This is a genomic window from Sphingomonas sp. BGYR3, from assembly GCF_025153455.1.
Taxonomy (GTDB): Bacteria; Pseudomonadota; Alphaproteobacteria; order Sphingomonadales; family Sphingomonadaceae; genus Sphingomonas.
The window spans coordinates 2,011,944-2,069,614 of record NZ_JANZNT010000001.1 but is presented as its reverse complement, the minus strand read 5'-3'; the positions used below and the strand labels follow the sequence as shown (position 1 = coordinate 2,069,614).

49 protein-coding genes (2 of these 49 cut by a window edge) are annotated in these 57,671 nt (G+C 64.1%); 13 read left to right on the top strand and 36 right to left on the bottom strand.

Features of this window, described 5'->3' with window-relative positions; translation table 11 throughout:
* Window positions 1-291: the 3' portion of a type II toxin-antitoxin system RelE/ParE family toxin gene (locus tag NYR55_RS09745; protein ID WP_260021073.1), read on the top strand. It extends 48 nt beyond the left edge of the window; 291 of the gene's 339 nt are visible here — the last part of the coding sequence; its start codon lies off the left edge, out of view; it ends in the stop codon at window positions 289-291.
* A 4-nt stretch (window positions 292-295) separates the two neighbouring features.
* Window positions 296-625 (top strand): transcriptional regulator, encoded by a 330-nt coding sequence (locus tag NYR55_RS09740; protein ID WP_260021072.1) that lies wholly within the window; start codon window positions 296-298, stop codon window positions 623-625.
* Window positions 626-661: 36 nt separating this feature from the next.
* Here the strand turns inward: NYR55_RS09740 and NYR55_RS09735 are convergent, their stop codons facing one another.
* The 16 genes from NYR55_RS09735 to NYR55_RS14995 all read right to left on the bottom strand — a co-directional run bounded on the left by NYR55_RS09735 (window position 662) and on the right by NYR55_RS14995 (window position 17,801).
* Window positions 662-883 (bottom strand): AlpA family phage regulatory protein, encoded by a 222-nt coding sequence (locus tag NYR55_RS09735; protein WP_260021071.1) that lies wholly within the window; start codon window positions 881-883, stop codon window positions 662-664.
* On the bottom strand, window positions 876-1,112 hold the full coding sequence (locus tag NYR55_RS09730; protein ID WP_260021070.1) for a DUF2274 domain-containing protein: 237 nt from the start codon (window positions 1,110-1,112) through the stop codon (window positions 876-878). The genes NYR55_RS09735 and NYR55_RS09730 overlap by 8 nt, the downstream gene beginning before the upstream one ends.
* A 7-nt stretch (window positions 1,113-1,119) precedes the next feature.
* Entirely contained in the window at window positions 1,120-2,322 is a 1,203-nt protein-coding gene (locus NYR55_RS09725) for a TrbI/VirB10 family protein (protein ID WP_260021069.1), read from the bottom strand.
* Window positions 2,319-3,164, bottom strand: a complete 846-nt coding sequence (gene trbG, locus NYR55_RS09720) for a P-type conjugative transfer protein TrbG (protein WP_260021068.1) — start codon at window positions 3,162-3,164, stop codon at window positions 2,319-2,321. The genes NYR55_RS09725 and trbG overlap by 4 nt, the downstream gene beginning before the upstream one ends.
* A complete protein-coding gene (trbF, locus tag NYR55_RS09715) occupies window positions 3,161-3,985 on the bottom strand; it encodes a conjugal transfer protein TrbF (protein WP_260021067.1) in 825 nt (274 codons plus the stop codon). The genes trbG and trbF overlap by 4 nt, the downstream gene beginning before the upstream one ends.
* A 3-nt stretch (window positions 3,986-3,988) precedes the next feature.
* Entirely contained in the window at window positions 3,989-5,290 is a 1,302-nt protein-coding gene (trbL, locus tag NYR55_RS09710) for a P-type conjugative transfer protein TrbL (RefSeq protein ID WP_260021066.1), read from the bottom strand.
* Between the two features lie 118 nt (window positions 5,291-5,408).
* Window positions 5,409-6,158 (bottom strand): P-type conjugative transfer protein TrbJ, encoded by a 750-nt coding sequence (gene trbJ / locus NYR55_RS09705; RefSeq protein WP_260021065.1) that lies wholly within the window; start codon window positions 6,156-6,158, stop codon window positions 5,409-5,411.
* 2 nt (window positions 6,159-6,160) lie between these two features.
* Window positions 6,161-8,602 (bottom strand): conjugal transfer protein TrbE, encoded by a 2,442-nt coding sequence (trbE, locus tag NYR55_RS09700; RefSeq protein WP_260021064.1) that lies wholly within the window; start codon window positions 8,600-8,602, stop codon window positions 6,161-6,163.
* Window positions 8,596-8,865, bottom strand: coding sequence for a VirB3 family type IV secretion system protein (locus NYR55_RS09695; protein WP_260021063.1), 270 nt, complete (start codon window positions 8,863-8,865; stop codon window positions 8,596-8,598). The genes trbE and NYR55_RS09695 overlap by 7 nt, the downstream gene beginning before the upstream one ends.
* On the bottom strand, window positions 8,862-9,194 hold the full coding sequence (locus tag NYR55_RS09690; RefSeq protein WP_260021061.1) for a TrbC/VirB2 family protein: 333 nt from the start codon (window positions 9,192-9,194) through the stop codon (window positions 8,862-8,864). Before NYR55_RS09690 ends, NYR55_RS09695 begins: the two co-directional genes overlap by 4 nt.
* A gap of 13 nt (window positions 9,195-9,207) precedes the next feature.
* Entirely contained in the window at window positions 9,208-10,194 is a 987-nt protein-coding gene (gene trbB, locus NYR55_RS09685) for a P-type conjugative transfer ATPase TrbB (RefSeq protein WP_260021060.1), read from the bottom strand.
* Window positions 10,191-10,595 (bottom strand): CopG family transcriptional regulator, encoded by a 405-nt coding sequence (locus NYR55_RS09680; RefSeq protein ID WP_260021059.1) that lies wholly within the window; start codon window positions 10,593-10,595, stop codon window positions 10,191-10,193. Before NYR55_RS09680 ends, trbB begins: the two co-directional genes overlap by 4 nt.
* Window positions 10,596-10,598: 3 nt before the next feature.
* Window positions 10,599-12,617 carry a conjugal transfer protein TraG gene (locus tag NYR55_RS09675; RefSeq protein WP_260021058.1) on the bottom strand — a complete coding sequence of 673 codons (2,019 nt, stop codon included), beginning with the start codon at window positions 12,615-12,617 and terminating at the stop codon, window positions 10,599-10,601.
* A gap of 139 nt (window positions 12,618-12,756) precedes the next feature.
* The gene (locus tag NYR55_RS09670) at window positions 12,757-13,662 is read right to left on the bottom strand and encodes a nucleotidyltransferase and HEPN domain-containing protein (protein ID WP_260021057.1); all 906 of its coding nucleotides are present in this window, start codon (window positions 13,660-13,662) and stop codon (window positions 12,757-12,759) included.
* A 474-nt stretch (window positions 13,663-14,136) separates the two neighbouring features.
* Complete coding sequence (locus NYR55_RS09665) at window positions 14,137-15,390, bottom strand: hypothetical protein (RefSeq protein ID WP_260021056.1); 1,254 nt, start codon at window positions 15,388-15,390, stop codon at window positions 14,137-14,139.
* A complete protein-coding gene (locus NYR55_RS14995) occupies window positions 15,378-17,801 on the bottom strand; it encodes a Piwi domain-containing protein (protein ID WP_260021055.1) in 2,424 nt (807 codons plus the stop codon). The genes NYR55_RS09665 and NYR55_RS14995 overlap by 13 nt, the downstream gene beginning before the upstream one ends.
* Before the next feature lie 196 nt (window positions 17,802-17,997).
* Here NYR55_RS14995 and NYR55_RS09655 point away from each other — a divergent pair, with 196 nt between their 5' ends.
* Entirely contained in the window at window positions 17,998-20,511 is a 2,514-nt protein-coding gene (locus NYR55_RS09655) for a DEAD/DEAH box helicase family protein (protein WP_260021054.1), read from the top strand.
* 775 nt (window positions 20,512-21,286) lie between these two features.
* Here the strand turns inward: NYR55_RS09655 and NYR55_RS09650 are convergent.
* From NYR55_RS09650 to hxsB, 8 genes are all read right to left on the bottom strand, one after another.
* On the bottom strand, window positions 21,287-24,595 hold the full coding sequence (locus NYR55_RS09650; protein WP_260021052.1) for a trypsin-like peptidase domain-containing protein: 3,309 nt from the start codon (window positions 24,593-24,595) through the stop codon (window positions 21,287-21,289).
* Complete coding sequence (locus NYR55_RS09645) at window positions 24,592-24,915, bottom strand: CU044_2847 family protein (protein WP_260021046.1); 324 nt, start codon at window positions 24,913-24,915, stop codon at window positions 24,592-24,594. The genes NYR55_RS09650 and NYR55_RS09645 overlap by 4 nt, the downstream gene beginning before the upstream one ends.
* Window positions 24,916-24,982: 67 nt before the next feature.
* Entirely contained in the window at window positions 24,983-29,563 is a 4,581-nt protein-coding gene (locus tag NYR55_RS09640; RefSeq protein WP_260021044.1) for a hypothetical protein, read from the bottom strand.
* Between the two features lie 835 nt (window positions 29,564-30,398).
* Window positions 30,399-31,910, bottom strand: coding sequence for a reverse transcriptase family protein (locus NYR55_RS09635; RefSeq protein ID WP_260021042.1), 1,512 nt, complete (start codon window positions 31,908-31,910; stop codon window positions 30,399-30,401).
* Window positions 31,907-33,316 (bottom strand): hypothetical protein, encoded by a 1,410-nt coding sequence (locus NYR55_RS09630; protein ID WP_347709664.1) that lies wholly within the window; start codon window positions 33,314-33,316, stop codon window positions 31,907-31,909. Before NYR55_RS09630 ends, NYR55_RS09635 begins: the two co-directional genes overlap by 4 nt.
* 511 nt (window positions 33,317-33,827) lie before the next feature.
* Window positions 33,828-34,451 carry a peptidoglycan-binding protein gene (locus NYR55_RS09625; protein ID WP_260021038.1) on the bottom strand — a complete coding sequence of 208 codons (624 nt, stop codon included), beginning with the start codon at window positions 34,449-34,451 and terminating at the stop codon, window positions 33,828-33,830.
* Window positions 34,448-35,527: a His-Xaa-Ser system radical SAM maturase HxsC gene (gene hxsC / locus NYR55_RS09620; protein WP_260021036.1), complete on the bottom strand. Its 1,080-nt coding sequence runs from the start codon at window positions 35,525-35,527 to the stop codon at window positions 34,448-34,450. The genes NYR55_RS09625 and hxsC overlap by 4 nt, the downstream gene beginning before the upstream one ends.
* On the bottom strand, window positions 35,524-36,927 hold the full coding sequence (hxsB, locus tag NYR55_RS09615) for a His-Xaa-Ser system radical SAM maturase HxsB (protein WP_260021035.1): 1,404 nt from the start codon (window positions 36,925-36,927) through the stop codon (window positions 35,524-35,526). Before hxsB ends, hxsC begins: the two co-directional genes overlap by 4 nt.
* Window positions 36,928-37,286: 359 nt before the next feature.
* Between hxsB and NYR55_RS09610 the strand changes: the two genes are divergently transcribed.
* Both NYR55_RS09610 and NYR55_RS09605 read left to right on the top strand, forming a co-directional pair.
* On the top strand, window positions 37,287-37,991 hold the full coding sequence (locus NYR55_RS09610; protein WP_260021034.1) for a hypothetical protein: 705 nt from the start codon (window positions 37,287-37,289) through the stop codon (window positions 37,989-37,991).
* Between the two features lie 253 nt (window positions 37,992-38,244).
* A complete protein-coding gene (locus NYR55_RS09605) occupies window positions 38,245-38,544 on the top strand; it encodes a hypothetical protein (RefSeq protein ID WP_347709663.1) in 300 nt (99 codons plus the stop codon).
* A gap of 35 nt (window positions 38,545-38,579) precedes the next feature.
* Here the strand turns inward: NYR55_RS09605 and rlxS are convergent, their stop codons facing one another.
* The 6 genes from rlxS to NYR55_RS09575 form a co-directional block, all read right to left on the bottom strand.
* Window positions 38,580-40,559, bottom strand: coding sequence for a relaxase/mobilization nuclease RlxS (gene rlxS / locus NYR55_RS09600; RefSeq protein ID WP_347709662.1), 1,980 nt, complete (start codon window positions 40,557-40,559; stop codon window positions 38,580-38,582).
* 346 nt (window positions 40,560-40,905) lie between these two features.
* Window positions 40,906-41,277, bottom strand: coding sequence for a hypothetical protein (locus NYR55_RS09595; protein WP_260021033.1), 372 nt, complete (start codon window positions 41,275-41,277; stop codon window positions 40,906-40,908).
* 291 nt (window positions 41,278-41,568) lie between these two features.
* On the bottom strand, window positions 41,569-42,240 hold the full coding sequence (locus NYR55_RS09590) for a lytic transglycosylase domain-containing protein (protein ID WP_260021032.1): 672 nt from the start codon (window positions 42,238-42,240) through the stop codon (window positions 41,569-41,571).
* A complete protein-coding gene (locus NYR55_RS09585; RefSeq protein WP_260021031.1) occupies window positions 42,237-42,830 on the bottom strand; it encodes a S26 family signal peptidase in 594 nt (197 codons plus the stop codon). The genes NYR55_RS09590 and NYR55_RS09585 overlap by 4 nt, the downstream gene beginning before the upstream one ends.
* On the bottom strand, window positions 42,823-43,050 hold the full coding sequence (locus NYR55_RS09580) for a helix-turn-helix domain-containing protein (RefSeq protein ID WP_260021030.1): 228 nt from the start codon (window positions 43,048-43,050) through the stop codon (window positions 42,823-42,825). The genes NYR55_RS09585 and NYR55_RS09580 overlap by 8 nt, the downstream gene beginning before the upstream one ends.
* Before the next feature lie 167 nt (window positions 43,051-43,217).
* Window positions 43,218-43,538 carry a DUF736 domain-containing protein gene (locus NYR55_RS09575; protein WP_260021029.1) on the bottom strand — a complete coding sequence of 107 codons (321 nt, stop codon included), beginning with the start codon at window positions 43,536-43,538 and terminating at the stop codon, window positions 43,218-43,220.
* A 780-nt stretch (window positions 43,539-44,318) separates the two neighbouring features.
* On the opposite strand from NYR55_RS09575, the gene NYR55_RS09570 reads away from it, so the two are divergent.
* Complete coding sequence (locus NYR55_RS09570) at window positions 44,319-45,473, top strand: ATP-binding protein (RefSeq protein WP_260021027.1); 1,155 nt, start codon at window positions 44,319-44,321, stop codon at window positions 45,471-45,473.
* A 189-nt stretch (window positions 45,474-45,662) separates the two neighbouring features.
* On the opposite strand, the gene NYR55_RS09565 is transcribed toward NYR55_RS09570, so the two are convergent.
* The 5 genes from NYR55_RS09565 to NYR55_RS14990 all read right to left on the bottom strand — a co-directional run bounded on the left by NYR55_RS09565 (window position 45,663) and on the right by NYR55_RS14990 (window position 51,116).
* The gene (locus tag NYR55_RS09565; protein ID WP_260021026.1) at window positions 45,663-47,516 is read right to left on the bottom strand and encodes a ParB/RepB/Spo0J family partition protein; all 1,854 of its coding nucleotides are present in this window, start codon (window positions 47,514-47,516) and stop codon (window positions 45,663-45,665) included.
* 88 nt (window positions 47,517-47,604) lie between these two features.
* Window positions 47,605-48,039 (bottom strand): DUF2958 domain-containing protein, encoded by a 435-nt coding sequence (locus NYR55_RS09560; RefSeq protein ID WP_260021025.1) that lies wholly within the window; start codon window positions 48,037-48,039, stop codon window positions 47,605-47,607.
* On the bottom strand, window positions 48,036-49,079 hold the full coding sequence (locus NYR55_RS09555) for a zincin-like metallopeptidase domain-containing protein (RefSeq protein ID WP_260021024.1): 1,044 nt from the start codon (window positions 49,077-49,079) through the stop codon (window positions 48,036-48,038). Before NYR55_RS09555 ends, NYR55_RS09560 begins: the two co-directional genes overlap by 4 nt.
* A 471-nt stretch (window positions 49,080-49,550) precedes the next feature.
* Complete coding sequence (locus NYR55_RS09550) at window positions 49,551-50,279, bottom strand: hypothetical protein (protein ID WP_260021023.1); 729 nt, start codon at window positions 50,277-50,279, stop codon at window positions 49,551-49,553.
* A 201-nt stretch (window positions 50,280-50,480) separates the two neighbouring features.
* Window positions 50,481-51,116 (bottom strand): DUF2285 domain-containing protein, encoded by a 636-nt coding sequence (locus tag NYR55_RS14990; RefSeq protein WP_260021022.1) that lies wholly within the window; start codon window positions 51,114-51,116, stop codon window positions 50,481-50,483.
* Between the two features lie 393 nt (window positions 51,117-51,509).
* Here NYR55_RS14990 and NYR55_RS09540 point away from each other — a divergent pair, with 393 nt between their 5' ends.
* The 7 genes from NYR55_RS09540 (at window position 51,510) to NYR55_RS09510 (ending at window position 57,312) form a co-directional block, all read left to right on the top strand.
* Complete coding sequence (locus tag NYR55_RS09540) at window positions 51,510-52,238, top strand: LuxR family transcriptional regulator (protein ID WP_260021021.1); 729 nt, start codon at window positions 51,510-51,512, stop codon at window positions 52,236-52,238.
* 79 nt (window positions 52,239-52,317) lie between these two features.
* On the top strand, window positions 52,318-52,935 hold the full coding sequence (locus NYR55_RS09535; protein ID WP_260021020.1) for an acyl-homoserine-lactone synthase: 618 nt from the start codon (window positions 52,318-52,320) through the stop codon (window positions 52,933-52,935).
* Window positions 52,936-52,970: 35 nt separating this feature from the next.
* Window positions 52,971-53,822, top strand: a complete 852-nt coding sequence (locus NYR55_RS09530; RefSeq protein WP_260021622.1) for a phytanoyl-CoA dioxygenase family protein — start codon at window positions 52,971-52,973, stop codon at window positions 53,820-53,822.
* Window positions 53,819-54,439 (top strand): GntR family transcriptional regulator, encoded by a 621-nt coding sequence (locus NYR55_RS09525; protein WP_260021019.1) that lies wholly within the window; start codon window positions 53,819-53,821, stop codon window positions 54,437-54,439. Before NYR55_RS09530 ends, NYR55_RS09525 begins: the two co-directional genes overlap by 4 nt.
* Window positions 54,440-54,538: 99 nt before the next feature.
* Window positions 54,539-54,652 (top strand): benenodin family lasso peptide, encoded by a 114-nt coding sequence (locus NYR55_RS09520; protein WP_260021018.1) that lies wholly within the window; start codon window positions 54,539-54,541, stop codon window positions 54,650-54,652.
* Between the two features lie 213 nt (window positions 54,653-54,865).
* Window positions 54,866-55,558: a lasso peptide biosynthesis B2 protein gene (locus NYR55_RS09515; protein ID WP_260021017.1), complete on the top strand. Its 693-nt coding sequence runs from the start codon at window positions 54,866-54,868 to the stop codon at window positions 55,556-55,558.
* A gap of 164 nt (window positions 55,559-55,722) precedes the next feature.
* The gene (locus tag NYR55_RS09510) at window positions 55,723-57,312 is read left to right on the top strand and encodes an asparagine synthase C-terminal domain-containing protein (RefSeq protein ID WP_260021016.1); all 1,590 of its coding nucleotides are present in this window, start codon (window positions 55,723-55,725) and stop codon (window positions 57,310-57,312) included.
* Here the strand turns inward: NYR55_RS09510 and NYR55_RS09505 are convergent.
* Window positions 57,239-57,671, bottom strand: the final stretch of a protein-coding gene (locus NYR55_RS09505; protein WP_260021015.1) for an Atxe2 family lasso peptide isopeptidase. Its footprint extends 1,547 nt past the window's final position; 433 of the gene's 1,980 nt are visible here — the last part of the coding sequence; its start codon lies off the right edge, out of view; it ends in the stop codon at window positions 57,239-57,241. The genes NYR55_RS09510 and NYR55_RS09505 overlap by 74 nt on opposite strands.

Genomic DNA, 57,671 nt, shown 5'->3' with positions numbered 1-57,671 from the left:
TCCTGGTTCGATGGTCTTGATCCCCAAGCATCGGCCAAGGTCGCGACGGCAGTCATTCGGCTGGAACTGGGCAATGTGTCCAACGTCAAATGGATTGGCGGAGGGCTTGGCGAATATCGGATCGACTGGGGGCCGGGCTATCGGCTGTATCTGACGCAGGATGGCGATGACCTCGTCATCCTGTTCGTCGGCGGCTCAAAGCGCAGACAGCAGGCCGACATCGACCGGGCCGGGGTGCTGCTCAAGGAGTATCGGGCCCGTAAGGCGGCCGTGACGAAAGGCAGGAGGTGAAGCCATGGCACTGACCCGTGATTTCAAGGAAACGGTGAAGGAGCGCGTCGCGCGCGATCCCGTCTTCGCCAAGGCAATGCTGGATGAGGCCGCAACCGCCTTTCTAAACGGGGAACCGCATGTGTCGCGGCTGATCCTGCGCGATCTCGTCAATGCCTCGCTTGGCTTTGAGGAACTGGCGAACGAGACGAAGCGGCCAAGCAAGAGCTTGCATCGGATGCTGTCGGAAACGGGCAATCCGAGCATGGATAATCTCGCCGCGATCTTTGGCGCAGTCCGCACCCGGCTGGGGGTGGTCATGGAGGCCCGTGCGGTCGAAGTGGCTCAAGGCTGAGACCCTTATTCATCCGCAACCCCGGACCAACCCGGCCTAGAGCTTGCGGCGTTTTCCCTCGAAGCCGTCCTTCACATCATCGATCCAGGCGACCACTTCGCGTTCGCTCCAGCGCGACGCGCAGGACGACAGCTTGTAGGGCGGTGGGAATTGGCCTCGTTTCACGAGATCGTAGATCATCGACTTGCCCAGGCCGACACGGCGACAGACCTCTGGCAGCTTGAGAAACCGCTCCGGGCGCTCGGAAAGCTCAGCCACTGCCCTTTGCCTTGTTCAGCGCTTCGCGTGCCTTGGCAAAGCCGCGATCGCTGTCGAGAAATGATTTGAGCATCAGGGGCACAAGGTCGGCAACGGCCTCGGACTGGCCATAGGTCGATTGATAGATCTTGGCATAGTCGCCGAGCGCCTCGCTCAGCTCAGGCATGATGCTGATCGTGAGCTTGACGGGCGTGCGGTCCGGCAGCTTGGGAAGCTTCAAATCGGGCATGGGACACCTATTCGTTCAAGGGAGCGAGGATCAGATCGCGGTGGACGACAAGCCGCACCGGCGTGCCGGGGCGGATGGTGATGGTTGGCTGGATCTGAAGGTTGCGCGACGTGATCTGGTCGCCGGCGCGCGCGACATTCTGCTGGGTCGATTGCCGGATCGCCTGAACGAGGTCGCTCTCCCCTGCGAAGGTCAGGTTCGCGCCAAGCCCCAGCAGCGTTGAGATGCCGACGCCTTTGAGAAGCGTCCAGCTGTGGAAATTGACCTTGTCCTCCAGCCCCGCATAGCCGGCCGGGTCAGTTGCAGGCTCATTGTCGAGAGCAAGTGAGCGGCCATCGGGAAAGAGGAGGCGCTGCCAGACGACGAGGGCGCGGCGCTGGCCAAAGGCGACTACCGAATCATAGCGCCCGATCAGGCGCGCGCCTTGCGGGATCAGCGGGATTCGCCCGGTCGCAGTGTCGAAGACGGGCTCGGTGACCTGTGCGGTAACCAGACCGGGCAGGTCCGACCGCAGCCCGGTGATGAGGCTCGCTGCGATGACGCTGCCAGCGGACAGCAGATAGGGCGATGCTGCCGGACGGATCCTGTGCGGACTGATGCCGCCGCCATTGTCCGATGCCTGCAGGAAGTCCATCTTGCGCTGCTGCGCATTGGGATCGCGCTCAAGGTCCAGCGGTGATTTTGGGGTATCGGCCATCACCGGCGTGGGCACGGCCACTGGTGCCAAAGCCTCGTCCGCTACAGCCCGGGTGCCCGTCGCAACCAGCAGGGCGGATTCGCGGGCTGCCTTGCGCTCCGCCGCCGCCTGTTCCCGCGCCGCACGCGCCGACTGTTCCTGTGCGTCCGGTTGTGCGGTCATGTCCGCCGCCATCGACTGCTGGTGCTTGAGGATCGGCCGCCCAAGATCGCCGGGGAGCGGTGGTCCCAGCTTGGGCGCGTCGGCATAGCTCAGCGGTAGATCGTCCAGCGCATCGCTTGGCGCCTTGGCCGGCTCGGCAAGATCATTGGGCTGGTCCGTCAGCTTGAAGCTCGGCGGCGACAGCGCAAGCCAGGCCGTCAAGACGATCGCGAGGATGGCGAGCCCGGCAAGGCCGATCACCAGCCCGCGCTTGAAGCGGATGGTTGGGGCTGGCTGGGCACGAAGGACGAGACTTTCCGGATCGACCTTCGCCGGCGGTGCTGTGTCGCCGGATGGGATGGCATCCGTCATGACGTCCTCCGCCCGGCTTTACTGATCCGAACAATTTGCTGGCGCTTGGTGCCGAGCCGCAGCTCTGCCCTGTCGAACAACCGGTCGACGACATAGAAGCGGCCACGCAGCCGGTAATTGACCAGCTGTGCCTCCCCGTTCGGATCGAGAAGAAATAGCGGCGGGGCCTCGCCTTGGCCAAGCGATGGCGGGAATTCGATAAAGGTCTGCCGCCCGTCATCAAAGGCGCGAAGCGGGCGCCAAGGCGGGCGATCGCCTGAAATCTCGTAAGCGAAATCGAGCCGTTCGACCTCAAGGCCAGTGGCAACCGGCGCGGCAGCCGCCGCCGCTTCCTGCGCGCGGCGGATCGCCAGCAGGGCATCCTGCGGATAGCTCCAGGACAAGGCCGCCATCGCCGACCCGCGCGTGCTGGCAAGCGCAAGATGATAGGTTCTCCGATCCGTGGTGATGACAAGATTGGTGCTGAGCCCAGCGGAGAATGGCTTCACCAGGATATGGACCTGCTTGTCAGGCCCAGTGCCACTTGCCGTGTCCCCGATCACCCAGCGGACCGTATCGCCGCTTGCCACGGCAACCAGGGTCTCGCCCGGCTGAAGCGCAATATCAGTCACGCGTTCGGGGGCAGTATAGACCTGGTAGATCGTGCCTGCGGCAAAGGGATAGACCGCACTTGCGTTGATGAAGTCAGCGCCTCGAGGGTCGATCGTCGCCTGGGCGTTGGCAGCGCGGATTGCCGCGACACCGGACCGGGATGGGTTGGCAGGCGTTGACGGATTGGACTGCGCAGCAACCGGGCTGGCGATGAACGCAGCCAGGGCGGATAGGGCAAGCGGACGGGTCATGGCCTGTTCTCCTGAAGCATAATGGGGGCTGGCTCGGCCCCGAGGGTCGGGTCGAGGGGCGATCCGCGCGGCACGCCTGCAGCGTCGACCGGCGGCGCGGCCGATTGAGGCGTGGAGGATGGCGGTGGCGTGGCTACGGGGTCGAGCTCGCGGCTCCAGTCTATGGCGTCGACATAAAGGCCGAGCGGATTGCGGCGCAGGGTCTCTGCCGAGCTCGGGGCCCTGCGCATCACGGTCAAAATGCCGGTCCAGTTGGACGTGCCGGTGCGGTTGCCGCGCTCATAGTCGGTCTCGGTCCATTTGACCTGGAAGGAGCGGTCCGACGCGCGAACGACGCTCGTTACCTGGACGGACACCGCCCGCTCGCCCACTCGCCCGAACGGATTGGCGGTGCGCGCATAATCGCCAAGGAACTGGGCACCGCGCCGAGTGACAAAATCATAGGCGGACAGCCAGTCCTGGCGCATCAGCACCGGATCCAGCGAAACCGAGCGCACCTGCTCGATAAAGCGCGCAAGGTGCCAGGCGACCTGAGCGTCGCTTGGCTGATAGTCGCGCTCGGCTTCGCTCACTGCCCTTGCTTCGCCCAGGCGATCGACCGCGACGACATAGGGGACGACCTTGCTCTGCAACGACTGCCAGACAAGCGCTGCCGACATGGCAGCGGTGAGACCCAGGCCGCCAAAGGCCATCAGCCGCCAATTGCGGGCCTGCACCCGCGCCGAACCGATACGCTCATCCCAGAGCTGGCCGGCGCGCTGATAGGGGGTTTCGGGTTCCGGGGTACGCCCATAGCGTTGGACGCTTCGCTTGAAGCGCATGGCCTATTCCTCCTTTTCCTTGATGTCCGGTGTTGCCGAGGCCCCGCCGCGATCGCCCTCCTTGAGCGCCTGGATGGCGATATGGCGGTGATGCCGCGCGTCCTGCTGGCGCCGCATGGCCTGCGCCCAGGAGGGCGCCGCAGCCTCGCTCGATGCGGCCATGGGCTGGGCACCGCCAGTGCCGCCAAGGGCAGCCCAGGCCGACGCCCGCCCCGATTCAGCAGCGGCCTTGAGGCCCAACGCCGATCCGGCGCGCTGGCGCGCTGCACCTGCGACTGCCTGGCCGACGCCCTTGAGGCCAGCGCCGATGCTCGAGGAGCCCGAAGCCTCCTGGCCAAGCGTATAGGCCGTCTGTGCCGCTGACCCCATGGCCGTCCCGGCACGTACAGCGCCGAGTGCACCGGCACCGGCGAGCCGGGCGGCGCCGACCGCTGCCCCGCCGCCCAGCGCTGCAACGCCGGCAGCGCCAAGCGCGGTGCCGACCGCAGCACCCGCGCCAAGCTGCGGGGCACCAGCGACAAGGCCGGAGGCGATACCGGGACCAAAGATGCCGAGCCCGAACAGGGCAAGCGCGCCGAGCATGAGGCTCATGGCCCGCCCAAGATCGGGCTCCCGGCCCTGCATCGAAGCGGTGAATTCGGCGAAAAAGTTGGAGCCGATGCCGACGATGACCGCGAGCACCATCACCTTGATGCCGGAAGAGACGACATTGCCGAGCACACGCTCGGCAAGGAAACTGGTGCGGTTCCACAGCGCGAACGGCACGAGGATGAAGCCGGCCAAGCTGGTCAGCTTGAACTCGATGATCGTCACAAACATCTGCACGGCAAGGATGAAGAAAGCGAGGATGACGATCGCCCAGGCGAACAGGAGAACGGCAATGGTCAGGAAATTGTCGAAAAAGCCGACAAAACCCATCATGCTGGATGCTTGTTCAAGAAGCGGCCAGGCGGCCTCGAAGCCAGTGCCGGCGAGGCGCCCGGGCTTGAGGAGATCGTCCGATGACAGCGTGCCGCCGCCCGCTGTCAGCCCTGCCTGCGCAAAGGAGCGGAAAATGATGTCGGCAAGTGTCGCAAAGCTGTTCAGGATCAGCGCGAACGCGCCGATATAAAGGATTTTCTTCAGGAAGCGGCCAATCACATCCTGTTCGCCGCCCATCGCCCAGAAGAGCCCGGCAAGGGTGATGTCGATGCCAATGAGCGTCGTTGTGAGGAACGCGACATCGGGTCCAAGCAGCCCGAACCCGCTATCGATATAGCGGATAAAGGCTTCCATGAAGCGGTCGATGACGTTCAGGTCCTGCACGATCCATGTCCTTCTCGATCATGAAAGGGTGCCGCGGGGCGTGGCGGGGGGAGCATGACCACGCCCCGCGGCTGCGACGGCGAAGGGCAATCCGCCGCCGCCCTCGGGTGGCCGCCGCCTATTGGGGCGTGTAGGCGGAGCCCGACCCGAGAAACTTCCTGGTGGCCGCTCGCCCTTCAGCCTCAGCCTGAGCGCGTCGGGCGGCCTCGGTGGCATCGGCGCGATATTGGGCGGCCATCAGCTGCTGGATCTGGAACTGCTGCTTGGCGCTGAGCGCGAGCAGCTGGTTGCTTGCCTGGGCTGCCTGCAGCGCGCCTTCGGCTCCCTGGCTTCGCGCCAGGATCCCGGTGAGCAGGGTCGCATCGGCTGTGACATTCTCAGCCACCTGCGCTTGGACGGTCATGGTCTGGCGATAAGCCGACATGGCGGCATCGAGCCGCTGACGCGCGGCGCGTATCCGGTCATCGCGGGACAGCGCCTCGCTCAATGCCTCAGGGAACAGGCGGCGAAGCTGCGCGTCGAGACCTGACATACGGAAATCGAGGCCCTGGGCCTGACCCATCAGCCGGTCGATAGCCTGGAGACGCTCCGTGATCGCCTGCATTTCGGGAAAATCGATCGTCTTCAGGTTCTTCGCCTGGGCGAGAAGCATATTGGCTTCGTTCTGAAGCGAACGAACCTGGTTGTTGATCTGCTGGAGCGTCCGGGCGGCGGTCAGCAGATTCTGGCTGTAATTACTGGGATCAAAGACAGCGATCTGCGCCGAGGCAGGCGATGTCAGCGCCATGCCCAGCGACAGGAGGGAGGCAGCAGCAAGCGCGGCAGCAATGGCGTGCGGACGCGGCGATATGGGGATCAGTCGGTGCATGGTCAGTTCTCCTCTGGGGCGTGGGGGACAGGAAATTGGCCGAGCAGCTCGGCGGCCCAGTCGAGGCCTGCGGCGCGCAGGAAGTGGCCAGCAAAGCTGGTAGCGCCGTGCTCGGCGAGCAGGGCATCGATCCGCCTTGTCCATTCAGGACCAGACGCGCTGCACAAAGCGAGCGCGACGGGACCAAGGCCCAGCTCGAACAAGCGATTGCCGCGCGCCGATTGGAGATAATAATGGCGTTTGGGCGTTGCCCGGCTGATCAGGTCGATCTGGCGATCATTAAGGCCGAACCGGGCATAAGCCTGCCGGCCCTGCGGCTCGATGGCCCGGTCGTTGGGCAGGAGGATCCGCTGCGGGCAGCTCTCGATGATCGCTGGTGCAATGCTGCTTTCCGTAATGTCGGCAAGCGACTGGGTGGCGAAAATGACCGCGACATTCTTCTTGCGGAGCGTCTTCAGCCATTCGCGGATGCGCGAGGCGAAGATCGGATCATCAAGCAGGCTCCAGGCCTCGTCGATGATGAGCAGCGTCGGGCGCCCGTCAAACCGCGCTTCGAGGCGGTGGAAGAGATAGTGGAGCACAGGTGCAACCACGCCCGGCTGCTGCATCAGCGCCTCGGTTTCGAAGCAGAGGATATCGGCAAAGGCGAGCGTCTCGTCGGCTGCGTCAAGCAGCCGGCCATAAGGACCCTCCATGGTGTAAGGCGTCAGCGCGACCCGGAGCGGCGCTGACTGAAGCAGCATGGCAAGGCCGGTAAGCGTCCGCTCTTCAATGGGCGCGGTTGCAAGACTGCCAAGCGCTGACCAGAGCGCATCCTTGACCTCGGGGGTGATGACGACCTGCTCATGGGCAAGCAGGCCTGCCAGCCATTCGGCGGCCCAGGCGCGTTCGGCCGGATCATCGATGCGCCGAAGCGGCTGGAAAGCGAGACCGGTCTCGTCACCCTGACCACCCAGCACATGATGCGATCCGCCCATTGCCAGCACGGGCACCCGGGCAGAGAACCCCATGTCGAACAGGATGAGCTGCGCACCGGCATAACGCCGAAACTGGAGCGCGATCAGCCCGAGCAGCACCGACTTGCCTACCCCTGTCGGACCGACAATCAGCATATGGCCGACATCGCCGACATGGGTCGACAGGCGGAACGGCGTCGTGCCTGTGCATTGGGCATGAAGGAGCGGCGGTCCACCCAGATGCCGGTTGGTGTCGGGGCCTGCCCAGATGCCCGAGAGCGGCATCAGATGGGCGAGGTTGAGCGTGTGAATGAGCGGCTGGCGGACATTGGCATAGGCATGGCCCGGAAGCGACGAGAGCCAGGCTTCGACCGCATTCATGGTTTCGCGGACGCAGGTGAAGCCAAGCCCATTGACGATCCGCTCGACCGCGCGGCGCTTCTCATCGGCGCGGACCGGGTCGGCATCCGCCACCGTGATCGTTGCCGTCAGATAGCCAAAGGCGACATGGTCGCCGCCCAGTTCCTGCAGCGCCAGGTCGGCATCGACGACCTTGTTGTCGGCATCGCTGTCGAGCAGCTGGGCGGGCTGGTTATAGAGCACCTCGCGCAGCAGCGCGGTCACGGATTTGCGCTTGTTGAACCATTGCCGGCGGATGCGGGTGAGCGCCTGGGTCGCATCGGTCTTGTCGAGCGCGATGAAGCGGGTCGTCCAGCGATAGCCGAAATCTGCCGCATTCAGCGCATCGAGAATGCCGGGCCGGCTTAGGCTCGGAAAGCCGAGCAAAGTGACGGTGCGCAGATGCTGCTCACCAAGCCGGGGCTCGAGGCCGCCGGCAAGCGGCGTGTCAGCAAGCAAGGCGTCGAGATAGATGGGCGTATCGGGGACGGCGACAGCATGCCGCCGGCCGGACACCGTGCCGTGGAGATAGGTGAGCGTCTCGGCATCGCCGAGTGCGCGCACTTCGGGCATGAAGCCCGACAGCAGGTCGAGGACGCGGTCGGTTTCAGCGATGAAGCGGGCAAAGTCGCCGCGCCAGTCCCGCACCCCATCATGGCCGGGCCGATCGACCATGAAGCGGCCAGCGGCATCGCTGCTGTCGGCGGGCGGTAGCCAAAGCAGGGTCAGATAATAGCGGCTCTCGAAATGCTGGCCCTGGGCCTCGAAGTCGGCACGGCGTTCTTCGTCGACCAGCGAGGAGACGGGATCGGGAAAGCGGCTTTTCGGATAGCCGAGCGCCTCGCGGCGCTCGGCCTCGAAGAACAGTGCCCAGCCCGAGCCAAAGCGCTTCAGCACATTATTGGCGCGCGCCGATGCCGCGACCAGTTCGGCCTCGGTCGCGCTTTCAAGGTCGGGACCCCGAAAGCCAAGCGTGCGCTGGAAGCTGCCGTCTTTGTTAAGGACCACGCCCGGGGCAATGAGCGCCGCCCAGGGCAGATGGTCGGCGAGCCGGTCGGCGCGCCGGCGATACTCATGGAGCGCTAGCATGAAAGCTCGCCTTTTTGGCGCAGGTGGCGGAGCAGCACCGGCGCGAAGTCGGGATCGCGCCGGGCGGCGAAGACGGCAAGGCTGTGGCCAATTGCCCAGATCGCAAGGCCAGCCAGCCATTGCTGGAGCCCGAGCCCAAGCGCCGCAGCAATGGTGCCGTTGACGATCGCCAGCCCGCGCGGCGCGCCGCCCAAAAGGATTGGCTGGCCAAGGCTGGAATGGATCGGCACCTCAAAGCCTTCGATCGGGCTAAGGGTGCTCATGCGACCAGCGCCCCGCCGCCAAAGCTGAAAAAGGACAGGAAAAAGGACGAGGCGGCAAAGGCGATCGACAGCCCGAAAACGATCTGGATGAGGCGCCGGAACCCGCCGGCCGTCTCGCCAAAGGCAAGGGTCAGGCCGGTGACGATGATAATGATCACCGCGACAATCTTGGCGACGGGCCCCTGGACGGATTCCAGCACCTGCTGGAGCGGTTCCTCCCAGGGCATGCCGGAGCCGCTCGCCCATGCATCGGCGGCGAGGAAGGCCATGCCAAGCGCGATGAGGGGCATGGCCCGGGGCAAGCGGCGAGCGGAAAGCGTATCGGACATCAGTCAATCTCCATCATCGGGGGGTCAGGGAGGGGGTAAGGTCGTGGAGGCGGTAGTCGCCCTGCGCATCGAGGCCGGTGACCTCGGCGATCGTCTCGATCCGTCGGCCGGTGCCGCGTCCTGCGATAAAGACGACCATGTCGATCGCCTCGGCAATGAGCCGGCGCGGCACGCTGACCACGGCTTCCTGGACCAGCTGTTCGATGCGCGTGAGCGCAGCCGCAGCGCCATTGGCATGCACCGTCGCGATCCCGCCCGGATGGCCGGTATTCCAGGCCTTGAGCATGTCGAGCGCCTCGCGGCCGCGCACTTCGCCGACAATGATCCGATCGGGCCGCAGGCGAAGCGTCGAGCGGACAAGGTCCGCCATGGAAATGCTGCCGGGCCGAGTGCGGAGCGCTACGGTGTCGGCAGCGGGCGATTGGAGTTCGCGCGTATCCTCGATGAGCAGCACGCGCTCGTCGAGATCCGCCATCTCGGCGAGCAGCGCATTGGCGAGCGTCGTCTTGCCCGAGCTGGTCCCGCCCGCAATCAGGATGTTCCGGCGCTCAACGACCGCGAGCGATAAGAGGCGCGCCTTTTCCGCTGACAGAATGCCATCAGCGACATAGTCCATCAGGGTATAGAGCCGTGTAGCGGGCTTGCGGATCGAGAAGCAGGGACCGAGCGAGACTGGCGGCAACAAGCCCTCGAACCGTTCCCCTGCCCCTTCGCCATGCGGCGGCAGTTCAGCCGACACGATCGGCCGGTCGCCATGCACCTCGGTCCGGGCATGCGAGGCAACAAGGCGGATGATCCGTTCGACCTGGGCAGGATCGAACCGAATGAGCGTATCGGTGCGACCCTCGCCCAACCGGTCGAGGCGAAGCGCGCCATCGGGATTGACCATCACCTCAAGCACCAGCGGGTCGGCAAGGGCCGCCGCGATGATCGGGCCCATGGCGGTACGCAGCATCGCCCGGCGGCGGCCTTCGGACACGGTATCGGACGCACCGCTCATGCCGGGTCCTCCAAATCGGGAGCATGGCCGATGCTGCGCTTGCCGGCGGCAAGCTGGCGACCGACCTGGGCAACGAACTTCTCGAACCGGTCGCGGCCGACCGCGATGGCGGCGGCGTCGGCATCCGGCAGCGGGGCGGTCACCATCAGCTGATAGCGGACGAACAGCGACAGGCTCTCGAGCAGGACGTCGATGTCGCGGCGCGCATTGCCGATCTCGCGGCTGATCCGGTCGAGCCTCAGTTTGAGCAGATCATCGACCTGCTTGGTCCCGCGACGCGACAGCCAGTCGGCAAGCGCATCATTGACCAGCCGCGACTTGTTACCGGCCGTACCCGCTGCAAGCGCTTCAAGGGCATCGCTCAGCTCACGATCGATATAGAGGTTCTGGCGGACCTTCATGGCTCAGATCCCCGGCACAAGATCATGGTCGCTGCCCTCATTGAGGGCATAGCCACGCGCGACCGCGCTGAGACCGCGCGTCCGGTCCATGGCCCGCTGGTCAGCGACCAGGTCATCGTCCTCGGCAAGGGCCAGCGCGGGGTCCGCTTCTGGTTCGCCTTCCGTGACCGACAGTTCCGGCAGGCCGGGATGGCGCTGCTGGTCAAGACCGCCATCTTCCGCCAGGGCCTCGGCGCCCTCCAATCGGCCGAGCCGGGCGTCCGGGCTGCGGACAATGCCACTCCAATCGTCGGGGCGCACGGCAGGACGGTCCCGATAGCCGCCTTCGGCGAGCACGGGCGGTGGGGCCAGTCGAGCGATGAAATTGCGGTCGGCAAAATGCCTGAGCTTGTTGGCGCGGATCGGCGCCATGCCGGAGACGAGGACCAGTTCCTCGTCGGGCGAGAGCTGCATCACCTCACCCGGCGTCAGTAGCTGGCGGGCCGTTTCCTGACGGCTGACCATGACATGGGCGAGCCAGGGCGCGAGCCGGTGCCCGGCATAGTTGCGCATGGCGCGCTGTTCGGTCGCGGTGCCGAGGGCGTCGGAGATACGCTTGGCAGTGCGCTCGTCATTGGTCGCAAAGGCAACACGGACATGACAATTATCGAGGATCGAATTGTGCTCGCCATAAGCCTTTTCGATCTGGTTCAGCGACTGGGCGATGAGGAAGGCGCGGATGCCATAGCCGGCCATGAAGGCGAGGCTAGTCTCGAAAAAGTCGAGCCGACCCAGTGCCGGAAACTCGTCGAGCATCACGAGCAGCTTGTGCCGCCGATGATCGGAGGAATGATCCAGGCGTTCCGTAAGGCGCCGGCCGATCTGGTTGAGCACCAGCCGAACGAGCGGCTTGGTCCGCGAAATGTCCGATGGCGGGATGACGAGATAGAGCGACACCGGCCGCTTACCCTCTATAAGGTCGGCAATCCGCCAATCGCAGCAAGAAGTGACCTCAGCGACAGTGGGATCGCGGTAGAGCCCCAGGAACGACATTGCGGTCGACAGCACGCCCGAGCGCTCATTCTCGCTCTTGTTGAGGAGTTCACGGGCGGCAGAGGCGACAACTGGATGAACCATCGGCGCGTGCTCGGTGCCGAGATGATTGGTGGTCATCATCCGCCGCAGCGTCGCGACGAAGGGCCGCTGAGGATCGGAAAGGAAGGTCGCGACGCGGGCGAGCGTCTTCTCCTCCTCGGCATAGAGGATATGGAGGATCGCGCCGACCAGCAGCGAATGGCTGGTCTTCTCCCAATGGTTACGCCGCTCAAGCGCCCCTTCGGGATCGACCAGGATGTCGGCGATATTCTGGACATCGCGCACCTCATTGGGACCGCGACGGACCTCGATCAGCGGATTGTAGCGAGCAGTCCGGGCGTCGGTCGGATTGAACAGCAGGCAATGCGAAAAACGCGAACGCCAGCCAGCTGTCAGGGACCAGTTCTCGCCTTTGATGTCGTGGATGACCGCTGAGCCGGTCCAGCTGAGCAAGGTGGGCACGACCAAGCCAACGCCCTTGCCCGAGCGGGTCGGCGCAAAGGCCAGGATATGTTCTGGGCCGTCATGCCGCACATAGCGGGCGCCGAGGCGGCCCAGCATGACGCCTGCATCGCCAAGCAGCCCGGCGCGTTCAATCTCGCTATGCGTCGCCCAGCGCGCCGAGCCATAGGTCGTGACGTGCCGCGCCTGGCGCGCCCGCCACAACGAGCCGAAGATGGCAGCGCCGCAGCCGAACATACCGCTTGCCGCTGCCAGCGTGCCCGCACGGTCGAACACGTCCGGTGCGTAAGCATCGAAATGATACCACCAGAAGAACAGCGCCCAGGGTCGGTACACCGGCAGGCCAGCGAAATGAAACCAGGCGGGGCCAAGCTCGGGCTGGTAGGCCAGCATTGCTGCCGCCCATTGTGTCGCGGCCCACAGCCCTGCGAGGACGATCGCGAAGACGACCAGAATCTGTCCGATGAGCAATTTGGTGGGCGTCACATCGAGGGCTCCCGCCGGTCGACATCAGGTCGATCCGGATGGCCTCAACGTCCGCTCAATCCCTCGAAAACAGAATGGCGCTGATGAGCCCTGTTGGGCCGGGAATGGTCAGGTTCGGCTCGAAAACCGTCTGTGGCGGCTACAGTCCAGCGGCACTCCGCAAGTGGTCAATCCGCTCGCGCGATACCTGCTCAATGATGTCGCGCAGCTGACGGACAGAGCCGAGGATCGCGTTCAGTTCCTCGACGGTGATCTCGTAAGCTGTGGAATAGCGCGCCTCGACATAGGCGCGCTTCAGTAGCTGGAAACGCCGCCGGTCGAGCCGGCGCTCGCGCGGCCAGGCGTCGATCAAGCGCGGTTCGCTGTCCTCGGCGAGCGATCGCAGGAATTTGATGTTGTGCGAGCGTGGAAAATAGAGCGTCCGTACTAGCAGGAAGCAGATATAGGCCCGCTCAGTGGCCTGATGCAGCGTGAAGGCCGAGTCCTTTAGTTTGCGCTTCTCAATGCAGAATTCGGCGATTTCAATCGCGTCCTGGGTCTTGGTCAGCCACTCATCGAGATACGCAGTTGCCATGTTGTAAGCATCGGCCGGCGTGAGCGGCATCGGCGTCGCCAGCGGATGGCAGGGCAGCTCATACAGGATGATACCGTCGCGGGCGATGTCGACCCAGAAATACTCGCCGCGCTTCAGCGATTGGTTCACTTCAGCGAGCGAATGGACGATGATGTTGACGGGTCTCGCGATCGCGACATCGCGCAGAATGCGATCCTCGGCGACGTACCAGTAATGTGCGATGTCGGTCAGGTCGTCGTGATTGACCACGACGAGGAGATCGAAATCGGATTGGTAGCCGTTCTCTGGCTCGTCGACCCAATCGTTCCGTGCATATGAGCCGAACAGGATGATCTTTAGTATCTTGCCGTTCCTGCGGCTGGGCATTGTTGCCTTTGAGATGGCCTCGGCGAACTCCTCCATCAGCACGCGCTGGACCCGTTCCAGCTCGCCCTGTTGAATTACCGGCAGGTGATCGACATCCTTTCTCATCGCTAGGAATCTTCGGCGACCGGGTCCCTCTTGGCAAGCGCAGGTTGTCGATCCAATGATTTAGGCGCTATGTCGTCGGCGTTCGGCGGCGCCGGATGGCCGTTATCGGCGCGCGTTCTCAAGCGCGGTTCTCACAACTTCCGGGGCCGTCGGACACCATGCTGCGAGGGCTGCTTTGCGCTCCAATCTCGGTCGTCAGACCTTGCCGGTCGGGTGCCCGAAAGCGGACATATCTTTCGATCAGTCCGAACAGCCGGGACTGGGACTTACCCGCCTTTCCCGCGCGGCCTTTTCAGCGGCAGGTCTATCGCCGAAACCCGACATTTAGCGAACTGTCCACTGGCCAGAAATAGCGACCACAACTGGCAGCCTGCGGTTCGTGGGGTTGCAAACAGGGTGGTGGGGAAAGCTGACATGGCGCACTAACAACCGAAGCAGCCGTTCCTAAACGCGTCGCGGTCAGCTGAGCAAGCGCTATGCAGTGCCGTCCGGCGACCAAGGATCTCGCTGGTTGCGCGGTGGGATCATGCCGGGTCGCTGGACGAAGACGATGTCCCTGATCCGTTGATCACGGGCCAAGAGCGCTGATCGCAGCGTATCGTAGCGTTCCGCGTGAGGCACATTGCTGTCATCATAAATGTAGACGACCATGCGATCCCAGTTCCGGATGTCGGTGAAATAGAGCCCGAGATCGCCGGCAACTTCCTCCTCGATGCGGGCGAAATCGCCAGAGGTGCGTGCAATCTTCACCTCGACGATGGTCTTAAGGCCGCGGATGCCGAAATCGAACCGGGGCTGCTTCTGCCCAAAGCCAGGTAGATATTGCTCATCAACCAGATCCTCGCCGAAGCGCGGCTCGAGCACAGCCCAGAGAAACGCCTGAACATGCGCCTCCGAATCTATTAGCCAGCGCGCCGGTCCAATGCCGCTACGATTGGGCTTCGCATCCCAAACCCATCGCCGGAAGGAGGATTGCGTCGCCTCCAGCATCGCCACCAAGCTGCTATAGTCGGGCACCAACTCGGTGGACATCCGCCTGACCAGCAGGTCGAGCGCCGCCAGCCAGATCGCAGCACGTTCGAGTTCGCCCTGTGCCGGATTGGCGGAAGAGAGCAACGCCGCCATCAGGTTCTGGCGCCGTTCCGCTGCAATCGGTGGAACCGTGGCGAAGACACCCGGCCAATACTGGCGGAGCACCAGGTCGCTCGCCAATGCATCGGTAGAGCCTTGCGGATCGGCACGCAGCCGCCCCGCGCCGTCGAGCAGATCGGCGGCCAGCTGCCTCGCCCGATTCGACCAAGCATTGGGCTCCGCATTCTCGTTCGCGATGTCGAGAAGCCATTTGCGCCGCTCGGCGTCGAGGCCGTCCGTATCGCCTGCTGCGGCAATGCCGGTCGCGATGCCGAGCAGGGCGAGATCATCCGGCCCCAGTTGGTCGCGCCCGGCCCTGGCGCGCCCCCGCAGGCGATCGACGGCCCGAATGAAGGCGGCGTCATCGAAACTCGTTCCGCCGGCCGCCAGATACCCCGCATGAGCCAGCGCCGGGATGCCTCCATAATCAAGATCGCCCGAGCCGGAGGCGGCTGCAAAGAGCGGCTCACGATCCGGCAGGATGGCCTGCGCGAAGCCGACCGATGTCTCCGAGGCCAGCGGCAGCGAGCCGGACACCACGGCCCGGAGCGCCACGAGCTTCGCCTCGAGGATCTCGGCCGCGTTCAGAGGAACCACATCCTGCTACGCAGCGGTCCGGCGGTCAGGAACGTGCTGTTCCAGTTCGGCACCGATCGAAGATTTCCGAGCGCATTGGCGATGAGGCGCGAATAGGTGATCGAGACAGGCTCGATCGCCGGGAAATAACTCCGCCAGGACAGATAGGAGAAGCTGTAGACCTGCCGTGCCAGATAGGTCAGGTCGCGGAAGTCGGACTCGGGATGGAGAGTCAGCCGCAGCGGACGGGGCAAACCCTGTTCGTTCGTCTTGACCTCCTTCGATCCGGTCAGTTGCAGGAGCACGGAACGCTCGTCGAGCTGAAGGCAGATGCCGCGCAGTGGAACGCCGATACCTTTCAGGAGGCGCCGCCTGTCGGCGTAATAGGTAGCGCCTTCCTGCGAAGGGGCGAACAGCGCGAAATCATGGAAGCGAGAAATATCGAGAAAGGCGAACTCGACCTCGTGCTCGCCTTTCAGTAATTCCTGAACAAGCTGCTTGATCGCGTCGATCTCGACATGCTTCAGCGGCTTGTAGACATGGAAGACCAGGCGCACGCGGTCGCGCGGCTGCCAGTTGTTTTCCTTGCGCACCGTGTCGATCGTGGTCTTGAGACTGGCGAGCAGCGCATCGGCGTAATTCTCGAACTCGACCTCGCGGGTTTGGCCCCAGACGAGATAGCGGCCATCGCCCTGGAAAACGGTGGTAATGCCCACGAACCGCGACTTAGGTCCAAAACGGCCTTCGCTGACCTCGGTATAGCCCAGCCCCACGACCAGCTCGTGTGTTGCCGGCATCCGCGTCGATATGACGAAGGGTGACCCGCCCAGCTTCGCATAGGCGGCGAGTGCGAGATTGTTCGCCATATAGGCCAGGTTGGACGGCTGCATGTCGGCGGTCTCGGCCTGCACGCTCTGCACCGGAACGCCGACCGCCATGAACGCTGCCTTGGCGGCGAAATAGGGATTGCGGTCGTTGCGCAGCTGCTTGAAGTCGGCCCGGATCTGCACGAGCGCAAGGTCGGGCGTCTCGGGGAGCCGGGTCAACAGCCGCTGGATCGCCTCGCGATACGCCTCGGGCGTCGGCTCGGCGACCTCCTCGAATTCGAACTGAACCCGCGACAGGCGGAGCTTGCCGATCAGCCCGCCACGAAAAGGGTTTTCGGGGACCTTGTTGCGCCCCCTCATGGCATCCTGCCACGCATCCTCGGCGACGCCGTCCCTGAGAGTCCGAGCGAGCTGGTCGATCCGGCCCCGGAAGCGCGACTCGCAAATGATCGCAACGACCGGCTCGTTGCGCTCATGCTGCATATATTTGTACGGACCGTGCTGTTTCACGCCCACGTCCGGATAAGCGCCCGTCTCGCGCCCTTGCGCGCCGAACAGGAAACCGGGCCGATCAGTCGAGATCAGCGGCGGGAAGAGGTTGTTTCCCCGCTGCAGAAGCGCTCCGACCTCGATCGCCATGCCGGCGACGCGAATCGTCTCGAGATGGCCGGCGACGCCGCCATGGACCTCGCGAATTTTTGCCAGCTTGTCGTTCGCGGTTGAGAAAGGCGCGCGCCGCTTGCGCAAACCCTCCAAAATCTTCGGCGCATCGCGTGGATAGAAATGGCGGACCAGGGCATCGAGATTCTCCAGCCGCGGCTCCAGCGTGACGCTGTCGGCGTCGACGAACTCCTCGCCGGCGAAGTCGTTGAGCTGCAGCTTGCCGCCATCCACGCCCACGACCCTGCCAAGCGTCTCCAACCGCGCCAGTACATTGTCCTGGCCGCTATCGGCGCGCACGCAGACATACCGGCCGATGGGATCGAACCGCTCGCGCAGCAACTCGCCCACCGGAATCTCGAGCTCGTTGGATGTGCTGACGTCGAGCATCAGCGCCAGATATGGCTCGACACCCTGATGCGGCGCGCCGAGCACGCGCAGGTCGAAGCTGTGACGGACAAGGACATCGAGACCCTTGATCTCCGCCAAGCCTTGGTCGCGGACCGCCGCAGAAAGCAAGGAGGCTTTGCGATTGCCCCAGCACTGGAGCGGGCGCGCGCGCCTCAAGATCGTCCGGCGCGGCGCCAGCCAGTCGAGCAGCGCGTGATTGACGGCCTTTCCGAGGAGCGCGAGATGATCCTGCGTCTTGATCCTGACGGGTGTACCGAGTGGCGCGGCGCCGCCCGCCATCGGGATGTCGTAGATCGCCGAATCCCGCGCGTCATAGCGGAAGGCATGCGTTGACTGATGTGTCTCGCGCAGCGCGCGATACTGCTCCTCATCCCTGTAAGCGGTTCGGCCAGCTTCGAAATCCTCGCTCGAAAAGCGGACGGCCGCGAGATTTAGGCTCAGCCGGTCAGTATAGCTGAACTGCTTGATGGGTGGCTGGGCAGCGGCGCTGCGCCCGGCATCTTCGCGCTCGCGCGTCTGGAACTGAGCTTTCACCCGTTCATAATAGCATTCGTTCCCGATATGTCCAAGCCGGCAAAATGATACTGTGTAGGCGCGATAGTCCCTGTTCGGTCCATCCTAGCGGTCGCCATTGCTTTTCAGGTGGAAGCTTTCCGCGACGACGAACAAGAAATGCATTGGCTGAAAGCCTGTTAGGCTCCATCTTCAGATTTCACCGAGGGGGCTTGTGATGGACTTTTCTAAGCTCGGTAGCGCCAAGAAAGCGCCAGCGCCGACCGATCCGATCCGGATCTTCGAAACGCTGCCGAGCTTGTCCGGCACGTTCAACGACCTATGGCGCGGCCAGGACAAGGCGCTCACCGAGTGGAATGCCGCACGCGACCGGCAGGATGTGCTGGTTTCGCTCAACACCGGCGCAGGCAAGACTATCGTCGGCCTGTTGATCGCGCAGAGCCTGGTGAACGAGGGCCTGCAGAACGTTCTGTACGTTTGTTCGACGATCGATCTGGTGCGCCAGACGTCTGAAGAAGCGGACCGAATCGGCATCGATCATTCGACCCGCGTCCGGAAGGGATTTTCGAACGACCTGTTCGAGACCGGCAAGGCCTTTTGCATCACGACCTATGCCGCGCTGTTCAACGGCCATAGCGCGCTGCGCAACCGCTTCTTCCCGCAGGCGATCATCTTCGACGACGCCCATGTCGCCGAGAGCCTGCTGCGCGACGCGTTCACGCTGCGCGTCGACGTCTATAACCATGAGGATTTGTTCAAGGAGATCGCGGAGCTGTTCAAGCCGCATTTCCAGGAACTCGGCATTGCGGGGCGGTTCCGGGACGCGCTAGACTTGTCGCGGCATTCGACCGCGTTCGTCGCGCCGCATGGCCTCTACGAGCGCAGCGAACGCCTGCTCGAGATCCTGCTGCGGCACGGGATCAAGGATCATGACGAGCTGACCTATCCGTTCGCCTGGCTCGAGGATCGAATCAATGTATGCGCCGCGGTGTTCACGCGCGGCGCCTTCGAACTGACGCCGCCGTTCCTGCCCTCGCTGGCGCTCGACATCTTCCAGCAGAAGGTGCGGCGCGTCTATCTCTCGGCAACGCTGCAGAGCCAGACCGATTTCATCCGCGCTTTCGGTCGCAAGCCCGACGTCACAGTCACGCCGTCGAACGATGCCGGCAACGGCGAGCGCCTCATCGTCAGCGGCCGCAAGGTCAAGAACGGCTTCGGCCCCGACTTCGCGGAAAAGCTGGTCGAGACGCAGAAGGTCGTGATCGCGGTGCCTGACTATGAGCGCGCCAAGGCTTGGGCGAAGGTCGCGGAGCCTCCGGCGCGGGAGGATTTTTCCGAGCAGCTTGATGCGTTCCGCAAGGCCGACGAGGGCGCGTTCACTTTGGTCTCGCGGGTCGACGGCATCGACCTGCCGCACGATACCTGCCGGATCATGATCATGGAGGGGCTGCCGTCGGGAACCTCGCTGCTGGAGCGTTACCAGTGGGAGTTTCTACGGATGAACAACGTCCATGCGGTGCGCGTCGCCAACAGGCTCGCGCAACTGTTCGGGCGGATCAATCGCGGCCGCAACGACTATGGCGCATTTCTCATTCAGGGCGACGACCTCGACAAATGGCTCGGCAACGACCGCAACCTCGCGCTGCTGCCGCCGCTCCTGCAGAAGCAGGTGCTGATCGGGCGCGAGGTGCAGGAGGCGTTCGGCATCGACAGCCGCAAGCAGGCGATCGCGCTGATCGAGCGCGTGCTGGGCCGCGATGAAGGCTGGCTCGACTACTACCAGCGGGAGGTGAAGCTCGCCGAACTCGACCAGCACCAGCTCGCCCGGCACAACGCGGCCGAGCCCTTCATGGTGGCGGCGGCGCTCAGCGAAGCCAAATATGCCGCGGCGATGTGGCACGACGATCCGGCGATGGCGCGACGGGAGCTGGAGAAAACGGTCGACACCACCGCACAGCACGACACGCCGCTCGGCGGATGGCACGCGCTATGGCTCGGCGCTGCCTTCGAGCGCGAGGGCGACAAGGAAGCGGCGCGGGCCGCCTATGGGCATGCGATGAGGCGGCTCGGCAACGGCATGACGCTGCCGCGGCCGACCCCGAGCGCCGGCGGCAAGACAATTCCCGAGATGAACGCCTTTGGCCGCTCGCTGCAAGGGCTGCTGCGCTACAGCCACGGCAATAAGTTCGAAGCGGAGGTGGAAAAGATCGCGCAGGCGCTCGCGCTTATCGACCATGGCGATCCCAGGCAGGCGGAAGCCGGCGTGCGCGCGCTCGGGGAGCTGCTCGGCTTCACCGCGACGAGGCCCGACAATGATGGAGACACCGGACCCGACGTGCTGTGGCGCGACGACGCCACGCCCCGTCAGCTCGGATTTGAGCTGAAGACTGACAAGAACGACCCGGCAACCTATTTCAAGAAGGACATCTCGCAGGGTCACGACCATCTCGAATGGATGGCGCAGACCTATCCCGACTACGACATCCTCGGCCTCGCGTTTGTCGGTCCGGCGGGCAAGGCGCATGCCCAAGCCAATCCCTCGGCCGACATGAGCCTATGCCAGCCATCGGCGCTGGCGGCGCTGCGCGACGAACTGCTGGCGCTGATCGAGGATCTGCGCAAGCACACACCGATGGAGCGGCTGATCGCGATCGGCAAGGAAACGGAAGATAACCGCTGGGACATCGAGGCCATTTTCAAGCGGCTCGAACCGAAGCCGATGAGCAAATAAAACTGCGCTGTTGGCTCTCGCCGGTCTGCGATAGGATGTTGCTCGGGGGAGATCAGCATCGCCTTTGGATTTCTTCGACATTCCCGAAGTCGTGATCGACTATGTTCGCGGACGGTTCGGCGGCTTCTGTCAGTAGCTGCCGTTCGCGATGGCTAATCTAAACGACCGGCTCTGGTCGTTAGCTGCCAGCCGATGAGCTACTTCCCAAAGTCAGCTTTGCCGTTCTGCTCGGCTGGAAGCTGCCTGTCAGCAACCGGCCCAAAAGCTGCGGGACTGGTTTCATCTTTAGCTGCCGGTCGGGAATGCGCCCCATAAGCCGACATTAGGTGCGACGCAGATGATCCCGAAAGCTGCCGCCGATTAGTCCTTCGAGGCCGTCATCACGGGAGATGCGATCACTGCGATCGAGCCGGTCGTCATGTTGCGGTGTTCAGCTGTATGGCTGGACATCGACGTCCTACGTGTCGGTCGCTACAGCATGACGACCTCGACCTCACCGGCGCGGGCGCAGACGCTTCGCCCCTCGCGTCGGTCCTCAGCGCAGGCTGCAGGAACACCTGCTGGCATCCACCTCGCGAGGTGGTCGAGAGGCAGCTTCCTTTCGCCGAGCCGGTGCCTGCACACGCGTTCCAGGATCGGCGCGCGAGCGAGGCCTCCGGTCCGCTCTACGTCGCGCGCGACGACCCCACGATGACGAGGGCAGCCTACGCCGCGGCCGCCGGCAGGGTCATCTTCGTGAAGTCGATGGGTAAGGGAATCCTACGATGTTCGGTAACTAGGAACCGCTTTCGTCATCCGTCGCGAGCATCAGGCGCTCGACGACATCGTCGAATGCCGGCTGGCCGACCTCGCGAGCGATGTCGGCGAGAGTGGAATTCCACCTGCCAGGCGGGCGATCGAAGAACATGCGGACCCTCAGGATCTCATGCTCGACACGCTCGACCCCGAGGCGCTCGATGCCAGCCTTTATGACGTCGACCAAGACCCCGCCGGCCTCTTCACCGGTGCGAGCCGCCCGGAGCAGGCGCAGCGAGAGGATGTGCTCGACGAGCTCGGGATCCGGGCACTCGCGGGCGAAGGCGCGGGCGAGCATATCGGCGTGGGCAAGCCGCCCGCCGGCGAGGGCGGCGTTCTGATCGCCTGCGAAGTAGACGATGAGCTCGGACGCCGAACCGGCCCTGATCGCCTCCAAAGCCAAATTGACTACGCCAGCACGCTTCGCCTGCTCCGCCGAGAACTCGTAGAGCAGGCCTTCGATGACACCGCCCAGACGCTTCGAGAAGCCCTGCGCCGAGATCACATCTGCCAGGATGCCTGTCCGTAGGGCGGCAACCTCGTCGCTGACGGCGCCGGTCGGGAACATCGACGACCTCGCGAGGTCGAGCATGATGGACCCGTCCTGGGTTGCGAACCCCTCCGGTCGTGACGAGGCCAGCTCCATGACCTCCGCTGGCTTGTGCGTCAGGAAAGCCCGCAGCGCGCTCGTTTCCGCGCGACCGGCATCCACGAGTGCGAGAAGCCGGCTCCAGGCCTCCTCGCGCAGGTCGGTCGTCGCCGCACACCAGGCGACGATCTGGTTCGCGAGATCGTGGTCCTCAAGTTCCGCGATGCGCTTCAGCCCGAGCTCCATCGAGGCCCGCACATACCGATCCCGCAGATCCTCACCCACCTCGTCGGCCATGCCCCGAAGGGCGAAGAGCGCCGCGCGGAACCGACGCTCCGGCAGGGGGGTGGTCTCCGCAAGCTGATTGACCAGGCGGAGGAGGCGCTCCGGATCGGCAAGGGCCAGGCCGTGGAAGACCGAGCCCGCGTGCACGGGGGACGGTGCCGTCAGCAGTTCCTCGTCGGTGAACGATGCATGGCAGAAGACGAAGCAGCAGCTCGTCCACGACCAGACCGTGCTCTCGCGCGAGCTGTCGCCCCAGATCTCGCCGAGCCGCGTGCCGTCCGTGTGCCAGGCGCCAAGCGCGTCGAGCAGGAGCAGGCGGTCGCTCGCTAGGAGCGACTCCACGAAGGCCTTGAAGCCCTGGAACTCGAACTGCCCCTCGCTCCTCGCGAAGCGCATGCGGACCGACAGGTCGTTCTCCCTGAAGTCATAGCCGGACGCGGCCCTGACGGCGATTCGAAGCACCTTGATCGAGAACTCCCAGCGCCACTCGGCGTCGACCACGGATGGCGACAGCGAGAAGCCCCAGAGGCCGTGCGATCCGGCGCGCTCGAACATCGCCAGCAGGCGCTCCTCGCCATCCTCGGGGGCGGGAAGCGCGCAGACGCAATCCAGCAGGTTGGAGGCGGTCCGGTCCTCGGCCTTGTCGAGGAGCTCCCACATCGCGGCGATCCCGACCGGGTCGTCCTCTGCGGCGATGCGCTCGCATGTCGCGACGATGATCGGCCAGGCGATGTCGCGTCCCTCGTGGCGCCAGCGCCTGCTCTCCACCTCGAGCCGGGCGACGTCGATCGACCGCGCAACGAGATGCTCGAACAGCGAGTCGTAACGAAAGCCGATGCGAGAACCCTCGCTAACGAGTAGGTGCTCGCGGACCAGTTCGCCGAAGCCCGGTTCGCGGGTCACCGGATCGGACAGCGCGACCGATCGAACACCCTGGCGAAGGCACCTAGCCGCGACGCGTTCGAGCGTTCCCTCGACGACCTCCGCGGCTTCACCCGCCCGGGCGGCCGCACGCCCGCAATCGCGACGGATCCACTCCTCGAAGAGCCGCCACCGCGAGAGCCTGGCGCCGTCGAGTTCCTCGCGGAGTTCGGCCGCGATCCCCAGGAGCAGAGGATTCCGCACGTGCTCCGCCCCGCCCGGCCGCCGGGAGAACCGCAGATCGACGAAGGCCTGCCGCTCGTCATCGTTGAACTCCCCGATCTGGAATCCGACGGGGTTGTCGCCTCCCTCGCCCTGCCCGTGGAAGGCACCCTTCGGCACGCGCAAGCGCAGGTCCGTCCACGCCTCGGGACGGCAAGTGATGACCAGCTTGCATCCCTCTGCGTCGCGCAGCGCGTTAGGGAGCCAAACGTCGCGCATCGCCGTGGGCGAGAGCTGGGACTCGTTCAGCCCGTCGACGATGACGAGCGGGGCGGAACCGCTCCGAGCCACGGCCCCGAGATCGGGAATGCCATCGGCGAAGGCGACCCGGACCTTCCGTAACTTGGATGCGACCAGGTCGTTCAGGCCGCCCGTCGCCGCATCGATCTCCATCGCCCTGAGGAACAGCGTCGGCCTGTCGGCTATCTCCGCCGCCATGGTCGCGAGCGCCGTCGACTTGCCAAGGCCGGACCGGTCCACAACGGCCCAGACCGCCGCGTCGCCCTCGAGGAAACGAACCAGCTCCTCCCGCAGCCGCGGCCGGCCCACCGTCAGCTGCGGATCGAGAAGCCGCTCTCGCGACATGCGCTCCACCTCCGCCCGCGTCGCCTCCCGGCACCAGGCGAGTGCGGCGGGTGCGTTCGGGTGCGGTCCATATCTGGGTGTGAGATCCTCGGCCTGGCGAAGCACCCCGCCCATGGCCTCATCGTCCACGAGAGCGCTGAGGGGGAGGGCGAATCCGGACGGTCCGGAGAGGCCAGTCGTCGAGGAGAAGTTCGCGACGGTGATGCCGGCGACCGCGCCGCTCGCGCGGTCGACCACGGGCCCGCCGCTGTGGCCGGGCGACACGAACGCGTCTGCAAGCGCCCACGCCTCCGGCAGGTGATACGAGCGGCCGTGCGCCTCGTATCCGATCGCACCGCGTCCGCTGACCCGGCCGGTGCCGAACAGCGCTCCGGTCAGTCCCGGTTCCAGCGGGAAGCCCGCCACCATGACCTCGTCCGGCCGCGTCCAGGCTACCGGCAGTCCGTCGACGTCGCCGTCGATCTCGAGAAGGGCGACATCGTGTACGTCGCCGATCCGAACCGCCGCGACCGGGAACGACCCGGCCATCAGATCGTCGGCGGGCCGATCGCCGACCACGTGGGCGCAGGTCAGGACAGCGCCTCGCACCGCGAAGCCAGAACCAAGCGGGCGTCCCTCGCGATCGGCGATGCGGAAGAGCCTGTGCCCTATGTGTCGTTCGAGCGCCTCGGCGCCCCCGGCGCTCACCTCGCTACCTTGACCTTGAAGGTGACCTCGACCGCCCCCTCGATCGTGGTCTGCGCGATGATGAACTGACCCGTGCCGGATGCCTTGAGCCCGATCTTCACTTCGGCCTCCTCGACGCCGGCTCCCTCTAGCGACGCCCTGACCGCCTCGCCGACCGCCCCGATCATCTTGAGAGATTCCTCGAAGGTCGTGGCGACCTTGGCGGGGATCGAGCCAAGACCGGTGCTTACGGGCCGCACGCCGGCGCCACGCGGGCCGCCGCGGTCCGAGACCTCCACGATGATCGGCACGTCCCCGGCGAACTCGATAAGCTCTGGCATCAATCCCTCCTGGTCCCACCGACCGGTCCGCCCGCCGTCCGCGAGGCCGTTCTCCCGCCATCGTGGATCAGGGCGTCCTCCACGGCCCGATTGCGCCCGTGATCCTACGGCCGAGAAACTCCCTGTCGAGGTTCTTCTCCTGGGTCTTCATGGCCTTCTGCAGTTCATCCCAGTTCGCCCGGAAGTGGGCCAGGCGCCGCGGCACTCGGCTGGCGGCGTCGTCGGGGATGCGCATCCACACGTGGCCGCGCCGGTCGATGCACGTGAGCAGCAAGGTCCATGCGGCGTATGCCTCGTCGTCCCCGTCAACCCTCCAGTAGGTGTCCCACCAGTGCCGCGCGAACGCGCAGCGCCGCACCCACGCGTCGGCGGCGCGCGTTCGGGAGACACGAAGACTCTCACCCGGCCCGACCGGCCACTCCGGGACATCCCCGTCCCAGGCCGGGTCGAAGGCGCGGATCCTGCGGCTGCGCTGCAGACGCCAAACCACCCCCGAGGACGCGTCCGCCTCCACGATGCCCGTCAGCCAGTCGCCGCGTCCGTGCAGAGCGGCAGCCAGGACGACGTCGAACAGCGCCAGGTCCGTAACCGCGTCGGACAGCACCCGCTGGCGGATGGCCTCCGGGCACTCCCCCACCCGGAAGGCTATGTGGATCAACTTGTCTATGCCGGCGTCACCGACGAACGTGGTCGAAAGGGTCTGTCGGAGTGCGAGCCAAAGCGCCTCGCCGCGCGGGGGATCGCGTTGGAGCAGCGCCTCGCAAAGCGCAACGTAGAATCCCTCGCTCCGGCGGACGCGGCGTCGGAAGTCCGCAGTCGGCTCCTCCATTCCCCCCAGCCATGCTTCGACCGCGACCGGCGCGTGATCGATGAACGGGATCATGTCCAGCGAGCGGAAGTCCCGCATGTGGAGCGAGGCGCCCTCCGCCCGCGCCTGCTCGATGCGCTCCTTGGCGGTCTCAACCGCCTTGTCGCGGATCTCACGCCGGCGGTCGACATCCATCGCAGCGTTCAGCCCCTCGAGCGACCCATCGTCGGGCCCGTAGGCTATCGTCATGGACACGGCGGCGGGGTCCTCGGCGCGCCGTTCGTCCACAATCGCGATCGCCGAACCCGGGTCCAGCGGTTCCGGGGCAGGCGCCTCCACGACGTGGCGCAGGATCGCCGTCGCGATATCGACATCCTCCGGCGATCCACCGCGCGTGGTCACCGCTCTCGGCAGCAGCCATGGTGCGAGCGACGGGGCCACCTGATCGAACGGGAGCCCAATGGTCGCGGCCGCCACGGCCAGCGAGCCGAAGTGGTCGATCCAGAGCGTCGGATCTCCGGTCCAGCGCCATCCATCGTCGACCAGGACACGCCCGAGCCGCCTCGCGTCGGACTCGTAGAGAAGGCGCATCGCGATGCCGCGCTTCTCCTGGTCCGGGTCGATGACCCGCCCCTGGATCCAGTCCCAGCTCGCGTCGCCGATCGGGGCATGGACCATCGCGAGCAGCATGAGGAGCTGAGACGCGATCGCCGGATCGGCGTCGCAGTAGCGCAGGACCAGAGCGTCAACGTCCGCCTCGCCCAGCGGCAGAAGCAGGTCCTCGTAGTCGTTATAGACGCTGGAAAGGCCTGCCTCGAGGATGTGCTCGATGCGTTGGACTGCCAGAAGGTCAACCAGCTCGAGTAGAAGCATGCGACTACGGACGTCGCTCTCCGACTGCGCCACCGGCCCGAGCGGGGCGAGACGGACCTCGCGGGCCGCGGCCCGAACCTCCTCGTCCACCAGCAGCAACTGCTCCGTGGATCTGACGGCGGCCATGGCCCGAGCCTCGTCATCGCGGCCCGGCAGCCCCACCAGCTTCCCGCGATGGAGTGCGGCGAGGGCATCGGGCACCGTCCGGGCGGCGGCCGGGGTGATCTCCTCGAAGGCGTGATCTTCCATCGTGTGGTAGGCGCCCCTGTCGAGCGTGGAGACGTCGATCGACTGCAGCGCCTGCCGCATCCCGTGCACAAAGGCTGTGGGAAGATCCAGGCGGTAATCCGTCCAGAAGCCCTTCGCCCGGTCGATCCGTCGACGAAGGGGCAAGCGAGTGTCGAGCATGGTCTGGTCGACGTGCCGGCGCTCGAGCGCGATCATGCTGTTGGCTGGGTCGTTCAGGTAATCGGCCTCGTAGTCGAAGCCCCGGTCGATGTCGGGATCCCGCTCTACGGCAAGCGCCTCCAAGTCCTCATCGCCGGAAAGCCAAAGCATGAGCGCCGCCACGCGAGCGGGAAGCCAAGCCGCGACGCCGGGTTCCGGTGTCAGGCGGAGCACGGCATCCGATCTGGCCCTCAGCGCGTCCGCGGTCTCAGCGAAGTCCACCTGGTTGAGAAGGCAGATCCACTTGAGCTTCTCCCAGTCGTCATACCGCCGCATGATCGCGACCCTCAGCGCCGCGAGCTCGAGCACATCGATGGCCTGAACGAGGCCGCCCGGTTCGAGGAGCTGTGCGACCGCCTCACCGAATTCCAGCCTGCTCCGCTCCACGAACGTCACCTCGTGGCCGAGGATCGTGCGCGGCCCATCGGCGTCGCCCCCGACGCGCGCGACCATCGCCTGCGATCGGGAGCGTTCCTGATCGGGATGGCGGCGGGCCGGTGGATCGACATCCCTCGAGATCGTCGACAGCCACCGGACGCAACGGCCGATCACGCGCGTCCGGCAATCGGCGTCCGCCGGAAGCGCACGCAACGCCTCGATGGCGAGCGCCTCCGGTGCTCCCGACGACGTCTCGACGATGTCGAGAAGCGGGTCGCAGAGCGGCTGCGCCATGCGGATCACCTCCGACCGATGACGCTCGGGCAGGTTCTGCGAATGCAGCCAGGCCGAGACCAGTGGAGAGAGCAGGTCATCGCCGCCTGTCTCGCCCGCCAGCTGGATCGAGACCGCGGCCCGGAGGATCTCAGCCTTCTCGTCAAGGCCGGCGATGGGGTCCAGCCAGTCTTCGAGCACGCGCTGCACGAGATCCCGGTCCGCGAACCCGCCGCGCTGCAGATGGTCCAGAAGTGCCACACCCAGCGCCTGCGCGACGAGCGCGGACGAGAGCTCATAGCCATGCGAGCCCTGCCGGTTGGCGAAGTCGCTATCGACGATGTCGCTCAAGCGGCGGAAGACCTCGGCCTCGCCCAGGTCCGGCCTCCCCACCATCGAACCGATGGCGCCAAGATCGAACTCCTTCAACCCATCCAGACGGTTGCGAGCCACCTCGGCCAGCCATGAGAGCCACTCCTGCTCACCGAAGGCGCTCGTGGCCGGGGCGAGCGTCGCCCTGCCATACTCCCAAAGGAGACGGTGGATCGTGACCTCTCCGCCATCGATCAGCCGATCCCGCAGGCGCACCACTAGGCTGAAGAGGCGCGGCGTCCGCGCGATTTCCACCAGATCCTCGTGCAGGTCCGAACGGGTCAGCCCCTCCAGGGCCAGCCGCTGGTCGAGCTCTCCACCCGGCCCGTCGTCGAAAGGACCCACTTCGACCACCTCCGGCTTCTCGACAAGCGAGGCGAGCCGGCCAAGGCGTTCGGTGAAATGCAAGTTCCGCGTGACGGCGACGACGCGGAACCGCCCACTGAACTCTGGTGCCTGGAAGACCGAGAGCACGTCCTTCCAGGGCGCCGACACGAACTCGTTCATGCCGTCGAATACGACGGTGATCGCCGGACCCTCGTCCGCCGGCCTCTTGAGCACGCGGTCGAGCCGTCGCTGCCAGTGCTGCGCGTCGCGAGCGTCCGTCATCTCGTAGAGACGCTCTGCCAGGAAGCGCTTGATTGACGTCCGGGACACGCCCGACAGGTGCGATGCGAATCGTGAGGGGACGAGGATGACGATGGGTTGCTCGTCGAGGCGTTCCACAAGCCAGTTCAGGGTGGCCCAGGTCTTGCCGCTACCCTGAAAGCCCATAACGACCGCGGGCGCGTCGAACGCCGACCTGCCCGCCCACCAGGCATCGAGCCCTGCATGAACACCGGCTCGGCGGATGTGCGCATGAGCGCCGCCCGCCGCGTCCTGGCCGAGCTCCGCTTGCGAAACGCGAGGCTCGCCCCAGATTGACCTCAGCCTCGCGTGACTGACCTGACGAAGACGGTCGAAGCCGAGGTTCCAGGCCTTCAGGTCGCGGGTGAGCGAGGCCAGGGCCGCCTGGCCATCGCGCTCCAGCGCCCGGGCCAGGTCACCGGCGTCGCTCGAGACCATCTGATCCAGCACGGACGGGGCAGCGGTGCAGAGCGCCGCAAGCGCTGGGAAGCCGTCGAGCTTCCAGTCGATCACGACGATGGGGACGCCTGTCTCGTCGCTCTTTCGAAGGAGCTTCTGCTCGAGCTGCTCCGGCGCGGGGCGGGTGGCGACGAGGAACCAGGCTTCCAGCGCGGGGTCGAGTCCGAGCGCATCGTCGACCTCGCCGAGCAGCTCGCGGTCGCTGAGACTTGTGCTGTCGGCGTAGCGCTTGGTCTCGATGCGGAACCGCCGGCCCCTGCGGCCCGCCGGGCCTGCGTCGCCACCATGCTGGAAGCTGGACTTTGCCACGGCGATCCCAACGTCGAGATGCTCGGAGATGAGCGCGGCGGCCACCCTTTCGAACTCACCCGGCGTCAGCGACTGAAGTCTCTCCTTCAGGTCCGCGAGCATCTCATCGGTCGTTGGAGCCGTCGCCATCTGCCTTCTTGAACCTGTCGAGACCGAACACACCCTTGCTGTCTGCTATTCGATCAGACGCGGCGCAACCCGTCACGGTCGGTGCTCACAACGCCCGCACAAGCGTCTCCAACTCCAGGTCGATCGAGGTAGGACGTGTACGGCCGGGCCTCGAAGAATGCTGGGCGACTGCGCGCGATCAAACTCGCTTGGGGGATTGCCTCGGCCGCGTCATGGCCTGCCTCTCCCACTATGGGTCGATGCGACTGGCGCTTGATAGCCTACCCCATAAGTCGCCCGTAGCCCCAACGAAGCAGGGTCAAATCGCTCGCGGTATCCATGTCGAGGATCGTCCTCTTTTGCTGTCCATGAGCCGACACGCGAACGGTCGGCAGCCTGCCAAATTCGAGATCCTCTTGTTATTTGCGCGATGGTCTAGCTTGAACGTCCGCTCTAGCGAACTTTGGTCTGAATGCCGCCAGTCTGTAACCGGCCCAATTACTGCCCATGCACTTTTATTGTTTGGGGCGGTGAGAAGTGGGCCGGTTGCCGACTGGCAGGTCTCAGGAGGTGATGCTGGCTTAGCTGCCGTTCAATAATGCGATTGGCTATGGCAGCATCCGACCCAATTCACGCCATTCTGCATCAGGCGATTTAATGTCCGCTCACGCCGAAACTTGTCATTGGCATGTGCATGATCGTCCGTGCAGGAACGAACCCCAGAAGAGGGTTATCTGATATGGAAAGAAAACTGCGGATTTCGGCGGCAGAGAACGCCTTCGGTATGCGCCAATTCGATGTGTGCCTGACAAGGCTTCGGACCTTATTGCTACTCGTCCATGCGCCTGTCGATCTTGCTGGTGGGGTCGTTGGATAACCGCTCGTCCTCAGTCAAACGCCTTCGCGCACTCTTCAAGTATGTGGTCAGGCGATGGCCTTCCTCATTGTCCTTAAACGCAGGGAATGCTCGGAAATAGCTCAGATAGCCCTCCAATCGCCGCAGTTCTTGATCACTCGTCATGGCGTGACGACTTTGGTTGAATGCCGCTGCTCGAATATTCCGTCGGAGTTTGCGACTGGGAAGGACTCTGTCGCTGACTGTAGCCCCGGTGACAACTCGCCGAGCCCCGGGTCCGGCAATGCGTCTCTTGCTCTCGTTAAGGCGCAACTGGAGCCGATCCTTTAAAATCTGTTCTGCCCCCTTCATGACGGATTCAACTGATGCTTTCTCGTTGCTGCTAAATGTAAGATCGTCCGCATATCTCGTAAATGTGACATCGAGGACTTTGGCCATCGAGGCAATGATCGTATCGACCTCGAAGAGAAAGGCGTTGGCGATAATGGGGCTGGTCGGCGCCCCTTGAGGTATTGACTGCTTGTAAGTGCAAAGGCGCCTAAGAGCTCTGCAACTCTTTTGATCAAACCCGTTGTCCGCCAGCAGCTTTTCGACGCTCACGTCCGAGATTGACGGGAAGAAGTTTTTTATGTCGATTGTGCCAATCCATTTACCGCCGACGTGTTGCTGGGCGTTGGTAATGGGTGACCGGCCGGGCAAGAATGAATGCACTGCCGCGTGAACAGGCAAATCAAACAAAATATAGTCAGCGACGAACTTCTGTACGGATTTAAGAAAAACTCTGGGCGCATCAATCGTGCGCGTGCCTCCGCCAGACTTCGCGATTTCGAATCTCCGGTAGTGCCGCTCCGGGCTGATTGCCATTTGTAGAAGAAGCCTAGGCGATACGCCAATGGAAAGCGCGATGCTGGTGTAGTCCCAGCTCCGTTCCTGATCGCCCCTTGCTAGCTCCAGTTGTCGCTCCGTGGCAAATGACAGCAGGTCGATTTCTGTGTCACTCGAGGAGCTTAACGGGCCAGTTGCTTTCGATAACTGCCTTGAGATCCGGGGCCAATAAGATCGGACCCGAGGAACGCAGGGTTCGGGCTTATTGGCCCCGGACCCTTTTATCCAAGTTCTAGAGTGTTGGGGCGGCGCTTCACCGCCCAATCCCGCATCCTGATCCCCGAGTGACAACGTCTTTCTACCCGGCCAAGAATCGTGCAGCAAGAACAATCGCTCTTTGTCGCGACTCAGACGCTGCGCGCGGCTCAGATAGTAGTTGCCGTGCATTGTCAGTGAGAAGAGGTCCGGCTCCCGGGAGACGCGAACCACTTGGCGCATGGTAGACGCCTCCAGAAGAAATCTCTGCAGTTCCGGCCCGGACGGCGCACTCCCGCCTTCAGGGAGGATGGCGGTCAAATACGCGTTCAGCTCAAAAGCTGACACGGGCTGCAAAATGCCTACAGCCCATAGAAGCGTCGATCTGTTTACCGTCGAGCTCATGCAGCAGACCTCCTTGGTCTACCACGGCGATCCATAACGTACATGGTGCGTCGGGCCTGCATTCGGCTTAATACCGCTTCTGGGTCATAGGCCGCTAGAGATACGATGTCAGCCCGGCCAACTCCTTCTGAATAACGAATAGGACCGCCACAAAGAAAGTCCGGAAAATCGATTTGGGTTTCGTCCGCGATGACAACGATATCGATACCCTTCTCGCGTGTGGTTCGGTCGCATGCCAAGTGCCAGCCAAACAACCCCAGTTCGGCCCACCCACTCGCACCACTAGCAATGATGATCACTGCGTTGCACTTGGAGCCGATGAAATCGAGTTCTCGCCCTAGGGTATTGTCCTCGCCTCCGAGCCGTTCGTTGGTCGTCCCTGATGATTGCCCGTACACGACATCGAACCCATTAGCCGTAAGTAAATCGCCGATTCGTGTACACAGCGTTGCAGCGTGGCTCTGGGGATCGGGAGATGCGGGCCCACAGAGCAGCACAGTGAAGGGGCGCTGTTCTGCGGATTCGAGGAGAGACTTGCGATGCGAATCGATGCGAGACGACAGGCCGCGTCGGCGTCTAGCTGTTCGCTCTAACGGGTCACTTGCGGTATCGCCGGGACCTTGCAGGATCGGAGGCAGGCTTTCAGCGAGAACTGCTTTCACCCGATCCAGGATGATCTTGTAAATCTCGCTGCCTCGGTTCGCCGGCTTCGCAATCCCCACGTGATCTGCGTCAATGGGAATCGGCAGAGTATCAGGGAGCCCGGGATCGCTGTTCGATGGTGAAACAATTGCCACGGAACCAACTGTCGGTTTAGTCTCCACCAGAACAACGTGGTTCGCCGCCTTCGGCTTATTAGATCTGTACCACAGTGCCAGGTCACGCAAGACCGACGAGTCTGCACTGAGCTCTTCTGCGACAGGTGTAAGGCGGAAGATCTTTCTCAAAAAGCGCGGAAACGATTTCGCGAAATCTGATCCTGTGTGTGGGGTTCCGAGGAAGACAACTAGCCTGATATTCGAAAGTATTGCCTTGTAGCGGGGGTTCGTTGACTGGTGATCGTGGAGATGTCGGATTAGTGCTTTGATAACGTTGCCACCCAAACTGTGGCCAATGAGTGCAATGGGCGTGGCGGCGTATACCTCGACTGCCGCAAGCTGCGAAGCAATATTCATGGCCCGGTCCGAAATGGTCATCGGATCGGAAAGCCACCTACTTGCAGCTGCATCATACTCGACTGATGTCACTCGAGTACCCGGCGCATCTAATAGGAGCCATGAAGGCCAGAACTCCGAGTTCCCAGGTGATATCCACGTGGTCTGGTGGTGACCGTTCAGCCCATGGAAGAACAAGATCCTGAGACGTTCATCCCCTTCCCCGCCATCGATATCGTGCAAAGCCGACATTGCGTGTTACTTGTTGCCCCCAGCACGCCGCCCATTCCTTTGAGAGCCGGTAGGGGGCATGAAGCGCATACCTGAGCCTCGGCATTGCGGACAAGTCGATTTCTGAGCGGTAACTTGCGCGTTTGGAAGGCGACATCTCGCAGCTGACCCTCGCCGCGCGACCTCTGACCTCGACCGGCCCTTCAGCGTCAATGTCATCATCCATGTTCGCCGCGCGCCGCCGTCTTCGCCCTCCAGTTCGATCTGGAATTATCACCCAAAATGGCCGCTCCCGTCCGTCCAACGCCGTGGCCATCTAGAGCATCAAAAACAGAAGTCCGATTTTGGCAAAGCTTGCCGTTCAATGGATGCCCTAGGAATGGCGGAAATGTCCCAATCGTTGCCGTACCCTAGTTGCCTGAACGAACGACCGCTTCCGGTATCGCCGTGTAGCGCCGCGAACGACAGATTATGGAGCGCATTGCAGAACTTCAGCTTTAGCACCAATTGGCGAGTTCATCACACTACGTTCTCATTCGCTGGCAACCCGAAGCGCATCCAGCAATTCGGGTGTAATGGTGCCGGTTACCGCAAGGCCACGTTTCTTCTGAAACCGGCGCATTCCGCCGCGCATTGCAGGACCCACTACTCCGTCGATCGCACCCTCGTAGAAGCCTTGGGCGAGTAGTGCGATCTGAACCCGCCGCACGATTGATTTGAAACGCTCGCTGCGACCGCTTAACGCTGGCAGGCCCGATGATGTCCGAGGAGGCGCCGCTTCTCCAGGCTGCGCGCTGCGCAATGGATAGGATGGGGATGGGGATGGTGGCGGTGACGGCGGAGGACTGGGCGCTGGTGCAGTATAGACAGGAACGCTAGGCACGTAGCTCCCACCCGTGCTCGATCGGTGGCTCGTATGGCTGTAATGTCCACCGCTACCGGAACGATGGCTGCTATGGCTTCGGTGCGAACTATGGCTGCGATGACTTCGGTGCTGGGCCAGCGTCACCTTGTGGTCCTGTTTGAAGATCTCGAAGAGGCCGGGGTCGCTGTCGTTCAACACGCGCGGTCCTATTCCTGGGATCTGGGCTGCACCATCATGGCCGGAGAAACCGGCAGCGATGAGGCTCGGAATGAGAAAGCCGACCCGCTTCATAAAGGTGTGACCCCGCCTAGCGCGTCCTGCGGGTGCCATTCAAAGAAGCCGCTGCAACTCTCCTGCTCACGGCAGCCCTCGCAGCCTGGCGCATATTTGCGTTTCCAATCGGAAATCGATGGCGCTGCCAGAATGCGGTACGGCTCGGGTACCGTGCATAGCGGAAAATTGAACAGGCGTGCATGAATACCGTGCAGTCGTGCGATGTCGATCGCCTCAGCGATAAGCTCAAACTCCGTGTGATGCGCAAAATAAAGCGAAGCCCAGCGCCCGCGTGCAAAGCCGATATGTTCGAGCTGCATGATCGACCAGGCCGAGACGAAACGCAGCCGCGCGCTGACCAGCCGCGCAAGCTCACGCAACGCGGCCGCGTTATCCTGGATGAGGACGGTGCGCAGCTCGATCCGCTGCCCGGCGCGAACGAGATGGGAAAAGCTCTCCATCAACCGGGCAAAGGCACCGGACTTCCCGACAATCCGGTCATGAAGATCGGCCTGTGCGGCGTAGAGCGGGATGCCCCACGTCACCCGCCTGAATGCAGGCTGCCGCAACCGCAGGACATCTTCTTCATCGAAATGCTGTGCGTTGGTCAGCACATGGAAGCCAAGATCCGGCCGCGCCTCGATCACCCGCTCGATCATGCCGAGCAGCTCGTCTTTGTAGAGCGTCGGCTCGCCACCGGTGACCCCGATCACCGCGTCTCGTTCTGCGAGAAGGCAAGCCTGTTCAAGCAGCGCAAACCGGTCTTCATGGGTCTTTTTCGGGGGCTGAGAGCACATGATGCAAAGCTGATCACACCGCTCAGTGACAAGCAGTGTATTGTGAGCGGAGCCGGCGCGGATCAGGCGCTCGGCCCGGCCGCGCTGTGGATCCACTAGAATAACGTCGCCATCCAGTGCAGCGGCGTCCGCGCCCTCAATTACAACGACACCGCCTTGGCCTGCAAAGACATGGCTATCGCCAGTTCCCTCAATCCAAACCGAATCCCACCCCCCAGCTTCATCGCGCATGCGCCGAAGGCGCGTGACGAAGGCGGGTTGAGGCTCTGCAACCACGGAGAGATTTAGCGGGATCAAGCGCAATGCTCCCCGAATGTGAGCGGCGTGCCTTCCAGCCGCAGCCATCGCGCCAGAGAGTAGCGCGTTGGCTCGTCGTCTGCGTAGATCAGCCGGAAGGCCAGATCGAACAGGCTCATGTGCCTGCGGCAGAATTCGGTTTCCTGCCGCGGCAGGTCGATCCGGCCATAGCGTGCGATGTCATCGACAACATCGCGGCCACAATAGGGCTGATAGGCGCAGCGCTGGCATGCCGGGTCGAAAAGGTTTGAGGCATGCGCATTCAGGGTCGCACGCGCCGGGGTGTCCCAGCCCGAATGCACATCGCCGATGGATAGGTCGATCACGCCGGAGCGTGAGAGCATGCGTGCTTCGTCCGTCGGATAGACCTGCCCGTCATAGTCAATCACGACATAATCATAGCCCAGAGGGTTGGGGTTACGAAGATCGACATGGCGATCCGCACCGGGCTGGAAGATGCGCCGCAGGCAGATGCTGAAATAGCTCTCTTCGAGCACGACCGACCGATCCTCCCAATTTCGCTCGATCAGTCTGCGCAAAAACTTCTCGTGATAGGCCCGCCAGGCCATATCCTGCTCGCGCGAGCTTGCATGGTGTTTGCGTGCAAACCCCTGATAATTTATCGGCCGAAGGAAGATGCTCTCGAGGCCGAATTCGAGATAGGCGTCAATCAGCGCGTCGGGTGTTGGAGGCCGCTCGGGATCGATCGTCGGCAGCGCCGATACTTTTTGCGGCCCATAGCGCTCGACAACCGTCGCAAGGTTTCGACGAAACTGGCCGGTCATCTCAACATTTGTCGTGCGATTGCGCAGATGTGTTTCGAAGTCACCGTCCAGCGAGGTGCTGATAAACACCTCGGGCCCATCAAAAAGGGATAGGATCTCTGGCCCGAGGTTCTGCAGGTTGGTGCAGATTACGAATTGGCGCTCTTCGAAGCGGCAAGTGCGATCGATAACCGCACGGATGAGATCGGGCCTCAATGTTGGTTCGCCGCCTTGAAATTCGATCTTGATGCGGGGTCCTGAGAGGCCGTCAATTAAGCTAAGCACCTTCTCCAGCGTCGCGTCATTCCAGTCATATTTTGTCTGGTCGAGTGCGGCGCGAGAAACTTGGCAATAGGTGCAGGAAAGATTGCAGCGGAGCGTCGGAACGAGGATCAGATAATCAAGAGGGCCCGCAAGTGTCAGACGCTCTGCGACGTTGTAGAGATGAGCGGTCTCGCCGAGCGGATCAGCGCGGTCCACGCCATGCCCGCGCTCCAAAACAAACTGCCGCTCAAATGACGATAAGGTACCGGCCGAAAGCCGATCAAGGAAATCAGGAGTAGCACTGAAAAAGCCACCGCCATCGTTGACCAACAAGGCACGATCAGTTGACATCAAACGAGTACGAAGCGGCATGCACAATGTCATGTGAGCGCCGCCAATGTCTCAGACCGACGAGACCGGTTGACGCGAAAAAGACGCTCGTTAGCCAGACTGACCCGCCAAAGCGCGTTCAATTCGCTGCTAGAGCGATGCTCACTACGCAAGACCAGATCATGGCCTTCCAAAGAAACATTCAAGTCAGGGTAGAACCGGGCAAGCCAATGAGCGCTATCGGCAACGAATGACTGATCGAGATCACCCGGAGATATTCGCACGTAGCCCATGAACTTGCTTCCCCCTGTCGAGAAAGGCTAAGCAAGAATCGCGAGAGCGCAAGTCCAATTCTTGGCTGACGCGCTCCGCTGCGCAACGCAGTAAAAAAGGGGGCTGGCGTGGCACAAGGTAAGGCGACGCCGGTGAAGGCGCAAGAAAACAAGGAAGGCTGCCAATTCGCTCTTATCATCGGTGTGATCGTGGCTCTTATCATCACGGTAAGCCAGTGTGATACGAAGAAGCCCGAGATCACTGCCGAGCAACCTTTCGGCGTAGCGTCCCTGACCAATCAAGTCGAAGCGATCGAACCTCCCGTCACAGTCGCTCCGCTGGCGCCAGCGCAGGTGACCCGCGGGTTGCGGCATCTGCGGCTCGCTTATGCCGCCGAAGGGTTGTCGGGCGCGATGATCTATTCACAAAGCTGCTATGACGGGCTGTCGCAGGAATTTGAGTGGGCGGCACTCGATCGCTGTGGCGCTTTTGATCTGCAGGCGGTCAGAACTGCAGAGATCGCGGCAGACCAAAGCCTGACTAGCGAACTTGAATATTTTGAACCGGAAACTGCTGCCGCCCGGTATTTGGCGGTAGCAATCAAAGCAGGTGAAACGAGCGAAAATGCCGACCTTCGGCTCGATGCCTTGCAAAAGCGAGTTGGCGACTCCGCTGCTCCGCAAACCCAAGTAACGCCAGTAGGCGACGAGACTGACGTGCCGGGCGACGAACAAGAAGGCACGAGCAAGCCGGCGCCCACAACGGATGGCCCCATCGACGGCGATGGGGGTGGCTCGTCTCACGACGACACCATTCCAGCCGTTCGGCGCTGATAGGCGCAATCACAAACGGATTTAAAGCGCCGCGAGATTAGTGGTTGGCGTGAGGCCAAGATATTGACGCAGAGCCCTCGGAACAAAGCCGTTCATCTGCGACCCGAGCGGGGTGGTTGGCTAGGCTGTATTTAGCCGCGCAACGGATTGTCGCTGGCGTGCCGCTAGCCCGCTGCTCCGCGATGGCGAACACCGGAAAGCCCTTTTCTGCCTGCGGTCAAAACCGAGCATTGGCGTTCAACAGCTTGCGACCATGGGCGGACTGGCAGCGAAACGGGATTGCGATTTGTTCTATCTATGTTCTATCTCTGAAGCCGTCGCCCTACCCGGCGATTCGAATGATTTGGAGACCGTCATGCAGCATGATGCCAGCCTGCGCGCGGCTGCCCGCGCAATCTATGATGCCTGCTTCCCCACCGAGGAGCTGGCGCCCGTCGGATTTGATGACGCGGAGCGCTATGGCACGATCCATTATCGTCGAGCCATTGAAGCGGCACAGCTTGCAAAACCGCATCTGGCGCACGACCGCTCGGCACAGCCCAGCCTGTTCTGATTGACGACCAATCCAGGCCTGGCTGCGGAGGAGGCTCAGGAGATTGTCGGCCCGCCTCGCCCGCGCCCGATCGACCAACTGATGCCCTCGCCGCGCACGACGCCTGACACTGCCCTGCCAGCATAAGGCTCGATCACCGGTCGCCAGGGCACCAAGGTAAAATCCTGCGCGCGTTCGATCAATGCGAACCGCCCGCTCGCCAGGTCGAGCCGACGCCGATAGACACCCTCGACAGGACTGCCCGGACGGCTCTCCGCGAATGGCAGGTCGAGCTCTTTCGACAGTGCCGCGCCAACCCGAAGAAGCTCGCGGCGGCGCAGGGTCTCGATCATGCCCGGACGCGGCTCGAAAACACCGCCAATCTCGCTGCCAAGCCCCTCGTTGATCAGCCATTGTCGGCGCCGTGCTTCAGCTTCACGCACCGCGCTTCCGAACCCCGCGTCCCGCGCCGGCGCATCGCTTGGCCGCAGCAGCCGATGATCGAGCCAGGTGGCTCCGTCCGCTGTCGCCAACCGGTCAAGCGGTTCAGCCGTAAGCAGCTCAACCCTCACCGGACGCGCTCGCGCCTGTGCCGCCTCAAATTGATCGACCCGTTCGAGATGGTCAGTTGCGATACGCCAGCCACCATCCGCCAGCCGCTCGACGCCCGCACCGCCCCGACGGAGGGCCTCGAGCCTGCGGACATGGCTCCGGGCAAATTCTTCGCTGGCCTGTCGGTCATGCGCCAGATGCGCATCGATATCGTAGCGGCCACCATTGGCGGCAGCCACTTCAGCGATGGTTCGGTCGACCTCACGGACCCCGGTGCGAGTAGGCATGACCGCCACCACAGCGCCTTCGCCAATCCCCTCGGCGGGCTCACGCCCGAGCGCCACATAGTGGCTACGCCCATCAATGCTGTCGACGACAAGGAAATGGCTGTCGCGATACTCATCGGCGAGGCCCCGCAACAGGACCCGCCCGACCAGCGGCGCTGCGTTGGGCGCAGCCGGATCGTAGATGGCTTGGTCGGCTGCAGAACGCTCGACCCGCGCTGGGTTAAAGGCGCGCTGCATGGTACGGATGATATCGCGGCGCTCGCCCATTCGGGTGAGCGTCTCGGCAAGGTCGGGGGCAAGCCGCCAACGGCCCTCCCCCAGGGCCTCGGCAAGCCCGAGCCGTTCGAGCTTGGCGAGCCGGCCAGCGCGCAGCGTTTGCTCAAATGCGCCAGTGCCGGTCGCTTCGACGAGACGCTCCTCGCCGCCCAGCTTAAGCAGCCGCCGGTCGATCGAGGTCAGGCGCTCTGCCTCGATTTCGGCGAGCTGACCGCGCGCGATTTCTCGGGTCGTTTTCGGACCAAGATCAAGCTCGACCAGTTCGGCGGCGCGCTCGCGCAGGCCCCGGGTCAGATAGTCGGGCGCGATCACCAGATCCTGCCCCTTCTGGTCGATACCACGGATGATGACATGGCTATGGGGATGGCCGGTGTTGAAATGATCGACCGCGACCCAGTCGAGCCGGGTGCCAAGGTCGGTTTCTGCGCGCGCCATCAGCCGGCGGACCAGCGGCTTCAGATCCTCATATTGGGCACCGTCTTCGGGCGAGACGATGAAGCGGAACTGGTGGCGGTCCCCGGCACCACGCACGAGAAATTCCTTGGCATCGACTGCCTCCCGGTCGGCCCCATAGAGCGTGCCCCGTTCGCCCTCCCGCGTGGTGCCATCGCGCTGTAGATAGCGCAGATGGGCAGCCGCTGCGCTTGCGCCCTTAGCCGTCAGCCGCACGATTCGGGTTTTAATGATGACGCGGCGGCGACCGAGCGCGCTCATCCGGCCGCGACTGGCGAGCAGCCGGCCCACCCCGGCAGCACGGCCGATCCGGCTACCGGCCGAGCGGCCCTTGAGTGTGCCAGACGCTGCCCCGCCACGGGCAAGATTGGTGGCAGCGAGCACGCGCTGGAGGTAGCGCCGCGCGCGTTTGGGCGGGCGGCTGCGCAGCCGCCCCAAATGCGGTTCGAAATCGTCGTCGGCGCTCATCGGACAGCCCTTGCTGGCGCGCCCCGGAGGCAATGTGGCCCAGCCTGGCCGACAGGAAAACCGGTGCCAGCCAAGCCCTTGAAATGGCGGCCTTTTCCGGGCGCACTGGCACTGTCCGCCAACCACCAGTGCCGCTTCAGCCCCTGAAAAAAGATGTGAAGACAAGGACTTATGCGCTGACCCGTGTCGGCGCTTTATCTTGCCTTACGCCGCTTACCCTTCTTGCCAGCTCTACCGCCCGCTCCGACTTCACTGCCCCCTATCAATGCCGTCCGAGCCAGGTCCTGAAAAAGCCGGGACGCAGGTACCTGACCAGCATCCTTGTCCCGGCGATTGGCGCTAGCGATCAGTGCGCTGTTGCAAAGGCCTGACGTGCCGCCTGTTCGCTTCGGAACTGACGCCGCCCGATCAAGCCATGCGCGTTCCCATCGCCGTCGACGATGCTCACCGCGACGAACCAGCGATGATCCAGCCTACTCAGGACCGCGATCCGATCGAGCTCGACTGCATCCTCCTCGGCGCTGCCATAGCTGCCGAGCCACCGTTCCGTGACCCGCGCCTGCCAGAGAAAATCGCTCTCTTCGGCTTCGATGAACCGCTGCGCCAGCGCCTCGCCCGCTCCGTGCCCGAACTCGATCTCGAGGCCCGCAATCAGCGCCTGCATGACCCGATCTGTTTGATGTGCCGATACCGCCTCGACCGCCTGAACCATGATCATCTCAACCTCCATCGCTTGACATTCTCTTCATTGAGAACAGCCCTTCGAAGACGGTCGGCGGAGCGGCTGTCAGGGCCGCGCAGGCGCAGCCGGAGCGCCGCGAAGCGGCGGCGGAGGAACCGATTTTGTTGCGCAGAAACGAACAACGGCGCGCGCGAAGCGCGCTCCATATCGCGGCAAAATTGGAGGGGCCGCCGGCCTTGTACAGCCGCTGCGACGGCCGTCATGCTTGGCCTTGCCGAGACGAGCCCTCCCCTCCGTCTCGGCAAGGGACCCGCTTTCCCCCTGCGCCTATGGTTGTTCGGACGATGCTGGCGCTTGGGTCGAGAGCGGTACAAATAAGCCCTCCGCTGCGCTGCGCGGGTCGACCTTGTGATCAGGATCGGCGCGTCGGATGGCGAACAGGGGCGTTGGCAGCACTGGCGATCCTGGAGCGGCGGATTGGCCGGGTCGGTCGCTAAGCTTGGCCAGATAGGCCCGGGTCTCGGCAGGGAGCGCGCGTCCACTGGTCACCCATGCGGCATAGCGCGCAGGCCCGGCATGATAGGCACCGAACAGGCCCGGATAGCCGAACCGGTCATACATCATCCTGAGGTAGAAGGTGCCGGCAAGGATGTTGTCGCGGGGATCGTGCGGGTCCGGCCCGAGCCCAAGCCTTGCACGCAGTTCTGCCCAGGTTCCGGGCATGATCTGCATCAGCCCCATCGCCCCGGCATGGCTGGTGATCGGACGGCCATTCAGCTGCGTCTGGCCGCCGCTCTCGGCCCGCATCACCCGCTCGATCCATTCGAGCGGGATGCCGAAGCGCTGCGACGCTTCGCGCGAATAAGGCCGCCATCGGCCAACCGGATCAGTCGATCTCGGCTGCTCAGAGGCCTGCGCTTCTACCTCATCGCCCTTGGCAGCGGGTGCGGCAGTAAACAGAACCAAGGCCCCGCAGACGATCATGGCGAACCGGCTCACGATCCTGTCTCCGCTGCACTCCAACTCCAGATCGGATGGGCTGTCCCGACAACATCTGCGGTTCGGCTGGGCCCAAAATAGCGTCCGTCGAACGAGGCTGGGCTTGCTGGATTGAGGAGGAGGAGTTCGCCTTTGGCGAGCGTCCGACACCCCTTCCATTGCAACATGGCACGGCCAAACCGGTCCGCTTTAAGCCGCCGGGCGACCGTTCGGCCATCGATCGTCAGGCTGGTGCCGACGCCACAGATCCGCATCCCTGTTACTGCAGCGACCTGCTTGATCGCGGGAACATTGGACGGCAGATAGCGCCGCTCGGCGGCAAGTTTGCGAGCAGGTCCGGGCAGCCACGCAACCACAAGATCGCCTGGGACCAGCGTGCGCGCTGGCCCCACCCAGTAAAGCCCGATCGGCACGCTTGCGCTCGCATTCCAAACGAGGCGCGCGCGCGGCGGAAAGACAATGGTGACCCCGAGTGCCGCAACGCCAAGCGCGAGCGCGAGACCGCGACGGCGAAGCTTGCGGCGCTGGCGACGATGCCGCCTCAGCGCGTCTTCAAAGGCGAAGAGCGGCAGGTCGCGGGGATCAGCCATGATCGCCGCCCCGCGCATTCGCCGCCGACCAGGCCTCGATATCGTCGATATGATAGCGCCAGGTCCGGCCATGCCGACGACAGCGCGGCCCCTTGCCGGCCAGCCGCATCGCCTTGAGCGTCGAGCGCGCAATGCCGAGATGAAAAGCGGTCTGCTTGGCGGTCAGAAAGGGGCAGGTTTCGCGCGCGGCCTTTGCGCGCGCGGCGGCGGTGTCGTCCATGAGTGCGAGGTCCGTGCTGGGTGCCGCAGCCCAATGCCGCGGTCATCCAAAGCTGGCCCAAGCCCGCCGCTCCGGGCAGGGTCGCAAATCGATGGATGCGTTTTCGACCCCCTCTCTTGGCGCGAAGGGTGCTCCCGCGCCGTCTGGCGCGGGAGCGATCAGGGGGCTCAGTCGGCCGGGTTCCAGATGATGGCGAAGGTGTCGACATCCTCCTGGCCAGCAGCGCGGCCGAGATTGGCGTAGATCCGACGCGGGCCGAATTCGGGGGCGGCAAGGCTCAGTGAGACATAGTCCTTGCCGGACAATTCGCTGCGCCGGACCCAACCCGCGCCGACCTCGACCCCGCTTGCCGTCACCCGGTAATCGGGCTGGGTGTCCGAAGATTTGGAGCGGTTGGGCAGGATCTCGATATCGGTGCGGATCGAGAGGGTCTTGAGCTGGCCCTTAAAGGCTTCGCCGTCGCGGGTGACATAACCGATTGCGGGCATTGATCGTCTCCTTGAATGCTTCGCCCGAACCATTTCCGGGCGATGGGCGGACCAAAGGAACGGGGGACGGGCACGGGAACCCGCCAGGGCCGCAGCGTCAGCGAAGGACCGGAGCGCAAGCGCTTATTTGGAGCGAAGCGGCCGCGAGGAGCCGGCATAGCCGGCGGGGAAATAAGGGCGTAGCGCGATGGTTTGGCGTGACCGGCACCCGTTCCAGGTCATACGCCTAAGGAGCCGGAAATGATCGGCGCGCGGCAGCCGGACGATCCTGATCCGCATCGATGTCCATCCTGCGAATCGGTCGATTAGACGGGCTGCGATAAGGCTCTCAGAACGCGAGATAGCATGCCCCCAACCCGCTCAATCGCACTCGGTCCAACAACGATCAGCGGCGGTTGGCATGGTCCGGTGAGGCTGCTCCGATATGCCTGATAGCTCGTACAGCAAGTGCAATTCATTCCCTCACCGTCGATTGCACCCGGCCGATTTCGGCGCTGCTTTATTGCCAATCGGGACGCGCCTGACGGGCAGGCTTAGCTCGCCTGCATGATCATCGCCCGGCGGTTCCGGCTGACCCGCAATCGCGTCGGCGACTGCGGCACTGGCGCGGATGAACGTCGGCAGCACGGACAATAAGGGTGTCGCGGCAAATGGCACGGAGCGACCGCGATCCCGGCCATCTGGCGCTTTGAGCGCAGCCATATCGGATTGCGGGCGGCGACCCGTTCGAAGCCCATCATCGGGGCTACCTGTCGCCGGTGGAAGCAGTATGCTGCCCGCATGATTGACCAGCCGCTCGACACCATCGACGAAGCAGCCCTCATGCGCCTGATCGACAATCAGGTCGGCGAACGGCGGGACCTTGAGTTCAAGCGCGACCTTCCGGGCGGGCGCGATGACGACAAAAAGGAGTTCCTCGCCGACGTGACGGCGCTTGCCAATTCGCAGGGCGGCGATCTGATCTATGGCATCGACGAGCGGGACGGGATCGCTGCGGGCCTGCTGGGACTAAGAGTGGACAGCCCCGATGATGAACTGCTGCGACTCGAGAATATTATTCGAGATGGTGTAGCGCCCCGGCTCATTGGGGTGCGCATGAAGTGGGGAACGCTGGCATCCGGCGCAGGCGTGTTGGTGATTCGCATTCCTGCCAGTCTCGCCAGTCCGCACCGGGTGATTTTCAAAAACAGCGGCAAATTTTATAGCCGCAATAGCCGGCAGAAATATGAGATGGACGTGCATGAACTCCGCCATGCCTTCACTGAAGCAGACCAACTCTCGACGCGGTTTCGCGCGCTTCACCATCACGCAATTCAAATGGCGCGCGGGGTCGATATGCCGGTCTTTATGGGGGGTGAACCCCGCGCCATCGTATCGGTGACGCCGCTGGACTATTTTCGGAAGACACTCGATCTCCCCGTGGTTTTCGAGAATGCGATCGCGCCTGTCCGGGCAGCCCAGTATCGCGGCTTTGATGCAATCGATACGCTCGAAGGCGTGCTGATGCATGTGCCGGTTGACCGGGAGCACGGACTTGTTGGCAGTTGGTCGATGACGCATCGAACAGGTCGCGCCGACCATGCATGGTTGATCGGCGCTGTCCGGGATAATGGTGGTGGCGAACCGGATAGGCGGGTCTGGATACCGCGATTCGAGGAGTGTTTGCTCGAAGCGACCGTATCGACCCAGAACCGATTTCGCCCCTTCAATGTCGAGGGGCCGTGGGTGATCCAAGCCACCATATTCGGCGTCCGGAACTACGCCTTGGCCTTGCCGCATGACTATGCAAGCCGCCCTGCCTTTCGCGATAGAGCGCTGCTCGGCGAGTTGCGGGTCGACCATATCGATGAAGCCGCACTTGAGCCGCTGCTCAGGAATTTCTGGTTGCTGTTCGGAGAGCGCCGACCGGAGGGCAGGGCCATCGCGGCCCGCTAACCGGGAACCAACATTCTCGTAAATGGGGCGCGCTTGGCTTCCTCGGGTTAGCCAAGCCGCCGTCTTGGGCTGTCCCAAAAATGCGCGCGCTGCGGCCGATCCGGCTGCAGCGCGCGCCAAAATTTTGACCCCAGCATCTGACCGCACTTAGCAAAACAGACGGGGCGGCAATCCGCCCCGCCCTCAAGGTCATGCCGCCAGCTGGACCGGCTCACCATTAGCCGGATCGCAGGCCGGATCAGGCTCCGGCGCGGCCAGCGCCACAGGTGCGGCGGGCGGCTTGGGTGGTGCCACCGGCACCCGCGCCGCCTCGGCCATGGCATGGGCATTGAGCGTGCCGACCCCGCCGCGCTCGGTATAGGCAGCGGGCGGGAACGCCATCCAGCGCGGCACCCAGCGCTCAACCTTTGACCTCCCGTCGTTGCCCTCGAGATGGTCAGTGACGATCCGCTTCAACGTCTTGCCCTTTTCGCGGGCATTGGCGGTGGCGACCGGCTCGCCTGCGACATCGGCAACCAGCGCGGTCAGCACCTCGCGGTCGCGGACCAGTTCGAGAAAGGCGGGATCGGCCTGCCACCAATCGGCCATGTCGAGGCCAAGGGTAAGGCCCACCGCCTCCACCGCCGCGCTGCCCGATGCGAGGCTCTCGCCCATGATGACCGCGATCACGTCCATGATCGCGGTATCGGGCAGGTCGAGGAGCCGCCAGAACAGCGCCACGACCGGATCGCCGCCTGCCGCCTCGATCATGCTGCCGATCACGGTCGGCTCGTCGGGCGAACAGCCAAGCAAGGCGAGCACGGCGCGGCGGCGTTCATCGAACAGCGTCTCGCCGCGCGATGTCTCGACGCTCTCGCTTGTCGCCTCATGGCGCGCCGATTGCGGCTCAGCGCGCACATTCCAATAGGGCGATGCGGCGATGGCATGGGCGACCAACAGCCGCAGCGCGACGGATGGCGCGCCAAGCAGCGCCGCGCGCGCGGCGGCATGGCGATGGAGATCGAGATAGTCCTGCATCGGCCCGCTCAGCTCTGGCCGCGATGCCTTGGCCGGAACCGCGCCACCCCCTTCCGAGCCTGCCGCGCGCCGGGCTTCCTTGCGCGACAAATAGCCTTCGTGGAACACGGCCTCGCCGCTGGTGCGCAGTTCGATATAGATGCGCCCGCCCTTGCGCTTGGCGGTCTTTTCATAATCCCAGCTGTGGAATTGATCCGAAATGGGCACAATCACGACATCGGCCCATCCGGCGTCGAGATAGGCTGTGCGCCGCGCCTCGACCGCTGCCTGCTGCGCTGCCCAGAAGGCATCGGCATCCGCAAACCAGCGCTCCTCGCCGAACAGGTCCGAGACGATGGCAAGGCCGCTTGCCTCGACATCGAACAGGGCGTGCCGCACCGGGATCGACTGGCCGCCGAACAGCCATGCTTTCAGCTGATGGCCGGTCGGGAGGTAAGCTTCAGGGTCATCAGCCAGCGCCAGCCAGTCGCGCTGCTGGCTCTTGCTGGCGAGGGTGAGGTGTCGGACGGTGGCAGCGTCGATGGCCTCGCGCGCATACATGTGCCGGATGCGGGGCAGGAGATTGCCAAGCGCCAGCACCCGGCGGACGGTGAGGTCGGGCAGGCCGAAGGTCGCGGCGATTTCCTCGGGCCTGCGGCCTTGCCGGACCAGCCGGGTGAAGGTTTCCCATTGGGTCACCTCATCGGGGTCGAGCCGGGCGAGATTTTCGATGAGCGAGGCCTCGATGGCGGCCGCATCGTCGCCTGCATCGAGGATTGCGCAAGGGAGCGGTTCGGGCTGTCCGGTTTCGTCGGCGACGATCCGCGCGGCGTGATAGCGACGGCTGCCCGCGACGATCTCGAACAGGCCGGGCGCATTCCCCCCAGCGCATTCGGAACAGGGCTGGGGGCGGACCATCAAGGGTACGAGCACGCCGCGCGCGCGGATGGTGGGGAGGATATCGGCCACATCGGGCGCTTTGCGCGCATAGCGCATATTGGCCTTGCTGACCGCGAGCTTGTCGAGCGGGATAAAATCGAGTTTCATGGGACTGCTCCTTGTGAGTGTCGGTCCGCCGCGCTTTTTTCCGGAGGTGGCGGACCGGCTTTTCAAAAGCGGCGAAATGCGCCGCGCATCATCCAGCCTTGTCCCCATCGGGATCGGTCGGAAGCTCGGGGTCCGGGGCAGGCTCGCTGCGCCAGAGCATGGCCTCGGCCATGAGGATCGATCCGGCGCGGCGCGCGGTATCGGCCCAGACCGACAGCGGCAGAGCGCTCGAGAAATGAAGATCGCGCTCGATGCGAAGCCCGAATGGCAGGCGCAAAGCGGCGATTTCGCACAGGCTGAAGCTACCGAGTTCGGGGCAGCCAAAGCCGAGATCAGCCAGCCCGAACAAGGTGTCGCCATCGGCGTCCAGTTCGGTTGCAAGCCAGGTCGCTGCGCCCAGCGGATTGAAGAATTTGACGACCGGGGCGGGGTCGGGGTGGGGGCCGCCCGCCGCCACGGCGCGGCGATGGCGCTCGGCATTGGCGCTGAGGGCTGCGCGCAGTTCGCCGGTGAGGAGCATCATGCCTCGGCCCTCCCCTGCTCGCGGTCGTCCGCCTGCACGCCAGTGCCGGGCAACCGGGTAAGCAGCCAGTCGGCGGCCTTGCTGGCCTGCGACGCGGCGCGAACAATCGCGCGCCCGCGCGGCCCGTTTGTCCCCCGGACGGCCGGGTCATCGCTCAAATCGGCGCGCAGGACATCGAGCCAGCTGGCCAGATAATCGGCATGGCGAACGGTAGGGGTGATGCCCAATGCAGCGCACAGAAAGGCTGCGCCCATCTCTGCGACCAGCTCCTCGCGGGCATAGTCGCGGCTCCCGAACGCGCCTTTCTGGTTGCGATCAAGCCGGGTCGGGTGGCCGGTCGCATGGGTCAGTTCATGCAGGCAGGTGCGGTAATAGTTGATCGGCTCGAAAAAGGCAGGCTGGGGCGGGACCTGCACATAATCCGCGCCCGGCGCGTAAAAGGCACGGTTGCCGCCGATCCGGAATTCGACACCGCTCGCTGCGATCACTGCCTCGGCAACCGGCACGATTTCCCGTTCGGGGAGCGGCACGGGCTCAGGGGCAAGGCCGGGGTCAAGGCCTTCGCACTGCGCGACATTGAACAGGGTAAAGCGCTTCAGGAACGGAATGGCCCTGGCATCGTCGCCGGTTTCGCGGGCGCGCTCGCGTTCGGCTTCGGGGGTGAAACGGTCAGCATAGACGACAGTGGTACCGCGCTCGCCCTTACGGACACTTCCGCCTGCTGCCTGGGCCTGCCGGAAGGTCAGCCAGTTCTGGCTGGGAAAGTCCTGCTCAATGACCGCGCCCCAGAGGATCAGGATATTGATGCCTGAATAGGGCCGCCCGGTCAGTGCATTGCGGGGAAGGCCGGGCGCGATGCCGGTGGTATCGGGACGGCCCCAGGGCTGGACCCATGGAAATCGCCCGGCCTCAAGCTCGCTGATGATCCGGTTGGTGACCTCGTCATAAAGACTGGTGCGCGGTTCGGCTGGCGGCGATGCCTGCCGGATGGCTGGGGCCTTGCGCTTGCCATGGGCAAGACGGGCAGAGGATGCTGGCATAATCGTGCCTCCATTCCCGCCCAAAAACCGACATGGCCTCCCCGGAAAGCGGGGGTGGGCGGCAAAGAGCGACCGGCAAGGCGCGGGCACGAGCGGTAGCGGCACCCGAAGGGCCGCAATGGGAATGAAGGAGCCGGCCCATAGGGCCGGCTTGTCGCTGCCGCGTCCGCGCCTAGAAGGGAGCGCCGCCCACTCCCGCGCCTCCGGGAGAGGCAACAGACAAGGCCGCCGCGCGCTCGCGCGGCGACCACAGAAACGCGCCAGCGATCGTTACCGGCAGGCCGAGACCCGCCATGCGGGGCTCGGCGGCGACGGACAAAGCCCGGAGCCGTAGAGCGCGGTCGCGCGGGACGCGCAGGGCGCCTCTAACCGCCAAGACCTTTGTCCCACGAAAGTCGCCGCACGGCAGACCATTGCGTCAACCGGCGGATAGCCGCGCCTAGCGGTGAGTCAGTTTGGCTGTCGTATTAGCTATTCTGGGCCAAGCATCTGCGCAAAAATGTCTTGCAGCAGTGGCGCACTGGCCAGGTCCCGTCGCTCGGGCGCGGCGAGGTACAAGGGATCATTGCCATTTGCGAGATAGCGTGCCCATTCTGCGGGCCAGGCGCGCTTATCCGTCTTCAGGAAGAACTGCAGGCCGGCGACCTCGAAATGCCACACCGACCGGTTCATCAACTTCTGGCGGTAGGGCGCGATGGCGATCCGGGCGGGGGTGGTGCCATCGATCATCAATGAGGATCGCCCGATCAAGAGCTCCAGGGTCGCTGGCGCGCCGTTAAACAACACCGCTTCCAGCAAGGCCCGATAAGGCCCTAAATTCAGCCCAAGGTCTTGGCCTTCAGGACAGACGACCTGCCGCCACACCATGGCATAAGCGAAGTGAAGCAGCTTGTCCGGGCGAGGATTCGCGATTTTATAGCCTGGACGTCCGTCCAAAGGCACCGCGTCCCGCTCGAGACGTCGAGCAAACCGAACGAAATAGTCGTCGCCGGCACCGCATTGGGTTTCGTGCAGGCTGCAAAGGTAGCGGTCATCCCATGGGCCATTCTGCCGGTACCGAATGCCTGTTCGATGGCGGCTTCCCTCCACCAATTCCCGAGTGTCATCGCGAATATCCAGCATCAATGCGCGTGGAAACAGGTGCGCCTTTACCGTCGGCCCTTCGCCGCACACCACGCATTTGCCGGATGGATTTGCCATGCGCCGAGCCTGATCGCGTTAGGAAAAGGGGCTGTGCAAACGCAATGGGGCGATCTTCAACATCATCACTGCAATCTAACTTCAGGGATTTTGGGGCACCAGCCTGATGGTCGATATCCTCGTTCATGCGCGCTGACTGACATTCTGCCCTTACGTGCGGGATCATCGAATGCGCCCAATGAAATGGCAATTGGTGCCATGTCAGCCTGGCCGGTCCCCGCGCCTCAATAGTCTGCGATACCCCCCGGCCGCCATGGCAAGTGCGTCGCGGGCGAGCCGCCGTGTCCTTGAACGCAGCGAATCATTCCCTTGATCCCGGGCCGCGCGCACCCGATCCTCTCCAAACAGAACCATCGCAATCTCGCGCTGGCTAGCGCCGTCCATAAGCGCGTCATGGACGCGCAGCATCGTCAGCCAGCGGTCCATTCTGGGCTCAGGCGGAAACAAGGACCGGGCGAACCGGCCATGACGGCATAGCGTGATGAGACGACGAAGCGGCATGACCCGCGCCTCAGAAGTGGCGATGCCGCGCATGGCAAAGTCCAGCAGCACCGCCGGATGGCCCGTGAGGCTGCCTTGTTCGACATCCAGCCGAATGCGCCGCCATCCATCGGATAGAACCGCATGTTCGCGGCCATCGCCGCCGGTCACGCTGACCAGCCAAGGCGCAATCCGGTCCCATGGAATGGCTTCCGGATCGCCCGGATCGGCCGGGGTCGCAACGACGCTCAGCGTGCCGGGATCGATCGCGCGGTGCCAGAGGATACGGGCTTGATGGGCTTCGCATGCCGGATCTTCGGCAAAAATGTACCCCCCATTGAACGGGAACCATGGCACTCGGAGCCTCGCCGCAGGTCACTGCGCTCGCGGTGGCATACCAGGCGAGATAATCGGGATCGCGGCGGAGCCATTCCCACATTAGGCCCGCCCGATCGATGCCGCGCAGCCGCGCATAGGCACCAGCATCGCGCCAGTCCGGCCAGTGCCTGGGTCCAGCCCAGTCGCTCACCGGTCGGCTGGCCTGCCAAGCCAAAAATTAGGCGTTTGGCAGCCTCTTTTTTGTGGCAGCGCAGCATGATAGGCTGGGCCCAGAACCAGAGTTGCCGGAAGGCGGCCTGAGGCCCCGTCTTCCAGCCCTAACCAATTGGAAAGGGCGGCCTTGGGAGTTGCGGTGGCTTGAGACGCCGCCCGGGGCCGTGATGCTGCCCGATGGGCAAGCACGGCATGATCATGGAGTTCGAGCGCCTGGTCGAGGTGCGAACCGTGGATGATCTTGACCTCGCCATGCAGGCGGCAAGTGCGATGCTGGGCTTTCAATATTTCGCGCTCAGCCATCATATCGACCTGAGCGAAGCCCGGGGCAGTGCCATCCGGCTGCACAATTATCCCCGGCAATGGGCCGATTACTATGAGCGCAACGCGCTTGGCGTTTCGGATCCGGTGCACCGGGCGAGCCATGTCACCAGCATCGGCTTTTGCTGGTCGCGCATGCCCGAGATGATCCCGCTGACCCCAAAGGATCAGCGCATCCTGGCGATGGGGCGCGAACAGGGCATTGGCGAGGGGTTCACCGTCCCGGCGCATGTCCCTGGCGAATTGCGGGGCTCCTGCTCCTTTGCCAGCGAGACGGGCCGGCCGATCCCGGTCGACCAGCTTCCCATGGCGCAGCTTGCCGGCACATTCGCATTCGAGAGCGCGCGGCGCCTCTGGGTGAAGCGAGGGCATCGATCGCATCCGCCGCCGCCAGTGCTGACCGACCGGCAGCGCGATTGTCTCTTGTGGGTCGCGCGCGGCAAGACCGATTGGGAAACCGGCCAGATCCTTGGCGTCACCGAAGAAACGGTCGCGCGCCATATCAAGCAGGCCTGTGCGCGGTACGGGGTAAGCAAACGAACATCCCTGGTGATCCGCGCGCTGTTCGACGGAACGCTGACGTTCACGGATATTGCGCGCCGCTGATATCCCCCTTTCTGGGAATAGCGCTGCTGCCTGATCCCGATCGATCCTTGGCGAATCAACGACCAAGGGAAATGCGATCATGCTTCATGTCAGCCGCTTTGGATCCGAGCCCACCCCGGACGGCGTGCTCCGCTCGATGTTCGCCGCGCGCAAATCGGTCTTTGTCGATCTCCTCAAATGGGACGTGCCGGTCATCGAGGATGCGTATGAGGTCGACCAGTTCGACGACGAGCATGCAACCTATCTGGTGCTGGCCGATGCCGATCATGCGCATCTCGCCTCGGCCCGCCTGTTGCCAACGACCCGCCCGCACATCCTTGGGGATTTTTATACCGAGCTGTGCGACACGCCGCCCCCTCAAGGTCCCGATATTTTCGAGATCACGCGCTTCTGCCTCGATCGCCGGCTGAGCACCGCCGACCGGCGATGCGTTCGAGATGAGCTCATCACTGGCCTTGTCGACCACGCCTTGAGCGCTGGCATCACCCGCTATGTTGCCATTGCCGCCACGGGCTGGTTCCAGCAGATGCTCGGCTTTGGCTGGCGCTGCCAGCCGCTCGGCAACCCGGTGACCATCGAGGGGGTCTCGCTGATCGCGCTCAGCATCGAGATCGATCCCGAGACGCCCGCCCGCCTTGTGGCGGCAGGCATTGGTTCCGGCAGGCCGGGCAGCGCTGCAAAGCGGGCCGCAGCATGAGCGCCGCACCGATCGCCAGCGCCAGTGCCAGCGAGATGGACGCCACAGCGCTGGCAAGCGCGCTTGGCGAGACTGGCTATGCCATCCTGCGCGGTGCGCTTGCGCCCAGCCTGATCGCCGGGATCGATCGGGAGCTCGAACCCGATTTTCGGGACACGCCCTTTTGCGAGGGCAGTTTCTACGGCGATACGACCAAAAGGTTCGGAAGGCTGCTCACCCGCTCGCAAGGGGTTGCCGCGCTGGTCAGCCATCCGCTGATCCTCGCGGCGGTCGAGCAGCTGCTGCTCCCCTGGTGCGACTGTATCCAGCTCAATGTCGCGCAGGCAATTGCCATTCATCCAGGTGCGCCCGCCCAGATGCCGCACCGGGACCAGGAGATGTGGCGGGTCCCTGCCGGCGAAGCCGAATATCTCGTCAATGTGATCTGGCCGCTGACGCCGTTCACAAAAGAGAATGGCGCAACCTGTGTCTGGCCGCGCAGCCATGGCCGGCATGCGCTCGCACCCGAGCCCTCCGAGGCGAGCGTTGCTGCCGAGATGGAGCCGGGCGATGCGCTATTGTTCCTCGGCTCGACGCTGCATGGTGCTGGCGCCAATCGCAGCCAGAGTGTGCGCCGGGGCATCGTGATTGGCTATTCGCTGGGCTGGCTCAAGCCCCATGAAAATCCCTGGCTGGCCTATCCACCAGCGGTTGCGCGGCATTTTCCGCGCGAGCTGGCTGCGCTTGTCGGCTATCGCCAGCACCGGCCCAATCTCGGCAATTTCGAAGGGCAATGCCCCTCGATCCTGCTCGATGGAAAAGGCGATCAACGGCTGGGCGCGATCGATGCGCTGCTGCCGGAGCAGACCGCGATGGTCGATGCCTATCGCGCGGGCCAGGCGGGATGAACGCCGCCGGTCCGACCGCCGAGCGCGTCTATGATGCGATCAAGGCCCATCTGCTCGAAGGACGGGTCAAGCCGGGCGCAAGGCTCGATCCGGCGCAACTCGCCGATCGGTTGCACAGCAGCGTGACCCCGGTTCGGGCGGCCCTCAATATCCTGGTCGGTGAGGGGCTTGTCCAAACCGGCACAGGCGAGGGGTTTCATTTGCCGCTGATTGACGAGCCCGCGCTCAAGGATCTTTATGCCTGGAACGCGGATATCCTGACGATCGCCTTGCGCGCAGGCACCGGTGCATTTCCCGAGGCGAAGAGCGTTGAGATCGCCCAGCACCCATGGATGCGGCCTGCTGCATTGTTTGCAGCGATTGCGCGGCGCTCGCCCAATCTCGAGCATGCCCGCGCCATGGCCGGGCTCAATGACCGGCTCCAGGCCGTTCGCGTTGCAGAACAGGCCGTACTGCCGGAACCTGCGGCTGAGCTCGACCGGCTGGACGGTCTCCTTCTTGCTGAAAATACCGCCCCGCTTCGCTCGGAGCTGCTGCGCTATCACCGGCGGCGGATCGGCAGTGCCGCCGCGATTTTGCGCCAGCTCTACCGGATGCCGGACGCCAATCTCGGATAATCGTCGAATCCAATTCATATTCAATTCGGATCGCTAAGCCGCGCGCCTAGCCTTGGGCGTGCTGCATTCCCGCAGCGATTGAACCAGGAGCAAGGCATCATGACCCATGCAATGATCGACCTCGGTGCGGCGAGCATCGAAACCCTTGGCGGCACTGGCAACCTGCCGGACCTGATCCGCTTCGTCGAAGCCTCGGGCCTTTCGGACGACTGAGCCGCACGCGCACCGGCGTCGGCAACGGCGCCGGTGTCGCAGATGCCCCTGACCAGAACGAAGGAGAACCGACATGGCGGCAAAAGCCCGATTGATCGATCTCGGCATGGCAAGCGCGGTGACCTTGGGCAGCGAGGGCATGATGCCCGACCTGGTCCGGTCGATCCCGCAGGCCGGGCTGTCCGAGGATTGAGGCAGAGGCCGGTGCCGATCATGGTACCGGCCGCTGCTTGCCCCGTCATGGCCCATTATTGGCGCCTTTCCGAGCATGGCACCGTTGCCTTGTCTGCCGGGCGAGCGGTGTTCCTCAATGTGGCGGCCGATCGCTATGCGATGCTGCCGCCTCCTCTGAACGCCCCCTTCATTGCCTGGCTCAACGACCCCGCTCGGCCGCTTGATGCCGACTGCCGGGACAGTCTTTGCCGGTTGCTGGGACTTGATCACGATGCAGCGATCCTGCCCGAGCCGGTACCAGTCACAATCCCCTTGCAGCTCGAGACCGGTTGCTTGCCGAGCGTCGCGTCGGGGCTAGGCACGGCCCTGGCGGCAGCGCGGACGGTGCGGCGGGCCGAGCGCATGCTCAAGACCCGGCCTTTTGCCGATAATCTCGCCCGCCGCCGCGCCTTGCTGGCGATGGGCCGGGATGCCGATCCAGTTGCCATTCTTGCGCGGGCGGGCCGCTTCTGGTCGGTTCGCCATCTTGCCCCGGTCCGCCGGGTTTGTCTGCTGGATTCGCTTGCCTTGCTGGACTGGCTCGCGCCCCGGCTTGGCGGGGTCGAGCTCGTCTTTGGCGTGACCGCTTTGCCCTTTGGTGCGCATTGCTGGGTCCAGACCCGCGATGCGCTGCTCGGCGATGCGCCCGATACGATCGGCCGCTATGCGCCGATCCTGCATCTTTCGGCATGACAGATTGGTGTGCCTTGCTGGCGCTGCCCGGCGCGCCCGGGCAGCTGGATCGCGCAGGCGAAGCGCTAGCGCGCACAGGGCTCGATGAACAGGCGTCCATGCCCGGTCTTCGGTTCTTTGGCGGCGGAGCCCTAGCGCATCGACGGTTCGATGATGGACAAGGCGTGCTCATCGGCCAGGTGTTCGATAGCCAGGGCCAAAATGCGGCCGATGCGCTTCGATCATCCCCGCCTGAAAGCGATGCCCTGATCAAGCGCTACTGGGGCAGCTATGTCGTGATCCGGCATACCCCCTCGGGCTGGTCGGTTCTGCGCGATGCGTCGCCGCTCGCTGCCTGCTATCTGGTTCGACGGGGCAAGGCCTGGGCAGTGACCAATGCGCCACGCCTGCTTCAGCATGCAGGGCTGTTTCAGCCCGCCCTGGATTGGCCAATGATCGTGGCTGCCCTTGCTTGCCGGGATTGGCGGCCGCCGCGCACTGGCTTGATCGGGGTCGAAGAAGTGTTGCCCGGCACCGAGGCGATGCTCAGCGGCGCGGCCGCGCGCTATCGGCGCTGCTGGCAAGCCTGGGATCATGCTCCGATGACTGGCCGCAAGGTCCCTCCTGAAGCGCTGGTCGAGACAATCGATCGCTGCGCAGGGGCATGGAGCCAACTTTATCGCCGCCCGCTCATTGAGATTTCGGGTGGGCTGGATTCAGCAGTGGTTGCCGCAGCGCTCATTCCATGGGCAGCGGAACCCAGGCTCATTACCTTTGCCGCAGGCGAGGGCGATCCCACCGAGCTTGGCTATGCCGAAGCGATTGCTGAAGGGTTCGGGATCGATCTGGAGGTCACCCACCCCCAGATCAGCCAAGTCGATCTGCTCCACTCCGCTGCCGCGCCTTTGCCGCGCCCCAATGCCCGTGCCTTTACCCAGGCGAGCGACTGGCTGAGCCTTGAATATGGCCCGCAGCTTGGCGCTGATTGTTTTGCGAGCGGCGGGGGCGGCGATGATCTGTTCGGCTATGGCCGCTCGGTCCTGCCGGCGATTGACCGGTTACGGATCGAAGGGCCAGGCCCTGCCGTGATCCGGAGCTTGTCCGACATTGCCCGGATGAGCGATGCCACACTGTGGGAAGCCCTGGCGCAGTTCTGGGGGCGGCTAAGGACGCCGGGCCAAGCACCCGGCCATCGGATCGACGGCGCGTTCCTAAGCGCTGAGGCAATGGCAATGGCTGCGATGCCGGCTGCCCCGGATCGAGCGGCCTGCCGCATGCCGGGCAAGGCAGCCCATGTCCATGCCATCGCTACCCTGCCCAATCATCTCGAAGGCCATGGCCGAGCAGGGTTTGCTCCGGTTCTCTTTCCCCTGCTCTCCCAGCCGATCATCGAACACTGCCTTGCCGTACCAAGCTGGCAATGGAGCGAGGGCGGGCGCAACCGCGCGCCCATCCGCCAGGGCTATGCCAGCCGCCTGCCCCGAGCAGTGATCGAGCGGCGTTCAAAGGGGGCGTTCGATGGCTTTTGCGCAAGGCTCTATGACCAGAACCGAGCACTGATCCGGGAGGCGCTGATCCAGGGCTGGCTTGCCGATCAGCATCTCCTCGATCCGAACCAGGTCGAACAGGCGCTGGCCCAGCCCGTGCCATCGGCCCAAATGGTGATGCGGCTCCTGGCGCTCATGGATGTCGAGGCCTGGGTCAGGAGCTGGGCTGGTCCGCCACTGGCTGCCGGTCCCGCAGCCCGTCCCAGCGTCGATATTGCCCGGCCTTGAGGGGATCGGGATCGGCTCGGCCGTTCAGCCAATAGTCGAACCAGTCGATCCCTCGCTCATAGACGGCGAGCCGCTGCGCCGGGCGCCATTTCTGATGAAAGGCATCGGGAAAGACATGCATCTCAACCGGCGCCTTGTGCCAATTGAGCGTCAAATAGGTTTCGAGCCCCAATCGATATTCGTCATCGGGCAGCTGGAACAGGATCGGGACCTTGATCCGCTCGGCATTGGCAGCAAGCGAATAGTCGTTCCAGAATGCCGCACCGGGGGCATTGGGGCCGGGATAGCCCCAGCGCTCAACGGCCTCGGCATAACCGGGTCCGGCAGCGAAATGGACGCTGCTCGGATCATCGCAGCAG

Bases quoted from the DNA above. Each gene is read 5' to 3' on its own strand.
- NYR55_RS09690 (WP_260021061.1), bottom strand. From the start codon at position 9,194: ATGTCCGATACGCTTTCCGCTCGCCGCTTGCCCCGGGCCATGCCCCTC.
- NYR55_RS09575 (WP_260021029.1), bottom strand. From the start codon at position 43,538: ATGCCCGCAATCGGTTATGTCACCCGCGACGGCGAAGCCTTTAAGGGC.
- NYR55_RS09535 (WP_260021020.1), top strand. From the start codon at position 52,318: ATGCTTCATGTCAGCCGCTTTGGATCCGAGCCCACCCCGGACGGCGTG.
- NYR55_RS09725 (WP_260021069.1), bottom strand. From the start codon at position 2,322: ATGACGGATGCCATCCCATCCGGCGACACAGCACCGCCGGCGAAGGTC.
- NYR55_RS09560 (WP_260021025.1), bottom strand. From the start codon at position 48,039: ATGATGCTCCTCACCGGCGAACTGCGCGCAGCCCTCAGCGCCAATGCC.
- NYR55_RS09655 (WP_260021054.1), top strand. From the start codon at position 17,998: ATGGACTTTTCTAAGCTCGGTAGCGCCAAGAAAGCGCCAGCGCCGACC.
- NYR55_RS09630 (WP_347709664.1), bottom strand. From the start codon at position 33,316: ATGTCGGCTTTGCACGATATCGATGGCGGGGAAGGGGATGAACGTCTC.
- NYR55_RS09580 (WP_260021030.1), bottom strand. From the start codon at position 43,050: ATGGACGACACCGCCGCCGCGCGCGCAAAGGCCGCGCGCGAAACCTGC.
- NYR55_RS09640 (WP_260021044.1), bottom strand. From the start codon at position 29,563: ATGCTCGCGGACCTGAAGGAGAGACTTCAGTCGCTGACGCCGGGTGAG.
- NYR55_RS09520 (WP_260021018.1), top strand. From the start codon at position 54,539: ATGACCCATGCAATGATCGACCTCGGTGCGGCGAGCATCGAAACCCTT.
- NYR55_RS09695 (WP_260021063.1), bottom strand. From the start codon at position 8,865: ATGAGCACCCTTAGCCCGATCGAAGGCTTTGAGGTGCCGATCCATTCC.
- trbB (WP_260021060.1), bottom strand. From the start codon at position 10,194: ATGAGCGGTGCGTCCGATACCGTGTCCGAAGGCCGCCGCCGGGCGATG.
- NYR55_RS09540 (WP_260021021.1), top strand. From the start codon at position 51,510: ATGGAGTTCGAGCGCCTGGTCGAGGTGCGAACCGTGGATGATCTTGAC.
- NYR55_RS09595 (WP_260021033.1), bottom strand. From the start codon at position 41,277: ATGATCATGGTTCAGGCGGTCGAGGCGGTATCGGCACATCAAACAGAT.
- NYR55_RS09525 (WP_260021019.1), top strand. From the start codon at position 53,819: ATGAACGCCGCCGGTCCGACCGCCGAGCGCGTCTATGATGCGATCAAG.
- trbG (WP_260021068.1), bottom strand. From the start codon at position 3,164: ATGACCCGTCCGCTTGCCCTATCCGCCCTGGCTGCGTTCATCGCCAGC.
- NYR55_RS09570 (WP_260021027.1), top strand. From the start codon at position 44,319: ATGATTGACCAGCCGCTCGACACCATCGACGAAGCAGCCCTCATGCGC.
- NYR55_RS09645 (WP_260021046.1), bottom strand. From the start codon at position 24,915: ATGCCAGAGCTTATCGAGTTCGCCGGGGACGTGCCGATCATCGTGGAG.
- NYR55_RS09635 (WP_260021042.1), bottom strand. From the start codon at position 31,910: ATGAGCTCGACGGTAAACAGATCGACGCTTCTATGGGCTGTAGGCATT.
- trbF (WP_260021067.1), bottom strand. From the start codon at position 3,985: ATGCGCTTCAAGCGAAGCGTCCAACGCTATGGGCGTACCCCGGAACCC.
- NYR55_RS09740 (WP_260021072.1), top strand. From the start codon at position 296: ATGGCACTGACCCGTGATTTCAAGGAAACGGTGAAGGAGCGCGTCGCG.
- NYR55_RS09530 (WP_260021622.1), top strand. From the start codon at position 52,971: ATGGACGCCACAGCGCTGGCAAGCGCGCTTGGCGAGACTGGCTATGCC.
- NYR55_RS09625 (WP_260021038.1), bottom strand. From the start codon at position 34,451: ATGAAGCGGGTCGGCTTTCTCATTCCGAGCCTCATCGCTGCCGGTTTC.
- NYR55_RS09550 (WP_260021023.1), bottom strand. From the start codon at position 50,279: ATGGCAAATCCATCCGGCAAATGCGTGGTGTGCGGCGAAGGGCCGACG.
- NYR55_RS09555 (WP_260021024.1), bottom strand. From the start codon at position 49,079: ATGCCAGCATCCTCTGCCCGTCTTGCCCATGGCAAGCGCAAGGCCCCA.
- NYR55_RS09585 (WP_260021031.1), bottom strand. From the start codon at position 42,830: ATGGCTGATCCCCGCGACCTGCCGCTCTTCGCCTTTGAAGACGCGCTG.
- rlxS (WP_347709662.1), bottom strand. From the start codon at position 40,559: ATGAGCGCCGACGACGATTTCGAACCGCATTTGGGGCGGCTGCGCAGC.
- NYR55_RS09515 (WP_260021017.1), top strand. From the start codon at position 54,866: ATGGTACCGGCCGCTGCTTGCCCCGTCATGGCCCATTATTGGCGCCTT.
- NYR55_RS09680 (WP_260021059.1), bottom strand. From the start codon at position 10,595: ATGAAGGTCCGCCAGAACCTCTATATCGATCGTGAGCTGAGCGATGCC.
- NYR55_RS09730 (WP_260021070.1), bottom strand. From the start codon at position 1,112: ATGCCCGATTTGAAGCTTCCCAAGCTGCCGGACCGCACGCCCGTCAAG.
- trbE (WP_260021064.1), bottom strand. From the start codon at position 8,602: ATGCTAGCGCTCCATGAGTATCGCCGGCGCGCCGACCGGCTCGCCGAC.
- NYR55_RS09670 (WP_260021057.1), bottom strand. From the start codon at position 13,662: ATGAGAAAGGATGTCGATCACCTGCCGGTAATTCAACAGGGCGAGCTG.
- hxsB (WP_260021035.1), bottom strand. From the start codon at position 36,927: ATGCCGCTTCGTACTCGTTTGATGTCAACTGATCGTGCCTTGTTGGTC.
- NYR55_RS09605 (WP_347709663.1), top strand. From the start codon at position 38,245: ATGGGCGGACTGGCAGCGAAACGGGATTGCGATTTGTTCTATCTATGT.
- trbJ (WP_260021065.1), bottom strand. From the start codon at position 6,158: ATGCACCGACTGATCCCCATATCGCCGCGTCCGCACGCCATTGCTGCC.
- NYR55_RS09565 (WP_260021026.1), bottom strand. From the start codon at position 47,516: ATGAAACTCGATTTTATCCCGCTCGACAAGCTCGCGGTCAGCAAGGCC.